The following is a 56082-nucleotide window of genomic DNA, read 5'->3' as shown; positions in this document are numbered from 1 at the left end:
GGTCGTCCATAGTGATTGCGCTCCCTTGAATGGAGTGTTTGCCAGGCGCCCTATCCTGCATGGGAGGAAGGTCACTGTGGACATTTCTCTTTGGTGTTCTACTTGATTTTACAATCAACCTATTGTTTTTTTCGACGAGTTGTGGCATAACTATAAAAGACAGATCCCGTGCCTCCCGCCGGCCGAGAGCTCCGGCGCGGGGCGAAAGGAGGCGGGCGGAGATAGGCAGAGTGATCCGATCTCTCATGGTACTGGCGGCCCTGCTGGCCTGCTGCGCCATACCCGTTCTGGCCGATGAGGCCCGGTATGGGGACGCGGCGGTGGAGGCCGTGGGCTTCTCCCTCCCCGGCAACCTGACCGACGGCAGCCGCACCGCTGTGGCCAGCGCCGGCGGCCCGGCCCAGGTGACCCTCTCCCGGGCGGGGGGCATCGCCGGCGTGTACATCGAATTTGACACCATCCCCCAGCCCTGGACGGCCGCCGACCCGCTCACGGGGGACAGCCTGTCCTGCGGAGAGAAGGGCTTCCTCCACGAGTATGTGGACCTGGCCGCCCTGGGGGACGGCCTGCCAGAATCGCTGGTGCTGGACTTTCCGGCGGGGGCGGACATCGGGGAGCTCTATGTGTTCTCTGAGGGGGAGCTCCCCGGCTGGGTCCAGGTGTGGCAGCCCCCCTGTGAGCGGGCCGACCTGCTGCTGGTCTCCTCCCACGCCGACGACGAGCAGCTGTTCTTCGCCGGCGTGCTGCCCTACTACGCCGTGGAGCGGGGGCTCAACGTCCAGGTGGCCTATCTGGTGCAGTATTTCGAGGGGGGCTACGCCGACCACCGGCGGACCCATGAGCAGCTGGACGGCCTGTGGACGGTGGGCGTACGCAATTACCCCGTCATGCCCGAGTTCCCCGACCTGTACGCCGAGTCCAAAGACCGGGACACTGCCCTGGCCCAGGCCGTCTCTGTCTATGAGGCGGCGGGCTACACCTACGAGGATTTTGTGGACTACCTGACCTGGTGCATCCGGCGCTTCCGGCCCCTGGTGGTGGTCTCCCACGACCTGGACGGGGAGTACGGTCACGGCGCCCATGTGCTGTGCGCCGACGCCCTGGGAGAGGCGCTGGACCGGGCCGCCGACCCCGCCCAGGACCCGGACACGGCGGAGGAATTTGGAGCCTGGCAGGTGGAGAAGACCTACCTGCACCTGTACCCGGAGAACCAGATCGTCATGGATTGGGATACCCCCCTGGACAGCCTGGGGGGCAGGACCCCCTTCCAGGTGACCCAGGAGGGCTTTGCCTGCCACGAGAGCCAGCACTGGACCTGGTTCTACCGTTGGATCTACGGCACATCCACCGTCCCCATCCAGCGGGCGGCGGACATCGGGAGCTACTCCCCCTGTCTGTACGGGCTCTACGACACCCAGGTGGGGCCGGACACCGCGGGGGGCGACTTCTTTGAACATGTAGAGACCTATGCCCAGCGGGCCGAGGCGGAGCGGCTGGCGGAGGAGGCCCGACGGGCCGAGGCGGAGCGGCTGGCCCAGGAGCAGGCCGAAGCCGAGTGGCTGGCGGAGGAGGCCCGGCAGACGGAGGCAGAGCGGCTGGCCCAGGAGCAGGCGGCCCGGAGGCGGCTGGCCGCCGGCCTGGCGGCGGGGGCGCTGATCGCTGCGGCGTGCGCTGTCCTGGCCGTGCACCGGGTCCAGCGCCGCCGGCGATGATGAAACGAGACAAGAGGAAAGGCGGGAGGATATGAATCGGGTCTCTGTTATCATTCCCGCATACCAGCCGGATCAGAAGCTGATCGGCACGCTGGAGGGACTGCGCCAGGCCGGGTTTACCGATATCCTGGTGGTGGACGATGGCAGCGGCCCGGCGTTCGCCTCTCTCTTTCAACAGGCGGAGGCGATCCCAGGCTGCACCCTGCTGCGCCACCCGGCCAACCGGGGGAAGGGGGCGGCCCTGAAGACCGCCATGGCATATTTCCTCCAGCACCAGCCGGAGCAGGCCGGGGTGGTCACCGCCGACGCCGACGGGCAGCACCTGCCCCAGGACATCGCCGCCGTGGCTCAGGCCATGCTGGACAGCGGGCAGGTGGCCCTGGGGGTGCGGGACTTCTCCCACCCCTCCGTCCCCTTCAAGAGCCGGGCGGGTAACCGGATCACCATCGCCGTGTTCCGCCTGCTTTTGGGTATGAAGGTCCACGACACCCAGACCGGCCTGCGGGCCATCCCCAGGCCGTACATACCCATGCTGGCCGGGGCCAAGGGGGACCGGTATGAGTACGAGACCAATATGCTCTTCCTCATGAACCACCGCCACGTCCCCTTCGTAGAGGTGCCCATCACCGTGGTCTACCTAGAGGGCAACCGCTCCTCCCACTTCCGGGTGGTGCGGGACAGCCTGCGGGTCTACGGCGTGATCTTGAAGTATCTGTTCAGCTCCCTGGGGTCCTGCGTGGTGGACGAGCTGGCCTTTTTCCTGCTGAAGTCTCTGGAGGTCCTGGCTTTCCTGCCCATCCCCACCACCTTCACCGCCGCCTTCCTGGCCCGGGCGGTCTCCTCCCTGCTGAACTTCTGGGTCAACGCCAACCTGGTCTTTGAGGAGCGGGCCAGCACCCGTGCTCTGGCGCGGTACTACATCCTGGCCGTGTGTCAGATCGCGGCCTCCGCCTGCCTGGTGTTTCTGGCCGAGGGCGTGTTCACCATCACTTCGCCCGCCCTGTCCACCCTGGTGAAGATCCTGGTGGACACCATGCTGTTTTTTATCAGCTTCCGTGTGCAGCACAGGTGGGTGTTCCGCCGGGACGGGGACGGCCCGGAGGAGGGAAAGGACAAGACAGTATGAAAAAGATCTCATTCAAACGAGCCTATCTGATCTATCTTGCCGTCCTGGCCGCCCTGGTCATCGGGTCGGTCTCCTATGTGTACTTCCTGCTGCGCCAGTACGAGGCCTCCCAGCCCGAGCGGCAGGTGTGGCTGGCGGTGGAGGAGCTGGCCGCCAAGGCCGCCGGCGGCGCCTTCCTGGAGGAGTATGACCTCCCCCAGGCCGACCCCGGCCCCTATGAGCAGGGCCAGGACATCCGGCAGGCGTATCTGGCCCTGTTCGGGGACCAGGAGGACCTGAGCGTCGTCCGGGCAGCGGACTCCCTCCAGGGGGACAGCGCGGCGTACCAGGTGGAGCGGGGCGGCGTGGTGCTGGCCCGGGTGGGCCTGCGGGCGGAGGGCCCGCCGGTCACCAAGCTGGCCGTGTTCACCATGCGGGACTGGGCGGTGGACTACGTCCGGCCCGAGCTGGAGGCCCACGACTACACCCTCACCGTCCCTGCCGCCTTCTCGGTGAGCCTGAACGGGACACCCCTCACCGCCGCAGCGGAGGACAGCGGAGAGAGCACCTACACCGTGTCCGGCCTATACCTGCCCCCGGACTTCTCCATCACTGATGAGACGGGGGCCCGGGCCCAGTACACCATCCGCGACGGCCGGGTGCTGGTGGACTACACCCACTACATCCTCACCCTCCCCCCGGCGCTCACCGTCCAGGTCAACCAGTCCGACTGGCCCGGCCAGGCCCAGGGGGATGGGCTGGTGCGCTATGAGATCGCCCGATTGGACGCGCCCGACGTCACCATCTCCGACTGCTATGGCAACACCGTCCGCTACGAGGGCGGGGCTGAGCTGCCCCTGACCAGCTGTACCATCACCGCCGACGAGGGATATACCGTCCAGGTGGACGGAACCCCGGTGCCCGAGGAGGCGGTCACCCGCACGCCAAACCCGGACTACCAGCAGTTCGCCGGCTATGTGGAGGGCCTGCCCCAGCTGTGCGTCTACTCGGTGGCCGTGCTGGAGGACGGGGCCCAGATCACCGTCACCGGCGGGGATGGCGAGCCCGTGGCCCTGGAGGAGGGGCGCAGCGCCTATGACCTCACCTCCTCCGGCCCCGGCTTGGACCAGGTGCCGGCAGAGGTGAGCAGCCAGATCGACGTGCTGCAGGTGGCCCAGGACTGGAGCCTGTTCATGACCAACGACCTGGCCTTCTCCCGGATTCGGGGCTATCTGATCCCCGGCTCCTACCAGTACGAGGTGGCCCAGAAGTACGCCACCGGGGTGGACATCACCTTTACCAGCCGCCACACCCTGGACGACCCGGCCTTCACCGGGAACACGGTGACCAATTTCGTCTGGATCACCGAGGACTGCTTCTCGGTGGATATCAGCTTCGTCAAGCATATGCGCCTGTGGTACGGCACCCCGGTGGATGACGCCATGAACGACCGGTTCTACTTTGTCCGGTACGACGACCCAGAGGACGGCGCGGACGATCCCGCCTGGAAGCTGGTCAGCATGAAGGAGATCCTGAATGATGGAGAAGAATGAGATCCGTTCCGCCCCTGCGCAGGGCCGGAGCCCGGCGGTGCGTGGGAAACGGGAGCAGCCCGGCGGCGTCAGTCTGGGCCGGCGGGCAGGGCGGGCGGCCCTGCGGGCGCTGGCCTGCCTGCTGACTTTGGCGGCGGCCTTGGCGCTCACGGTGCTGCTGAGCCTGCGCATGATCTGCTCCGACGCCTTCCCCACCGCCCAGCAGATGTTCGTGACCACCATCCTGGAGACTGGACAGCTGAAATTCCTGGCCTCCTGGTTCCTGAGCCCAGAGGAAATCCAGGCCATCGTGGACCAGAACTCCATGGAGGCCCTGGACGCCCAGGTGGACTCCACCCTCATCCAGATCGGCGGCTCTGGTCAGGGAGACACGGCGGGGACCGAGGAGGACATCGAGATCGTGGAGGTGGCGGGGACCACCTACACCGGCACCATGATGATCGTCCAGGACCCCTCCAGGGTGAGCCTGGCCACCATCTACCCCTGGCGGGATCAGGGCATCCCCCTGGATGAGCTGGTGGAGAACAGCGGCGCCATCGGGGGGATCAACGGCGGGCTGTACGACTCCACCAACAACACGGGCGGCCGGCCTCTGGGCGTGGTGGTCTCCCATGGGGAGATCCAGTACAACCAGCCCCAACAGTACCCGGGCCTGGTGCTGGTCGGCTTCACAGAGGACCATCTGCTGCAAATCATCGACATCGACGGCATGAGCGCCGCCCAGGTGGAGGAGCTGGTGGCGCAGGAGAAGATCCGGGACGCGGTCACCTTCCAGGAGGAGGCCAGCGACTCCAACAACCACTTTGTCCAGCTGATCATCAACAACGAGACCCGGGACATGAAGGGACAGGGCAGCGGCCTGAACCCCCGCACAGCCATTGGCCAGCGGGCCGACGGCGCGGTGCTGCTGTTCGTCACCGACGGCCGGGGGAAGTCAGGCCACCTGGGGGCCTCCAGCGGGGACCTAATCCAGGTCATGCAGGAGTTCGGCGCGGTCAACGCCGCCAACCTGGATGGAGGCAGCTCCTCCTGTATGTATTACGACGGGGAGTACCTGATGCCCAGCGTGACCTTCTACTACGCCAACTCCTCCTGGCGGCTGCCCGCCGGCTTCGTGGTGACCTGACCGGGCGCAGATCGCGGTGGCCTTCCCCGTCCGTTATTCAATCCCCAATACTGCCAGTGCGGTGCGGCAGATTCCGGTCCCGCTGCGTGTCTCCCTGTCCACAGCCTTGCCGCCTTCCGATGCAAAACATAGTAACGCGCCCTCCATGAGGACAGTTCTGTCTTTCCCTGTCTCTCATAGAGGGCGCATATCATTTCGGCCGTCCAGCCTGTCATTTTGTGGCTTCCTTTACAGCCGGCCGCTTGTCTCCGCGCCAGTTACAGCACAGCGGAGAGGAAATCCTGGGTCCGCTTGACCTGGGGGTGCTCAAAAATCTGCTCCGGGGTCCCCTCCTCGGCGATGACGCCGTCGGCCATGAGAATGACCCGGTCCGCCGCGTCCCGGGCGAAGCCCATCTCATGGGTCACCACGATCATGGTCATACCCCCCTCGGCCAACTCCTTCATGACATTGAGGACCTCCCCCACCATCTCAGGGTCCAGGGCGGAGGTGGGCTCGTCAAAGAGCATGACATCCGGGTTCATGGCCAGGGCCCGGGCGATGGCTACCCGCTGCTGCTGGCCGCCGGAGAGCTGGTGGGGGTAGGCGTCGGCCTTCTCCTCCAGCCCCACCCGGCGCAGGAGCTCCAGAGCCTTCTGCTCCGCCTCCTCCTTGCTCATCAGCTTCAGGTCCACCGGGGCCAGCATGATGTTCTTCTTCACCGTCAGATGGGCGAAGAGGTTAAAGCTTTGAAAGACCATGCCGATGTTCTGGCGCACCTTGTTGATGTTCACCTTCGGGTCGGTGATGGTGTAGCCGTCCACCGTAATCTCGCCCCCGGTGGGCTCCTCCAGACGGTTGATGCACCGGAGGAAGGTGGATTTGCCGCCGCCGGAGGGTCCGATGATGCAGACCACCTCGCCCTCATGGACGGTCAGGTCGATGCCCTTCAGAACCTCCAAATGGTGGAAGTTCTTTTTCAAGTCATGAACGATTACCTTTTCTGTCATAGCTTATCTTCTTCTCCACATAATTTGCCAGGACCATCAGCAGAGAGGTCGCTGCCAGGAAGTACAGGCCCACAAGGACGTACGTCTGGAAGTATTCCCATCGAATCATCACATATTGCTGGGCCTCGTTCATGATCTCCGGCAGGGCGATGACGGTGAGGATGGAGGTGTCCTTTAGGGTGATGATGAACTGGTTCACCATGGGGGGTATGGCGATCTTGAATGCCTGAGGCAGCACGATCTTAACCATGGTCCGGCCGGCCCCCAGGCCCAGGCTGCGGGCGGCCTCGCTCTGCCCCTTAGGTACCGCTTGGATGCCGCTGCGGAAAATCTCCGACAGATAGGCTCCTGCATTGAGGCTCAGGGTGATGACGCCGGCAGTAAAGGGGGTCAGCCGGAGCCCGGTGACCTGGGGGACGCCGAAGTAGACCACCATAGCCTGGACCAGCATGGGCGTACCCCGGATGATCCAAATGTAGACCCAGGCCACGGCTCGCAGGGGCCGGAAGGGCGAGAGCTTCAACAGACAGGTCACCAGCCCCAGCGCCACGCCCAGGACAATGGAGATCGCCCAGATTTGAATGGTGATCTGAAATCCATCCATCAAATAGGGCAGGGACGCCTGAAAGATCGTAAACAGGGAACTCATTCTTTTACCAACTTCTTACGTTTAAAATAGCGGAGCTCAGACTCATACCTCAATGCCGTACTTGGCCATGATCTCGGCATAGAGACCGCTCTCCCGGATGTTGGCCAGCCCGGCGTTGAACATCTCAATGAGCTCAGGGTTGTTCCCCTTCAGCACGGCAAAGCCGTAGGGGGTGGCGTTCTGCTGCTCCCCCACCATCTTCAGGTCCAGGTCACTCTGGGTCTGGAGCTGGTAGGCGATGACGGGGTAGTCCTCGAAGCCGGCCGCGTCGATGCCGCCGGTGACAGCGGCGTAAACCGCCGGGGAGTCCTTGTAAATGACCACCTCGAAGCCGTACTCCTCAGCAATACTCTGGGCGAAGGCGGCGCTCTGGGTGGCGGTCTTCACCGCTACGGTCTGGCCCGCCAGATCCTCATAGGAGGAAATGGTGCTGTCCCCCTTGACGATCATGATCTGGCCGCCGTCGTAGTAGCTGTCGGAGAAGTCATAGCTCTCCCGGCGCTCGTCGGTGATGCTCATGCCGGCGATCATGCCGTCGGCCTGGCCGGACTGGAGGTTGCCCAGGGCGGCGTCCCAGCCGCAGTTGTCCACGGTGTACTGGAAGCCCTGGTCCTCAGCGATGGCGGCCAGCAGGTCCATGTCCACGCCGGTGTAGGAGCCCGTGGCCTCGTCCAGGAACTCAAAGGGGGCGAAGGCATTGTCGGCCACGATATGATAGACCTTCTCCGTTCCGGCGCCGCTCTCCACCGGGGCGGTGCTTCCACTGCTCTCCTCCGGGGCGGCGCTCTGGCCGCCGCAGGCGGCCAGAGCGCCGGTCAGAACCAGGGTCGCTGTGGTCAGGGCAAAGATACGCTTTTTTGTAGTCATGTGTGTCTTCCTTTCCTCTTTTTGATTCGTGCGCATACGCGCCTTTCCGTCTGTTGGGAGCGCCTGCCGTCGGCTTGAAAACCGGCAAAGGACCGTTTGGCTGCTTTCAAACGGACGTCAGGGTCCCTGCGGAACACACTGGGAAGGCTCCAGCAGTCTTCCCGTATGCCTTAGATTATACACGTTCCGTGGTCTTTTGTCATCTAAAAAATTTCCTTTTCCCCCGCTGCGGGCAAAAAAGCCCGGCGGCTCTGGGCCAAGTCCCCGGAGCCGCCGGGATAAGCGGGGACGGCTTGGGGCAGACAGCCCCTTTCCCCACTCTGCGCTCCGGCCCTCAGCCCGGCTCCCCCATCAGCAGGTAGAGCACCGCCTTTTGGGCGTGGAGGCGGTTCTCCGCCTCGTCAAAAATCTCATTGGCGTGGGCCTCGAAGATGCCGGCGGTGATCTCCTCCCCCCGGTGGGCGGGCAGGCAGTGCTGGACCATAGCTCCGGGGCGGGCCGCCGCCATGACCGCCTCGTTGACCTGGTAGACGCCGCCGAAGGCCCGCTGGCGGCGCTCCTTCTCCTCCTCCTGGCCCATGGAGGCCCACACATCGGTGATGACCACATCGGCATTCGCGGCGGCCTCCCTGGGGTCCCGGCAGAGGAGGAACTTCGCGTCTGTGACCGTTTGGGCGAAGTCCAGCACCCGCCGGTCCGGCTCATAGCCCTCGGGACAGGCCACCGAGACGTCCATACCGCACTTGAGCCCTCCCACAATCAGGGAATTGGCCATGTTGTTTCCGTCCCCGATGAAGCAGAGCTTCAGGCCCTCCAGCCGGGTCATATGCTCCCGAATGGTCATCAGGTCGGCCAGGACCTGGCAGGGGTGGGCAAAGTCGGTGAGGCCGTTGATGACGGGGATGGAGGCGTATTTCGCCAGCTCCTCCACCTCCTCCTGGCGGTAGGTGCGGATCATGATACCGTCACAGTACCGGGCCAGGACCCGGGCGGTGTCCTCAATGGGCTCCCCCCGGCCGATCTGGCTCTCCTTGCCCGAGAGGAAGAGGGCGTGCCCCCCCAGCTGGTACATGCCCACCTCGAAGGACACCCTGGTCCGGGTGGAGTTCTTCTCAAAGATCATGGCCAGGGTTTTTCCCTGGAGATAGTTGTGGATGAGGCCGTGCTTCTGGTTGTACTTCATCTGGTCGGCCACGTTGAGGATTTTGGTGATGTCCTCCCGGGTCAGATCCAACAGCTTGAGCAGGTCTTTCTGCATCTTTGACACCTCTTTCCGGTTTTATCCTGGTCACACCAAGGTCTGCTTCAGGATGGCCAGGCCCTTGTCCATCTCGTCCTTGGTGATGGTCAGGGGGGGCAGCAGGCGGATGGCGGGCCCCGCCGTCAGCACCAGCAGGCCGTTGTCCATCAGCGTCTCCGCGATCTCCCGGTTGGAGTGCCCCGGCTTAACCTCAATACCGATCATAAGGCCCAGGCCCCGGGTGGGCCCGAAGCAGGGCAGGGCCATGGCGTCGATGGCATCCCGCAGGTATTTCCCCTTGTCAGATATCTCCCCCATGGCCTCCTCACTGAGGATCTCCAGGGTCGCCAGGGCGGCGGCGGAGCATATTGGATTGCCGCCGAAGGTGGTGGCATGATCGCCGGGGCCCAGCACGTCCCGGCACTTCTCGCTGACCAGGAAGCCGCCGAAGGGCAGTCCGCCGGCGATGCCCTTGGCAAAGGAGACGGCGTCGGGCAGGATGCCGTACTGCTGGTAGCAGAATAGGGTTCCGGTGCGGCCGATTCCCGTCTGGACCTCATCCACCAGCAGCAGCCAGTCTCGCTCAGCGCAGAGCACCGCCAGGTCGTGAACAAAGTCCTGGTCCAGGGGCCAGACGCCGCTCTCCCCCTGGACCAGCTCCAGCAGTACAGCGCACACGTCATGGCCGGACACCTGGGAGATGCCGTCCATGGTGGGCTCGGCGTACCGAAAGCCGTCTGTGAAGGGGAAGAAGTAGTTGTGGAAGACCTCCTGCCCGGTGGCGGACAGGGTGGTGACGGTGCGGCCGTGGAAGGAGTTCTTCAGGGTGAGGATGGTCCCCCTCCCCTTCCCGTACTTGTCAAAGGACCACTTCCGGGCCAGCTTGATGAGGCCCTCGTTGGACTCGGCCCCGGAGTTGGCGAAGAAGGCGGCCGACATCCCAGCCCGGCGGCAGAGCTGTTCCGCCAGGGCCCCGCAGGGCTGGGTGTAGAAGAGGTTGGACATGTGGCCCAGCCGGACCGCCTGGTCCGCCACCGCCTCCACCCATTTGGGGTTGGCCACCCCCACCGAGTTGACCCCGATGCCGGAGGTAAAGTCAATGTACTCCCGTCCCTCCGCGCTCCAGAGGGTGGCGTTCTTCCCCCGCTCGATGTCCAAGGGGAAGCGGGCATAGGTGTGGAGGACATACTGGTCGTCTCTGGCCTTGATCTCAGAAAAATTCATCGTCTCACCTCACACAAGCATGGTGCCGATGCCCTGGTCGGACAACAGCTCAATCAGGATGGAATGGGGGATTCGCCCGTCCAGGATAATGCTGCTCTTGACGCCGGAGCGCACCGCCTCCACGCAGCAGTCCACCTTGGGGATCATGCCCCCCTGGATCACCCCGTCCTTGATGAGGCCGGGGACCTGGGAGAGCTCCACCACCGGCAGGAGGCTGTCCTCGTCCGCCGGGTCCCGGAGCAGGCCCCGGACATCGGTGAGGAGGAGGAGCTTTTCGGCGTGGAGGGCCACCGCCAGCTTGGCGGCGGCGGTGTCGGCGTTGATGTTGTAGGCGGTGTCGGCGTCCACCCCCTGGGCCACGGTGGAGACCACCGGGATGTAGCCGTCGGCCAGAGCGTCCTGTACCACGGCGGGGTTCACCTGGACGATCTCTCCCACCAGGCCGTAGGCATCACTGAGCTTTCGGGCCTGGAGGAGTCCGGCGTCCATGCCGCACAGCCCCAGGGCCCGGCCCCCCACCCGGTTCAGGGTGGCCACCAGGTCCTTATTCACCTTGCCGCAGAGCACCTGCTGGACCACGTCCATGGTCTCGGCGTCGGTGTAGCGCAGGCCGTCCACGAATTTGGACTCCTTGCCCAGCCTTTTCAGCATGGCGCTGATCTCCGGGCCGCCGCCGTGGACCACCACCACCCGGATGCCCACCAGGTGGAGGAGGATGATGTCCCGGATGACGGCCTCCCGCAGCTCCTGGGAGATCATGGCGTTGCCGCCATACTTCACCACCACGGTCATACCGTAGAACTTTTGAATATAGGGCAGGGCCTCGGCCAATACCTGGGCCCGTTCCTGCAAATGGTCAGACATGATGACACCTCATCTTTTTTCTTTCTTGCTGCGGGAAAACCCTCCCAGCGCCAGGAACCGCTGGACCACACCGCCGGAGAGAACAACCAGGAAGGGTATGACGGAGTAACGGTACCGCGGCTGTACCTCGATCAGCAGATAGACACAGAAAAAGGCGCAGATCACTGCCGCAGACACCAGCGCGATTCCCTTTTCCCGCCGCTCCGGGCGCCGGAACAGCAGCACCGCCGCCGCAGCCAGCAGCCCCCACAGGCCGAGATAGACGCCTCTCTCCACCAGGAGCATCCCACTCATCAGCATATCCACCGTCACGCCCGGCACAGGCTGGGCATTCCGCTTCAGATGCCCCATGGACCAGTGGAAGCTCTCATCCCAGGCCCACATCGCCCTGACCTTGCTCAGGAAAAAGCCTGGAACGTTTTCGCAATCCCGGAAGGACTGGCGGATCACCCGCCAGGTCTCCCGCTCCCGCTCCGCGTCATTCTCTATGGTCAACACATGGGCGTTTTCCATCGTATAGTCGCCGTACTCATTTTCGGCGTCCAGCCCCACGACAAATTTCCACTCCGGCACGTTGTTTCCAATGCCGTGGGGCGCAATCCCGGACACACGCAGCGCCAGGCCGGCCGCAGCCTGCGCCAGGACATAGACCGCCAGCGCCAGCGCCAATCCAAGCGCCATCCGCTTCGCCCGCTCCTTCGCCGGCCACCGGACCAGGACGCACACCCCGCAGCAGAGTATGGCGGCCCAGACCACAGCCTCCTCCGGGCGCATCAGGTTTGCCGCTGCCAGACATATGCCGGCCAGCAGCATCCTCGGCCAGGTCAGACGGCTCAGGAGCAGCCACAGGCCCAAAAGGAGGAAAAACAGGCCGATATGCTGGTTGGTGAGCACCGAAACCATGTGGATCGCCCCGGGATAGACCGCGTAGAGCGCCGCCGCAGAGGCGGCGGCATTCTCGCTGACGAAGAGCCGTCCCAGTTTGTAAATCAGGAAATTGCTCCCGACCATAAAGGCCAGGTTGAGCGCCTTCAGCGCCCAGTTGGACGGAATCAGCTTCAGCACCAGGGCCTGATAGGCCACAAAGGGGATTTGATAACCCCAGTTTTGGAAGTAAACCTGTTCCGTCCAGGACAGGTCCCCCTGGGCCAGCATCCAGGAGGCCTGGTTCAGCACATAGAAATCGCTGTTGGGCGGCGTATTTACCGCAAGCAGAAAGGTCAGGCGCAGCAGCAGGGACACCAGCATCCCCACAAGGAGGAGCGTCCTGCCTGAACAGCGCAGCCGGGCAGTTCCGAACAGCAGCAGGACAACCGCAGCCGTCAGAAGAACGACTTGAACCGTCCAGAGGACTCCCCAGTCACCCAGCTGCACATCCAGAATTTGGAGGACTACCAGCAGAGCGATTCCCAGCGCGGAGAACAGCGCAATGCCTTCCAGGGCCCGTCCCCAGCGCGTTCCCATTCCGGCGGATGGGTCCAGCAGGCCGCAAAACGCGTCTGGCCTGACCTTTTTTGTCATGTCCGATAGTCCCCGTTGATCCTCACATAGTCATAAGTCAGATCACAGCCCCAGCAGGTGGCGGCATACTCCCCCTCGTGGAGGTCCACATCAATGACCACCTCGTCCTGACTGAGGATGCTCTTGGCGGCGGCCTCGTCAAAGTCCACCCCGGCCCCCTGCTGGCAGACCAGAATTTCCCCCACATCGGAGGAGAACTTCACGTCCACAAACTCCGGCCGGAAGGGGGCCTTGGAGTAGCCCATGGCGCACAGGACCCGGCCCCAGTTGGCGTCGGCGCCGAACATGGCGGCCTTTACCAGGGAGGAGCCCACCACCGCCTTGCCCAGGCGCTCGGCGCTCTCCTCACTGCGGGCGTTGCGGACGGTGCAGGTGATGAGCCGGCTGGCCCCCTCCCCGTCGGCGGCAATGGCCCGGGCCATTTGCTCGAAGAGGCTGTAGAGGGCCTTATAGAAGACGGTGTAGCCGTCGTCCTTCCACTCAATGAGGGGATTTTCCGCCATGCCATTGGCCAGCACCACACACATATCGTTGGTGGAGGTGTCCCCGTCGATGGTCACCCGGTTAAAGGTCCGGGGGACGATCTCGTGGAGGGCTTCGGAGAGCATTTCCTGGGTAATGGCGCAGTCGGTGGTGACAAAGCACAGCATGGTGCCCATGTTGGGGTGGATCATGCCGGAGCCCTTGGCAATGGCGCCGAGGGTCACGGTCTTCCCCCCCACAGTGCAGGAGACGGCCATCTCCTTCTTCACCGTGTCGGTGGTCATAATGGCGTTGGCCGCGTCGCCGGAGCCCTCCCGGGACAGCCCGGCGGCGCACTGTGGGAGGCCGGCGCGGATGGCGGCCATGTTCAGCTCCTGTCCGATGACGCCGGTGGAGGCCACCACAAAGTCGCTGGCCTTGATGCCGGTGGCGGCGGCGGCCAGGCTGCACATTTCCTCGGCGTGCTCGTGGCTGTTGGGGGCGCAGGCGTTGGCGTTTCCGGAGTTTACCACAATGCCCTGGGCCTCGCCGTTTTCCAGGTGGTCCATGGTAACATAGATGGGGGCGGCCTTCACCCGGTTCATGGTGTAGACCGCCGCTGCCGCGCAGGGCTGATCGGAGACGATGAGGGCCAGGTCCTTCTTCCCGTCCAGGACCTCAGGCATCTTGCTCATGGGAGGCTGGTTGCCGTCCCCCTTCCCCTTCTTGACGCCGCAGTGGACGCCCGCAGCCCGAAAGCCCTTGGGGGCGGCCACGCCGCCGGATAGCTGTTTCATGGTCATGCACTCCTTCCATACATGGCGGATGGTTCCGCCCCTACAGGCTCAGCCCCGCCGTCTCGGGGAAGCCCAGCATCAGGTTCATGTTCTGTACCGCCGCACCGGAGGCGCCCTTGCCCAGGTTGTCGAAGATGGCGGTAATCGTGGTTCGCACCCCGTCCTCGCTGCCGCAGACGATCAGGGTCAGGGTGTCCTTTCCGGCCATGGTGTTGGCTGCGATCATGGGCTCGCTCCAGCCGGGGGGGGCCACCCGCACCAGGGTCTGGTCCCGGTAGTGCTCGGACAGCTCCTCCCAGACCTGTTGGGCACAGCCGCCGTATTGGAGCAGCTCCAGACTGTTGTGCAGGCAGACCGTTGTGGCCATGCCCTTGTAATAGTCATCCACAACGGGACAGAAGATCGGGGCCAGGGTCAGGCCGCAGACTTTCTGCATCTCGGGCAGATGCTTGTGGGACTGGTTCAGGCCGTAGACGCGGGGGCTGAACAGCGCCTCCCCCTTATCCGCCCCCTCGTACTGGGCAATCATCTTCTTCCCGCCCCCGGAGTAGCCGGTGAGAGAGAAGCAGGACAGGGGATAATCCACTGGCAGCGTCCCGCCGGCCACCAGGGGGTAGACCGCGCTGATAAAACCTGTGGCGTGACAGCCGGGATTGGCCACCCGTTTCGCCGTCCGAATGCGTTCCCGCTGGCCGGGGTTCAGCTCGGGGAAGCCGTAGACCCAGCCCGCCGCTGTGCGGTGTGCGGTGGATGCGTCAATGACCCGGGTGTCCCCGTTCTCGATCATCTCCACTGCCTCCCGGGCCGCGTCGTCGGGCAGGCAGAGGAAGACCAGGTCGGCGGCGTTTAAGCACTTTTTGCGCTCCGCCGGGTCCTTCCGCTTCTCCGGGTCAATGAGGAGGAGTTGTATGTCCTCCCGCTCCCCCAGCCGCTGGTAAATTTGCAGGCCGGTGGTCCCCTCCTGGCCGTCAATGAATACCTTTGGCTTTTCGCTCATATTTGACGCTTCCTCTCTGCGAAACGAAATTCTGATTCTGGTATGTTTTGCATACCCGCGCCGCCCGGCGCGGCCCGCCAAAGGCGGGCAGCTCTCCGGCGGCCCTTGGTTTACGAACGCGCCTCCACAAACTCCTTGATGTGCTCGATCTGCGTTTTCACGGAGTCCGGCGCGGGGCCGCCGTAGACCTTTCTTCCCCCCACACAGGTCTTGAGCTCCAGGGCCTGGTAGACGTCGGGACCAAAGGCCCCGGAGACCGACTGGAAGTCCTTCAGGGGCAGAGTGTCCAGGGTCTCCCCTGTTTTGAGGCACATATGGACCAGCCGGCCCACAATCATATAGGCGTCCCGGAAGGGCAGGCCCTGCTTCACCAGATAGTCGGCGCAGTCGGTGGCGTTGATGAAGCCGCCGGCCGCCGCCTTCTGCATATTCCGCTGCTTCACCGTCAGGGTGTCCACCATGGCGGCGAAGACCGGCAGGCACTGCTCCACTGTGTCAATGGCGTCAAAAACGGGCTCCTTGTCCTCCTGCATGTCCTTATTATAGGCCAGAGGGAGGCCCTTCATCAAGGTCAAAAGGGTGATGAGCGAGCCATATACCCGCCCTGTCTTGCCCCGGACCAGCTCGGCCACGTCTGGGTTCTTCTTCTGCGGCATGATGGAGGAGCCGGTAGAGTAGGCGTCGTCCAGCTCCACAAACTTGAACTCCCAGGAACACCAGAGGATGATCTCCTCGGAGAACCGGGACAGGTGCATCATGAGGATGGACAGGGCCGAGGTGAACTCGATGGCAAAGTCCCGGTCGGAGACCGAGTCCAGGGAGTTGTCGGTGGGCTTGGCAAAGCCCAGGGCCCGGGCCGTCTGGAACCGGTCCACCGGGTAGGTGGAGGTGGCCAGGGCCCCAGCCCCCAGGGGACACTCGTCCATCCGCTCCAGACAGTCCTCCAGCCGGGTGACATCCCGCCTGAGCATGTTGGCGTAGGCCATCATATAGTGAGCAAAGGTGGTGGGCTGGGCCCGCTGGAGGTGGGTATAGCCCGGCATGACGGTGTCCAGATTGGCCTCCGCCTTTTTGATCAGAACCTTTTCCAGGTTCAGAATCATGCCTATGATGTCGGGAATTTTTTCCTTGACATAGAGGCGGAAGTCCACAGCCACCTGGTCGTTGCGGCTCCGGGCGGTATGGAGGCGCTTGCCCGTGTCGCTGATGCGCTGGGTGAGCATGGTTTCAATGTTCATGTGGATGTCCTCGTTTTCCACGGAGAACTCCACCTGTCCGGCCTCGATGTCGGCCAGAATGGCCTGGAGGCCCTGGATGATCTTCTCAGCCTCGTGCTCCTCGATAATGCCCTGCCGGCCCAGCATGGCGGCGTGGGCGATGGAGCCCCGAATGTCCTCCCGGTAGAGCCGAGCGTCAAAGGTGATGGAGGAGTTAAAGTCATTGACTGCCGTATCCGTCTCCTTCTGGAAGCGGCCTGCCCATAATTTCATCCGTTACACACTCCTTGCAAGCGATGAAGGCGGGCCGTCGAGGGCGCCGGCCCCGGAGGGCGGCGTGTGCTCGGCGGCCCGGCCAAGTTCGTTTCGGTCTTTACTTCAGCTTCCCCTGTTCCCGGAGGGCCTGGACCGTGTCCGGCAGACCCCACAGATTGATGAAGCCAGTAGCGTCGTCCTGGTTGTAGTCGCTCTCCTCAAAGGTCACCAGCTCCTCAGAGTAGAGGCTCTCGGGAGAGGTGATGCCGGCGTTGATGATGTTGCCCTTGTAGAGCTTGAGCTTCACCGTGCCGGTGACGTGCTCCTGGGTCTTGTCCGCGAAAGCGGACAGGGCCTCCCGAAGGGGGGTGAACCACTTGCCGTTGTAGACCAGGTCCGCAAAGTCCACCGCCAGCTTGGCCTTCATGTGGGCGGTATCCTTGTCAATGGTGATCATCTCCAGAGCCTCGTGGGCGTGGTAGAGGATGGTGCCCCCCGGCGTCTCATAGACCCCCCGATCCTTCATGCCCACCAGGCGGTTTTCCACAATGTCCAGCAGGCCGATGCCGTTCTCCCCGCCCAGCTTATTCAGCTTGCGGATGATGTCGCTGGCCTTCATGTTCTCCCCGTCGATGGCCACAGGCACGCCCTTGACAAAGTCCAGGGTCACATAGGTGGGCTTGTCCGGGGCGGCCAGGGGGCTCACGCCCATCTCCAAAAAGCCCTCCTTCTCATACAGGGGCTCGTTGGCAGGGTCCTCCAGGTCCAGACCCTCGTGGGAGAGGTGCCAGAGGTTCTTGTCCTTGGAATAGTTGGTCTCCCGGCTGATTTTCAGGGGGATGTTGTGGGCCTCGGCGTAGTCGATCTCCTCGTCCCGGCCCTTGATATCCCACTCCCGCCAGGGGGCGATGATCTTCATCTCCGGGGCGAAGCGCTTGATGGCCAGCTCAAAGCGCACCTGGTCGTTGCCCTTGCCGGTGCAGCCGTGGCAGATGGCGTCGGCCCCCTCCTTTTTGGCGATCTCCACCAGCCGCTTGGCGATGATGGGCCGGGCAAAGGCGGTGCCCAGAAGATAGTTTTCGTACTTGGCCCCCATCTTCATGGAGGGGATGATCACCTCATCCACCATCTCGTCGGTAAGGTCCTCGATGTAGAGCTTCGAAGCCCCGGTCTGGATGGCCTTCTCCTCCAGGCCGTCCAGCTCGGAGCCCTGGCCCACGTCGGCGGAGACCGCCACCACCTCACAGTTGTTGTAGTTCTCCTTGAGCCAGGGGATGATGATGGATGTATCCAGCCCGCCGGAATAGGCGAGCACGACTTTTTTGATGCTGCTGTGGTCGATCATGGCAAAAACCCTCCGTGTCCTTCAATGTTGGAGACAGTGTACCACCTCCCCGGGAAAAATGCAAGAGGCAATTCGCATAAATATGCGAATTGCCTCCGAAATTTCTCGTATATTCTCCCTATATCATTCATAAATATACGGTATATTATGAATATTATCGGCCTGTCAGCTCCCCTGCCCCCAGAATGGACGGCGTCTGCCCGGATTTTCCCCCGCCGCCATTTTAAAGATGGAACCGCCTGCGGACCTCATCCCGGAGGGCGGGACGGCGGCGGACCACGATAAGGGGGACCATCAGGGCCACGCAGACGGCGGCCACCACCAGGGACCAGCCGGGCTGGTAGGTTTCCGTGAGCCAGCGGTCCACGAAAAACTCGATGCCCATGAGGAAGAGCCCCACGGCCCCGATGATAAGGGTGACGCTGGTGAGGATAGACCGCCCGCTGCTCAGGACCAGTCCCAGGGCCATGACGATGGCCCCGCCGGTGAGGACGATGGGCAGGGCCAGCCCCAGATACCAGTCCAGGCCGCGCAGGTCAATGGAGATGAGGTAGACATACACCCCCACGGCGCAGGCGTCCAGGCCCAGCCGGATCCACAGGGGCATCCGCCGGAGCACCAGGGGAGGCACCAGCCAGATCCACAGCATGGCCGCCGCCCCGATGACATAGAGGGACCAGGGCCGGCTGGAGTGGAGGAAAAAGAGGTTGAGCAGGCCGCAGCACACCGCCACCGAGCCCATCATGGCGCTGAGCAGCAGGGCCAGCTCCTTCTTGCTCACCGGCTGGACCTCCTCCCGGCGGCTGGGAAAGGGGGGCGGAAGGGCGGTGTCCACCGGCTGGTTGGGGTTCACTGCCGGGGTGTGGCACAGGGGACAGGCCCGGGCCGTGGGGTCCAGCTCCACGCCGCAGTTGACACAGTAGGACATCGGACTTCACTCCTCCCGGTTGGAGATGACTTTGACAGGGATGCCCTCCCGGACCAGGTGCCGGAAAAAATCCCGCTCCACGTCGGTCTCCTTCACCGTTCCGGCGAAGGTGATCTCCATGGTGTTGCCGTAGCTGATGGAGGCACAGTTGGCCCGGGGCGTGTAGGACTGGCCCAGGATGACCTCCATGCGCTGGATGTGGGGGGCCATTTCCGGCGGAACCGGAAAGGCGCCCGGGTTGGTGTAGGTGGTGGAGTAGGGCCGGCAGCCCACCAGCCGGTAGCTGAGGGCCATGCTCAGGTTTTTCAGGGGGGCCGGCGCCAGCTGGAGAAACTTGTTCTTCTGGAGCATCACGTTGCGGGTGATGACCGCCTGCATCTCCTGGCGTGTGATGTGCAGGCGCATATGGTGGTGGACCTGGGAGACGATCTCCGAAAAGGTGTACTCCCCCAGCTCCGGGTCGATGGAGGGCCGGACGGTGAGGATGAAATTCCGCAGGGTCCGGGAGGGAAAATGGGGCCGGAGGTTGATAGGCACCGCCAGGGCTACCGGCAGCTCCCGCCGCCGCCCCTCCCGGCGCTGCCGGGCCAGGATGGAGGCGATGAGCACCGCAGAGAGGTATTCCGTCACCGAGGCGCCGTAGCCCTTGGCCGCCGCCCGGAGCCGGTCCAGGGGCAGGAGCCCCATGGTGACATTCAGGGTGTAGAAGGGCTCCGGGGTCCCGGTGTTCTGGTATGCCTTCCGTTCCCCCATGCCCCGGCGGACCCGGGACTTGGCATAGCGGAAGTAGGCGTCCTCCCCCTCCTCCGCTGGGGGCGGCTGGGTGATGTCCAGCACTCCGCCGGTATTGGGGATTGCCCAGCCCCGCTCCCGGAGGTAGACCGCCAGCAGAGTCCGCAGAAGGGTCAGGGCCCCCGCGCCGTCGGCCAGGGCGTGGAAGACCTCCAGCGAAATGCGGCGGCCGTAGTAGAAAAAGCGGACGAGCCAGCCGTTGTCCTCCCAGAAGCGGACGGGCTGACAGGGATTCTTCATATCCTCCTTGACGAAGGGGCCGGGGGCGTCGTTGGGCTCAAAGTAGTACCAGAACACACCCCGCTTGATGCGTACCCGGAAGGTGGGGAACCGGGGCATGGTCTTGTCGATGGCCCGCTGGAGGGCCTCCGGGTCCACCAGCTCGGTCATGACGGCGGAGAAGCGGTAAATGGCCGAGTAGTTCTCCCGCTGAATGGCGGAGTACATCATGGCCGCGTTGTCCAGCTTGTACCACGCCTTTTTCTTCCTCTGCGGCTTTGCCATGCCCGCGCCCCCTCTCTGCCCGGTCTGTTGTCCCTCATTATACTACTATTTCCCAGCGTGCACAAGCGGGTGAAATCGGGCGTCCCTCCCACCCTTCTTCTGGCTGCGGAGGAGCCTCCTCCAAATATAGCCAGGTGGAAGGGCCCGATCAGAGCCCTTCCACCTGGCACACAATAGAGAAGGAAAGATGCGTTACAATCAGCGGTAGGTAAAGGTCATGGAGGGATAGTGCGCCAGGGGGTCCGCAAAGGTCCCGCCCACGGCGGCCTCCAGGTGCAGATGGGGCCCGGTGGCCATTCCGGTGGCCCCCACCGCGCCGATGGCCTGTCCGGCTGTCACCGTCTCCCCCGCCGCCACGGACACCTGGGAGAGGTGGCAATACCGGGTGGTTCTGTCTCCCTCGTGGGTCAGGAGCACATAGCTGCCATCGCTACTGTCCCAACCGGCCTCGGCCACCTGGCCGGAGGCCGCCGCCAGCACTGGGGCGCCGCTGGGGGCCGGGATATCCACCCCGTCATGGCTGGTGGTCCGCCCGGAAATGGGGTGGACCCGGGTACCAAAGATCATACTTACCTCGGTATAGCCCGGCAGGGGCCACTGAAGTGTCTCCTCCTGGGCCGAAATTTTCTGGGCTGTCTCTTCTGATCCCTTTGCGGACACAACACTGTAAAGGAATTCCACTTGCAGCTCTAGAACCTCTCCAGACTCGTCGGGAAGCCAGGCCCACAGGGTCAGCTCCATATGGGTCAGGTCATCGTCCGTCAGGTCGAAGACATACCTCTCCCCTGCCTTCCACCGGCCCTGGGTGCCGTCGTTGTCCACCAGATGGAGGCTCATGGACATGCCGTTCTCTCCCTTGTACCGGCCGGAGACCTGGATCAGCCAGTCCGTGTCCGGCTGGTAGCCCGCAGGTATCGTGAAGGAAAATTCCTTGTCAGATAGAGCCACACTCTCCCCCAGGGCGTCCAGGGCCTCTTGGGCCGTCATATCCTCCGTCTGGGCCTGGGCCCGGCCGAAGGTTACCAGGATTCCCAGGAGCATGGCCGCGCACAGGCACAGGCCTGTCAGCAGGACCCCCGTCTTCTTAGCGGTAAACAGGTTCATAATCCGTCCTTTCATCTCTCGCGCCCCTCCGCTTAGGGGCGCGGCGCACCGGGAGCCCGCCGGCGTCCGGGCGGCCCAGCCCAGCAGCACCCCGCCATAGCGGTGGCGGAAGGCGGCGTCCTGCCCCGCCACCACGGCGTCGTCACAGCGCAGCTCCAGGTCCCGCCCCGCCCGTCGGACCATCCACCACACCAGGGGGTTGAACCAGTGGGCGGCGTTGGCCAGGTTCAGCAGGGCCTTGGCCCACAGGTCATGGCGGCGGATGTGGGCCAACTCGTGGCGGAGGACCAGCTCGGCCTCCTCCCCTGCCAGGTCCGGGGGCAGCACCACCACAGGCCGGAGGAGCCCCAGGGACAGGGGTGGCCCTGCCGCCTCCGTGCGGAGGACCCGGGGCGGCCCATGTTCCCCATGCCACAGCCGGGCCAGGAGGATCTGGTCCTCTGGCTTCTCCTCCGCCCCCCGCAGGAGCCTCCGGCGGACCAACAGCGCCCCCGCGCTCTGCCACAACAGCAGCCCGCCGCACCCCGCCAGCCACAGCCACGGAACAGCCTCCTCCCACCGCCAGGCCGGGTCGGGCGTCTCCGGCGTGGAAGCCGGGGCCTGAGGGACCCTCCAGTCCTCAGGTTCCCCCTCTCCCCAGACCTGGGCCGGCTGGGGCGCGGGGAGGCTGAGGACAGCCGCCTCCGGCGGCGCCCACCGCACCGGCAGCAGGAGCCACAGGGCCAGCAGCAGCCACAGCAGGACCCGGCCCTCAGCCCGGTAGCGCCGCTCCAACTGTCCCGACAGGAGCAGCAGGGGCAGCAGCACCACCGAGGTGGTGAGGGAGAGCTCCCCCAGCCGCTGGACCAGCCCGGCCATCACCGCCCCTCCTCCCGAAGGCTGTCCAGCAGCGCCTGGAGGGCCTGAAGCTCCTCCCGGTCCACCGGAGCGCCGTCATAGAGGGCGGCGGCAAACCGGGAGAGGGAACCGCCGTAGAGCTTGTCCAGAAAGCTCCGCCCCTCGCTGCGCTGGTATGCCTCCCGGCTCACCAGGGGGGTGTAGCGGTTGGTCTTCCCCTCCTTCCGGCAGGTGAGGAAGCCCTTCTCCTCCAATCGTTTTAAGTAGCTGTGGAGGGCGCTGGCCGTGAGGGGCCGCTCCAGGGCCTCCAGAATGGCGGGGGCGGTGACCCCTCTTCCCTTGGCCCAGATGACCAGCATGATGTCCAGCTCCGACTCCGGCAGCCGTCCCTGTACGCCCATACAGCGGACCCCCTTCTTGTCTATAGATTTGCATTTGCAGAAGCCTTCTGCAGTTTTATTCTACATTTGCAAAAGCCCTTTGTCAAGAATATTTTTGCAAATGCAGAAAACATATCTCCCATCCCCTGCATATGCTGCGAAAAGCCTCTGCGGGCGCTCCAGACACCGGAGGGATAAACGTGAATTTTCTGTAAAAAGAGGGCCTCAATTCCCCCGGTGGAGCAGATTGGGGCTTGCAAGCCGGATTTCTTTCCTGTATAATGCAACATTGAGTCACCACAGCACTATATTTGAGAGGACTGAACGACAGAAATGAGCGCTTCCAGAGAGAAGAAACAGCGAATGGCCTCTGCGGCCAACGGCCCCACGGAAAAGCAGCGCCGGGAGGCGGCCGAAGCCGGCAAGGCCCGCACCAGGACCATCCTCTATACGGTCACCGGCGTGGTCATCGCCGTGCTGGTCATCGCCCTGCTGGTGTGGCACTCCGGCATTTTGGAAAAGGGTAAACCCGTGGCCACTGTCAACGGCCGGGACTACACCGTGGCCGAGATGGGCTACTATTACTACCCCACTGCCAATATGTACAACCAGTACGGCATCGCCATGGACGAGGCCACCCTCCGGCAGAACGCCCTGGACAGCCTCCACAGTACCGCCGCCCTGGCCGCCGCTGCTGAGGCTGACGGCTTCACCCTCTCTGAGGAGGGAGCCGCCTCTGTAGATGAGACCATCTCCAACCTGAGGACCTACGCCGCCCAGAGCGGACTCTCCTTCACCGCCTATATCCGCAACGCCTACGGTCCCTATATGACCGAGGGGATTCTGCGGGACTGCCTGACCATGGATACCCTGGCCCAGGAGTACTACAACGACCATCGGAACGCCCTGACCTATGAGGAGTCCGAGGTCCAGGCCTACTACGAGGAGCACGCCGGCGAGCTGGACACCTTCACCTACTCCGCCGTCTTTATCGACGGCTCCGCAGAGAGCACCACCGACGACACCGGCAGCACCGTAGAGCCCACCGAGGAGGAGACCACCGCCGCCATGGCGGACGCCCAGGCCATCGCCGATCAGATGATTCAGGATCTGGAGAATGGCGGCGATTTCGACTCCCTGGCCGCCGAGGCCGCCGGGAGCGCCGAGACCACGGACGGTGCCGCTGGGGACGCCGCAACCACCGGGGAGACCGAAGAGACGGAGCCCGTCTCCTATGAGACCACCGAGCTGGGCTCCAGCCTCGCCAACAGCCTCAACGCCGACTGCGCCGAATGGCTCACCGACGCCGCCCGGGAGAGCGGCGACCTGACCACCATTGAGGTGGCCGACAGCGGCTACTGGGTCCTCCGCTTCCAGGACCGCTATCTGGACGAGGAGAGCTGGGGCGATGTGAACGTGCGGCACATCCTCATCCAGGCTGAGGTGGCGGAGGGCGCCGACGCCCCCACCGACGAGGCCCTCCAGGCCGCCCAGGACCAGGCCCAGGCCATCCTGGACCAGTTCAACGCCGGTGAGCAGACCGCTGAGGCCTTTGCCGCCCTGGCGGAGGAGTATTCCGACGACCTCGGCTCCAACACCAACGGCGGACTCTATGAGCATGTCACCCCGAGCACCAGCTTCTTCACCGATTTCCTGGACTGGTGCTTCGCCGGCGGCCGCCAGGTGGGCGACACCGGCCTTGTGGAGAACACCCAGTCCGGCCAGCAGGGCTGGCACATTATGTACCTGGACGCCCAGAACGAGCTGCTGTGGCACTACACCGTCACCAACACCCTGCGGGGCGAGGACATGAGCGCCTGGACCGAGGAGATTGAGACCGCCTACCCCATCGCCAGCGATGAAAAGACCCTGGCTCTGCTGGGCTGAGCGCCAAATTCCCTTCCCGCCCCCGGAGGACCCGCCTCCGGGGGCAGGTCTTCTTTAGGAGGTTTTTCGATGGACCCTCGTTTTCTTCGTACCGAGATGCTCCTGGGCCGGGCGGCGATGGCGCGTCTTTCCGCCGCCCACGTCTGCGTCCTGGGCCTGGGGGGCGTGGGGAGCTGGTGCGCCGAGGCCCTGGCCCGCTCCGGCGTGGGGGAGCTCACCCTCATGGACCAGGACAAGGTGGAGCGCTCCAATCTCAACCGCCAAGCCGAGGCTCTGGAGTCCACTCTGGGCCTCCCCAAGGCTGAGGCCATGGCCATCCGGGTCCGGGACATCGCTCCCGGCTGCCAGGTCCACCCCGTCCAGGGGCGGTATGAGGCCGCTGCCCGGGAGGCCTTCTTCGCCCGGCGCTGCGACTATATTGTAGACGCCATCGACCTGGTGAGCTGCAAACTGGACCTCATCGAACAGGCCCTGGCCCGGGGGATACCCGTGATCTCCGCCCTGGGCACCGGGAACAAGCTGGACCCCTCCCTGCTGCGGGTCTCCGACCTCTCCCAAACCCAGGGCTGTCCCCTGGCCCGGGTGGTCCGCAAGGAGCTGCGGAAGCGGGACATCCTCCACCACAAGGTGGTCTGGTCCCCGGAGATGGCGCGGACCCCCGCCCTTCCCGCCGGGGAAACGCCGCCCCCCGGCCGCCGGAGCATTCCGGGCAGCGTCATGTGGGTTCCCGCCGCCGCCGGCCTCCTGCTGGCCGCCGAGGTGGTCCGGGACCTCACCGCCGAAGGGAGGGCAGACGTATGACAAAGCCGCTGCCCCGGTGGACGGACTGGGCCCGGGAGCTCCAGACCATGGCCCAGGCCGGGCTGACATACTCCACAGACCCCTTTGACCGGGAGCGCTTCCAGCGCATCCGGGAGATCTCCGCCGAAATGGCGGCGGAGGGCTCCGGCCTCCCCCTGGAGCGGGTCACGGACCTCTTTTGCGGGGAGTCGGGCTATCAGACCCCCAAGCTGGAGACCCGGGCCGCCCTGTTCCAGGGAGATGCCATCCTTTTGGTCCAGGAGCGGGACGGTCGCTGGGCCCTGCCCGGGGGCTGGGTAGATGAGAACCTGTCGGTCCGCTCCAACGCCGTCAAGGAGGTGCTGGAGGAGGCTGGCCTGGAGGCGGAGGCCCTGCGCCTCATCGCCCTTCAGGACCGCAACCTCCGAAACCCTCCCCCCTATCTCCACGGCATCTGCAAGGTCTTTGTCCTCTGCCGGGCCCTGGGCGGGCAGTTCCGCCCCAACCTGGAGACCCTGGACAGCGGGTGGTTTTCCCTGGACCGGCTTCCGCCCCTGGCGGAGGAGAAAACCACCACGGAGCAGATCGCCCTGTGCTTTGCCGCCTACCGGGACCCCAACTGGGTGGTCCCCTTCGACTGATGGCCCTTTGCCCGCAAGCTCCCTTTTCCCGCATAAAAGCCTCCCTCCTTCGCCATACTAGGCCCAGGAGGGAGGCTTTTTATGGAAAAGAAGCGGCCCTGGCTGGCCCCCGCCGTGGCGGGGGGGCTGGCGGGCATCGCCAACGGCTTTTTCGGCGGCGGAGGGGGCATGGTGCTGGTGCCCCTCCTCACCGGGCGGTGCGGACTGGACCAGCGGCGGGCCTTCGCCACCTCAGTGGCCATCATCCTGCCCCTTTGCGCCCTCTCCTCGGCCATCTATTTTTTCCGGGGCGGGCTGGACCTGTCCACCGCCCTCCCATACCTGCTGGGGGGGCTGGCCGGGGGCTGGATTGGCGGCAGAGTCTTCCGGCGGCTGAATATGGACTGGCTCCGGCGGGGCTTTGCCCTGCTGATCCTCTACGGGGGCGTCCGGGCCCTGCTGGCCCTGTGAGCTGGCTGGTCTCCCTGGCGGCCGGGGCGGTCACCGGGGTCCTCTCCGGCTTCGGCGTGGGGGGCGGCACCCTGCTGCTCATCTATATGACAGCTTTCGCCGGCGTGGAGCAGCACCTGGCCCAGGGCATCAACCTGCTCTACTTCCTCCCCACTGCCGCCACCGCCCTGCCCGCCCACTTCCGAAACGGATTTGTGGACAAAAAAACAGCAATGCCCGCCATCCTGGCCGGACTGGCGGGCACTGCGGCGGCGGCCTGGGCCGCCACCGCTCTGGATGTAACCCTGCTGCGCCGGTGCTTCGGGGGCTTCCTCCTGGTCATCGGCCTCCGGGAGCTCTTCCGAAAATCATCTAGCGCTCGGTGATCCGGGTGTAGCGCCGGAGGGGATACTCCCCGTCGTGGGCGTCCCCGCAGGTGGAACGGCTCATCTCCCCCGGTCCGGTGACCCGGACCACCCCCGCCCGGAGGAGGAGCAGAGCCAACTCCTCCCGCTCCTCCGGGGCGCAGAGGAGCCCCGCCGTCTGGAGGACCCCCTTGTGCCGCCGGAGCATGGAGAAGAGCTGTGCCCGGGGCAGGGGCTTCACCAGGGGGTTGCCGGACTGATAGGAGAGCTCCAGCTCCCCGTCGGTGCAGGCGGTGAGGGAGCACCCCTCCCCCCGCAGAAGCCGCCGCCCATCGCTGTGGGCGGCCTCCTCCAGGGTGCGGGTGTAGAGGGCCAGGGTCACCTGGGCCGCTGAGCCAGGGTCCAGAGGCGGAGCCTCCCGGGCGGCGGCCTCCAGCACCGGCAGAAAGCTCCGGCAGAAGGCCAGAACCTCCTCCCCGTCCCCAGTTTCCAGGAAGATGGTCTGGCAGGAGCTGCACAAGAGTTGCCGAGTGGTGAGAATGTGCCGGGCCAGGGCAGAGAGGGCCTCCGGGCTCCGTCCCCCCGCTGTCACATAGGCAAAGCTGAGCTTGTGGCCCCACTCGATGAGCTTGCTCCCCTGGGGGGCCAGGCTCCGAACGGCGGAGACCGCCCCCTCTCCGCCCCACACCACAATGCCGTCGGAGAGCTCCGCCATGCGCTTCATGGCCGGGAGGTCGTCGGATGGGGTGTCGAAGACCCAGACATAGGGGGCCAGCTCCGGGGCCTGGTCCACCAGGGCCTTCAGCAGCAGCACTGAGAGCCCCTGGTCGGCCTGGGGCAGCTTCAGAAGGTTGACGTTGCCGGTGAGGAGCCCCTCCACCACACTGTAGGCGGGCAGCCCGTCCACATTCCCGGCGGCGATGTGGAAGAGGACCCCCAGGGGCAGCACCTGCCGGGTGAAGGACAGCCTGGCGTGGGGCGGCTCCAGGCGGCGGGGTGCGGTGAAGTCCCGGCCCAGCTCCAGCTCCAGCTTGTACTCCAGGCTGTCCCGGCGCATCAGGGCGGCGGCGGAGCGGACCTGCTCCCGGGTAAAGCGCTCCTCCAGGCCCAGGGAGGCCAAGAGGCCGTCGAACTCCCCCGCCAGCAGCCGCCCGGCCAGGGCGTCGCAGGCGGCGATCACCACCTCCGCCGGGGGCGGGGGGCGCCGGAGGACCTGGGAGATCTCCGCCCCCAGCCCCTCCAGGAGGGTATTCTGCTCCTCCGTGGGCCGGAGGACGCCGTTGGCCAGGATCACAGGCCCATCCCCTTTCTCAGCTCATCGGCGCCGGCGGCGCAGGTTTTGATGCCGGTCATTCCCACCCGGCCGATGATCTCCAGCCAGGGGGAGACAGCGCCGCAGCCGCAGTCCGTCCCTTCGTGGAGAACCCCCAGGTCGTCAGTCATGATGCTCAGCACCGGAACGCTTTTGAGCATGGGGGTCAGAAGATTTACCAGTCCCACCGTCCCCCATGGCGCCGGCTGGAGCGTCTGGACGTCCCGGATGATAACCCGGCTGTAGACCGGCACATGGAAGTGGTGGTTGCGGCAGTCGGCGTAATAGATGGGGTGCTCCACCGCACCGAAGGACTCATAGACGTGCGCCTCCGGGATGGCAAAGCGCTCCCAGGCCTTGGCGTAGAAGGTCTCCTTGTCCACCTTTTCCCGGTAGAACTGCTTCCAGCCACCCCCCAGGAAGATCTTGGAGCCCTTAGGCAGTGGAAACCGCAGGCCCCGCCGCTCCAGCTCCTCCATCAGAAAGTAGGTGTAGGAGGGAAAGCCCATAAACCGGGTGGGAAACCGGGAGCGGGCATAGCGCTCCAGGGCCCGGATCAGACCCTCGAAGTCCACATAGTAGCCCTCCTTCCCATATTTCAGGGCGTACTCCCGGTGGATGGCGGGGGTGATATAGGTGTAGCCTGTGGCCGTCTTGGCCACGGCGGTCTGATTGCTCTTGTGGGGCTGGTAGCCCAGGATAAGGTAGTTGGTGGGCACCGGGGAGAGAAAGTGGTGGTAGCGCAGTATCCGCAGCACCATGTGAACGCCCGCCCACAGCCCCCCGGCCTCAAAGCCGATTACGCTCTTCTTCCCCCGGGTGCCCGAGGAGGTGGCCCGGATGAGCATCCGCGACTGCGGCAGGGAGAAGAGCTGGTGGGATTTCAGGTACAGGGTGGTGAGGAAGGGCAGGTCCGCCAGGTCCGCCGGGGTCTGGAGCCCCTCCGGCCGGAAGCCGAAGTGGTCCAGAATGGCCCGGTACTCGGGACAGTGGGCATAGTGGAAGGTGCAGCTGTCCCGCATGGCGGCCACAAAGAGGTCCTCCGTCCCCGCCACGTCATAGGGGTCCTTCCAGGTGAAGAGGCGATGGCGGTTCCCCATGTCATATCCCCTCCCCTGCTTCGCCCTCCAGACGCTTCCGGGTCAGGTAGCCCTCCAGAATCAGGGAGGCCGCCACGGCATCCACCGTCCTCCGGTGCTGCTTCATCCGCCTGCCCCCGGCGTGGAGGATGCCGTGTGCCTCGATGGTGGTGCGCCGCTCGTCCCAGAGTACCACGGGCCGCCCCACAGCCGCCTCCAGGGTCTTCCCGAAGGCCCGGCAGAGCTCCCCACGGGGGCCCTCGGTGCCGTCCATGTTCCGGGGAAGGCCCAGCACCAGCTCCTCCACGCCGGCTTCCGCCGCCATGCGGGCGATTTGGGCGCATACCTCCTCCGGCCGGCGGCTGTGGATGACCTCGGTGCGCCCCGCCAGCAGCCCTGTGGGGTCGGAGATGGCGACGCCGGTCCGGGCATCGCCGTAGTCAATGGCCATGATCCTCATATCCTCCGCTCCTTTCCCCACCACTATATATGCCCAGGGGAACCCTTGTCAAGGCCAGAAAATCATGCTTGACTTTTGACTGCGGCTGTGATAGTCTAATACCACCTATGAAAAAGGGCTCTTTTTTTGTGCGCATTTTTACGGTGTAATGGGCGCAAACCCTTCCCCTCCCCTGGAGGACATAGGGAGGCCGATCGTGCCGAACCTGCCGTGTTTGGAAAGGGGACGGGCTTCTTCCCGTACCTTCCTTTTGACATGCTGGGATTCGGCAGAGCCGGGCCCGGCATTTTTTGTTGGGCCCGAACCATACAAGGAGGTGCCGAAACATGGCAAAAGCTGGTGCGCGGGTTAAGATCACCCTCAGATGCTCCGAGTGCAAACAGCGCAACTATGTCACCAACAAGAACAAGAAGAACACTCCTGACCGTCTGGAGAGAAACAAGTACTGCCCCTTCTGCAGGAAGCACACGCTCCACACAGAGACCAAGTGATGAGTATTGCGGAAGTGTCACAAGAAGGAAGGGTGAAACTGAATGTCTGAGAACGAGAAGATCCAGAAGACCGGCTCCAACGTCCCTGCCTCTTCCAAACCTGCCAAGGCGGAAAAGAAGGCCAAGAAGGACGAGAAGCCCGGCGCTTTCCAGCGTATCGCCCGGTGGTTCCGCGAGATGAAAAGTGAGCTGAAGAAGGTCGTGTGGCCCACGTCCAAGCAGACCGTCAACAACACGCTCACCGTCATCGCCTGCGTCATCGTGGTGGGTATCTTCATCTGGATCTTCGATTGGCTGGCCGGCGCCATCATCTCCGCCCTGCTGGACTTGTTCCGGGGTTAAGAGGGCGCGGTCATGTCAGATAGCGCAAAGTGGTATGTGGTTCATACCTATTCCGGGTATGAGAACACCGTGAAGGCCACCATTGAAAAGCATGTGGAAAACCGCAACATGCACGATCTCATCCATGAGGTGAAGATCCCCCTGGAGACGGTCACCGAGATCACCGACAACGGCCCAAAGGTGGTGGAGCGCAAGGTGTTCCCCGGCTATGTGCTGGTGAAGATGGTGATGACCGACGAGACCTGGCACCTGGTCCGCAACGTCCGGGGCGCCACGGGCTTTGTGGGCTCCGGAGACAAGGCGATCCCCCTCACGGAGGAGGAGATTGCCGCCCTGGGCGTGGAAAAGCGCGAGGTGGTGGTCTCCTATCAGGTGGGCGACACCGTAAAGATCACCGACGGCGCCCTGGAGTCCTTCCTGGGGACCGTGGAGGAGATTGACCTGGACCGCAGCAAGGTCCGCGTGGTGGTCTCCATGTTCGGCCGGGAGACCCCGGTGGAGCTGGAGCTGGACCAGGTGGAGCCGGTCCAGAGCTGAGAGGACCGTTCCGGCGGTGTGCCGCCGCTCTCTCAACGGGCGGACCCCCGCCCCGCTGTCAAGGCACAAGTGGGAGGGATGCTTCGGGCATCCCGTTCCAACCACATTATTCGTAGGAGGTGCTCATTGTGGCACAGAAAGTAACTGGTTACGTCAAACTGCAGATTCCGGCCGGCAAGGCGACTCCCGCTCCCCCGGTTGGCCCCGCCCTGGGCCAGCACGGCGTCAATATCGCCGCCTTTACCAAGGAGTTCAACGAGCGGACCAAGAACGACGTGGGCATGATTATCCCCGTCATCATCACCGTCTATGCCGACCGTTCCTTCACCTTTATCACCAAGACCCCTCCCGCCGCCGTGCTCATCAAGAAGGCCTGCGGCATCGAGTCCGGCTCCGGCGTGCCCAACAAGACCAAGGTTGCCCAGCTCAAGAAGGACGACCTGCGGAAGATCGCCGAGACCAAGATGCCCGACCTGAACGCGGCCTCCATCGAGGCCGCCATGAGCATGATCGCCGGTACCGCCCGCTCCATGGGCGTCACCGTGGAAGAGTAAGGGAAGGAGGCAGAAAACGATGTTCAGAGGCAAGAAATATACCGATTCTGCCAAGCAGATCGACAAGTCCATGCTCTACGATACCGCCGACGCCATGGCCCTGGTGGTGAAGACCGCCCCCGCCAAGTTCGACGAGACCGTGGAGCTCCATGTGAAGCTGGGCGTGGACTCCCGCCACGCCGACCAGCAGGTCCGCGGCGCCATCGTGCTGCCCCACGGCACCGGCAAGACCCAGCGGGTGCTGGTCTTCGCCAAGGGCGACAAGGCCGAGGCCGCCAAGGCCGCCGGCGCCGACTTCGTGGGCGAGATGGACATGGTCCAGAAGATCCAGTCTGAGAACTGGTTTGACTACGACGTAGTGGTGGCCACCCCCGACATGATGGGCGTGGTGGGCCGTCTGGGTAAGCTCCTGGGCCCCAAGGGCCTGATGCCCTCCCCCAAGGCTGGCACCGTCACCCCCGACGTGGCCAAGGCCGTCACCGAGATCAAGGCCGGTAAGGTGGAGTACCGTCTGGACAAGACCAACATCATCCACTGCCCCATCGGCAAGGTCTCCTTCGGCCCCGAGAAGCTGGCGGAAAACTTCAACGCCCTCATGGGCGCCATCATCAAGGCCAAGCCCGCCGCCGCCAAGGGCCAGTATATCAAGAGCTGTGTCGTGGCCTCCACCATGGGCCCCGGCGTGAAGGTCAACGGCGCCAAGCTCGTCTGACGGCCGTACCTAAGAAAAAATATCGGTCCCGGACAGTTTTCTGCTTGACATAGACTGTCCGGGCTGATATAATATTCTGCGTGTTCAGAGACAGCAGGTGGCCCTTCTCCGTAAATCCTGCCGAGAATACAGTATTAGTGCTGACCTATGCTGTTTTCGCGCTCTGAGCGCGGAAACAGCATTTTTGATTTCGGAGGTGAATCCCACATGCCTAATGCAAAGGTCCTGAGCGAGAAGCAGGCCATCGTGGCCGAGCTGACCGAAAAGCTGAAGGCCGCTTCCAGCGGTGTTCTGGTGGACTACAAGGGCATCACCGTGGCCGAGGATACCGCCCTGCGCACCGAATGCCGCAAGAGCGAGCTGGACTACGCCGTGGTGAAGAACACCCTGCTCCGTTTCGCCATCAACAACGTGGGGATGGAGGAAATGGATTCCGTGCTCAACGGCACCACTTCCCTGGCCCTCAGCAACGGCGACCCCATCGCCCCCATGCGCGTCATCAACAAGTTCTCCAAGCAGTTCAACGGCGCTAAGTTCACCATCAAGGCCGGCTTTATGGACGGCAAGGTCCTCTCCATGGACGAGATCATGGCCCTGGCCGAGCTGCCCAGCAAGGAGGTCCTCCAGGCCCAGGTGCTGGGCACCATGCTGGCCCCCATCACCAGCCTGGCCATCGTCCTGAAGGCCATCTGCGAGCAGAAGGGCGGATCTGTCGAGCCCGCCGAGGCTCCCGCCGCCGAGTAAGCGGCCCCTTCCCATCATCCTTTCGTTTACAAATGTATTTTTAGGAGGTAACATATCATGGCTTCTGAGAAAATCACCGCCCTCATTGAAGAGGTCAAGGGTCTGACCGTTCTGGAGCTCTCCGAGCTGGTGCACGCTCTGGAGGAGGAGTTCGGCGTGTCCGCCGCCGCTATGACCGCTCCCACCACCAGCGGCACTACCGCTCCCGCCGCTGAAGAGAAGACTGAGTTTGACGTGGTGCTGGCCGAGGTCGGCTCCGAGAAGATCAAGGTCATCAAGGCCGTCCGCGAGATCACCGGTCTGGGCCTGGCTGAGGCCAAGGGCCTGGTGGAGGCCACTCCCAAGGCTGTCAAGGAGGGTGTCTCCAAGGACGAGGCCGAGGAGCTCAAGAAGAAGCTGGAGGAAGTCGGCGCCAAGGTGGAGCTGAAGTAAGTCCCCCGCTTTTGCTCTCATTTCTCATCAAAGGGGCGCCATGTCCCTGAAGCATGACGCCTAGGAGTCCGAGGTAATTTCGCTGCCTCGGGCTCTTTTTTATTTAAGAACCAAGTTCCTCCCCCCCCTTGATTGCCCTGATTCAGAACTTTTTGGCCCTGCTGAATTGGTTTGAAACAAGGCGGGCCCCATGATTTGGATGTCAAAAACATGGGACAAATGGACGATTTCAAAGGGGACGTTCACATGCCCTTTTTGGTTCATTTAACTCAAACTTCGCACCCCGCTTTTATCCCCGGAAAGCGGGGCTATTTGGATTCGGGCAAGTAAGCTCCTTTACTCATCTTTGAAATGAAAGTTGAATAATCTTAAGAATAATCCGAATAAAATTGGATTTTCGATACGTATTATGGATTTTTCTCAGGGTGCGAAGTTTGAGTTATCTTACCAGAAAAAGGGGACTTGTTCCCATTTTATTTACTCATGCGTTTGTCGCGGGTTCCCGCGCTCCGGGCTTGAGATTTTTCCATACCTGTGATAAAATATCGTCCTGCATGAGAAACCCCTCCCATCTGGTATCCCCCCGGCCGCCGGGCGCATACCTTAAAAAGAGAACATTCAACCGGAAAAGGAGCTTCTGTCTATGAAGATCGTCGTCATGGCGGGGGGGCTGAGCCCCGAACGGAACGTATCTCTGTCCTCTGGGGTCATGATCGCCGAGGCCCTGCGGAGCCGGGGCCACCGGGCCGCCCTGGTAGACCTCTACTTCGGCCTGGAGGACTGGCCCGGGCCGCCTGAGGCCCTCTACGACGCCCCCCTGCCCCAGGCGTGGCGGCAGGTGGACCACGCCGCCCCCGACCTGGCGGAGGTCAAGGCCCGGCGGCGGGCGGCGGGCGAAAATCAGTTCGGCCCCGGGGTGCAGGACCTCTGCGCTGCGGCGGACGCCGTCTTCCTGGCCCTCCACGGCGCCTGCGGGGAGGACGGCCGGGTCCAGGCCGCCCTGGACCTGATGGGCGTCCCCTACACCGGCTCCGGCTATCTGGGAAGCGCCATCGCCATGGACAAGGACCTCACCAAGCGCCTGGCCGCCCAGGCCGGGATTGCCACCGCCCCCTGGCGGCTCCTCACCTATACCGGGGCTGACATCCCCGCCCTGGTCCGGGAGCTGCCCCTCCCCTGCGTGGTCAAGCCCATGGACGGCGGCTCCTCCATCGGGGTGTCCATCGCCCACACCTCTCAGGAGCTCACCGAGGCCCTGGAGCAGGGTCTGGCCTTTGGCGGCCGGGTCCTGGCCGAGAGGTATCTCCAGGGCCGGGAGATTCAGGTAGGGGTTCTGGAGGACCGGGCCCTGCCCTCCATCGAGATCATCCCCAAGCAGGGCTTTTACGACTACGAGAACAAGTACCAGCCCGGCGCGGCGCTGGAGGTCTGCCCTGCCCCGGTGGATCCTGAGCTGGAGCGCCGCCTGGGCGAGACCGCCCTGGCGGTCCACCGGCTTCTGGGGCTGGCGGCGTACTCCCGGACCGACTTCATTGTGGACGGGGACGGTACGCCCTGGCTGCTGGAGATCAACACCCTGCCCGGCATGACTCCCACCAGCCTCCTGCCCCAGGAGGCGGCGGCGGTGGGCATCGGCTACCCGGAGCTGTGTGAGCGCATCCTCACCGCCTCCCTGGCCGCCCGCCGGGCGGGGCGCTGAGCCCGCCCGGGAGAACCCGCGAGAGAAGGAGAAGGAAGGATATGGAGCCCATCACCATCCGCGAGATTCTGGAAGCCGTGGACGGCACCCTGCTGGGGGAGTTCCGGGACCTGGACCAGACCGTCACCCACGTCTTCACTGACAGCCGGAAGCCAGACCCAGGCGCCCTCTTCCTCCCCCTGGTGGGGGAGCGATTTGACGGTCACGCCTTCATCCACGATGCCCTGGAGGGGGGGGGCGCCGGGTGCTTCACCCAGCGGGAGCGGGAGAGCTACCTTCCGGATAAGTTCTATATTAAGGTGAGCGGCACCCAGCGGGCCCTCCGGGACCTGGCCCGCTGGTACAGGAAGCGCTTTTCCATCCCCTTTGTGGCCATCACCGGCAGTGTGGGTAAGACCACCACCAAGGACATGGTGGCGGCGGTGCTGGGAGAGCGGTACCAGGTCCTCAAGACCGAGGGCAACTTCAACAATGAGGTGGGCCTTCCCCTGACCCTGCTGCGGCTCAACCACACCCATGAGATCTGCGTGGTGGAGATGGGCATGAACCACTTTGGGGAGATTGATTACCTCAGCGCCATTGTGGAGCCAGACGTGGCCGTTATCACCAACATCGGGGACTCCCACATTGAGAACCTGGGCTCCCGGGAGAGTATCTTGAAGGCAAAGTGCGAGATTTTCTCCCACATGGACCCCAAGACGGGCTATGTCATCCTCAACGGGGACGACCCTCTGCTCCAGAGCATCCGGCCCCGGCTCCCCTTTGAGACGGTCTATGTGGGGGCGGCGGAGGGCCTGGAGTACCGGGCCACCGACGTGGTCACAGATGGGGAGCGGAGCGTCTCCTGCCACGTCTCCACCCCCCGGGAGGGCTTCGATGTGGAGATTCCCGCCCTGGGCAGCCACATGCTCTACCCCACCCTCACCGCTGCGGCGGTGGCTGAGCACTTCGGCATGACCGGGGAGGAGATCGCCCGGGGGGTCCACCGCTTCGCCCCCACCAAGATGCGGATGAACATCCTCAAGCGGGGAAACGGCATTACCATTCTCAACGACACCTACAACGCCAACCCCCAGTCCATGCGGGCGGCGGTGGAGGTCCTCTCCAAGAGCGGCGGCGGCTACAAGCTGGCGGTGCTGGGGGACATGTTCGAGCTTGGGCCCTTTGCCCCGGTGCTCCACGCCGGGGTGGGGGCCTACCTGGGCAAGGCCGGGGTGGACTGCCTGGTGGCCGTGGGGGAGCAGTCCCGCCACATCTACGAGGCCGCCCGGGACGCTCTGGTCCCCGAGGTCCACTGGTACGCCACCAAGGAGGAGGCCAAGCCTGTCCTGGCGGAGCTGGTCCGCCCCAACGCCACCATCCTGGTGAAGGCCTCCCGGGGCATGGCCTTTGAGGAGCTGGTGGAGTATTTGAAGTCCATTACCCCGGAGGCGTGACAAACACAACAAAAAGGCCCGGACGGCAAAGTGCCGTCCGGGCCCCTGGAAGGCCGGGATTTTCACCCGAACAGGTTCGCCAGCTTTTCCCGGAAGGGCGGGTGGATCACGCCCTTCTCCGTGACGATGCCCGTCAGAAGCCGGTGGGGGGTCACGTCGAAGGCGGGGTTACAGACCCCCACCCCCTCCGGGGCCGTCTGAACCCCGGCGAAGTGGGTGACCTCGTCGGGGGAACGCTCCTCGATGACGATATGACTCCCGTCGGGGATGGACAGGTCGATGGTGGAGGAGGGCAGTACCGTATAGAAGGGGATGCCGTGGTACTGGGCCAGCACCGCCACGGAGTAGGTGCCGATCTTGTTGGCAAAGTCCCCGTTGGCCGCCATGCGGTCACAGCCCAAAAAGACCAGGTCGATCTTCCCCTGGGCCATGAGGCTGGCGGCCATGCTGTCGGTGATGAGGGTGGCGGGGATGCCATCCTTCATCAGCTCCCAGGCGGTGAGCCGGGCCCCCTGTAGGAGGGGGCGGGTCTCGTCGCAGTAGACCATGGCCACATGCCCGGCGGCGTGGGCTGCCCGCACCACCCCCAGGGCGGTGCCGTAGCCCCCGGTGGCGATGGCCCCGGCGTTGCAGTGGGTGAGAATCCGGGCCCCCTTGGGCGCCAGGGAGGCCCCGTGTTTGCCGATTTTTCGGTTCATGGCGATATCCTCTCGGTGGATGGCCTCGGCCTCCCGGATGAGGGCAGGAATGCTCTGGGGGGTCCAGCCCTGGAACTCCAGCACCCCCCGCATCCGGTCCAGGGCCCAGAAGAGGTTCACCGCCGTGGGGCGGCTGGCCGCCAGGGTCTCCAGGGCGGCCTCCAGCCCCGGCCGGAAGTCCCCTGGCCGCTCCTGGTATTCTAGGGCGGCCAGGCATACGGCGTAGGCCGCCGAGATGCCGATGGCCGGCGCACCCCGGACCACCAGGCGGCGGATGGCCTCCGCCACGGCGCGGTAGTCGGTGTAGTCGTCCCAGACCTCCTCCACCGGGAGCTTGGTCTGGTCTAACAGGGCAAGGGCTGTCCCCTGCCAGCGAATGGCGTCCATATGCGCCGCCTCCTATCCTCACATTTGTGTGTACTATTGTACCACAGCCAGCCTCCGGCGTCAAAGCCCGGCCTGCGGCTCTGCTTCGCTGGAACTGCCCTTTGCCCCACCGATTTCCCCGTCTTGAAACCATATCCACATAGGAGAGACCTCCATGATTGACATCTCTGTCTCCAATATCGTCAAAGAATTTGAGGTGGGCCGGAAAATTTTAGACGGCCTGACCTTCCAGGTGGACACCGGGGAGCGGGTGGGCCTGCTGGGAAAGAACGGGGCGGGCAAGACCACCCTCTTCCGCATCCTCACCGGGGAGCTGGAGCCCGACGAGGGCCAGATCTCCATCGCCTCCGGCAAGCGGGTGGGGCTCATCTCCCAGATCCCCGTCTATCCAACGGGTTACACAGTGGAGGCCGTCCTCCGCACCGCCTTCGACCGGCTCCGGGAGATGGAGGGGGAGATGGAGTCCCTCACCGCCCGGATGGCCGCAGGAGAAAGCGACCCCTCTCTGCTCCGACGGTACGATGCCCTCTCCGCCGCTTTTGAGTCCGGGGGCGGCTACGACACCGAGACTGCCCTGAACAAGGTCTGCAACGGCCTGGACATCCCCTCCGCCATGCGGGAGAGGGCTTTCACCGACCTCTCCGGCGGGGAGAAGACCCGGGTGAACCTGGGCCGCCTCATCTTGGAGGACACCGACATCCTTCTGCTGGACGAACCCACCAACCACTTGGACCTCCGGGCCACCGAGTGGCTGGAGGACTATCTGAGCCGCTTCAAGGGCACCGTCCTCACCATCTCCCACGACCGCTGGTTTCTGGACAAGGTGGTGAACCGGGTGGTGGAGCTGGTAAACGGCAAGGCCGAGTTTTACGCCGGCAACTACAGCTTCTATGTGGAGGAGAAGGAGCGCCGCTACCAGGAAAAGCTCCGGCGGTATGAGAAGGAGCAGGCCAAGCTGGCGCAGCTCCAGGAGGCGGCGGACAAGCTCCACCTGTGGGCCTTTATGGGCAACGACAAGCTCCACAAGCGGGCCTTCTCCATGGAAAAGCGCATGGAGCGCCTGCGGAAGACCGACAAGCCCCGGAAGGACCGCAAGCTGTCGGTCCGCTTCGGGGAGCGGGAGTTCCATGGGGACGAGGTCCTGGTCATCCGGGACTTGAAAAAGTCCTTTGGGGACCGGGTGCTCTTCGACCATGTGGACCTGGAGGTGGTGGGCGGGGAACGCATCGCCCTGCTGGGGGACAACGGCGCCGGCAAATCCACTCTTCTGAAGCTTATTTTGGGGGAGGAATCCCCGGACAGCGGAAAGATCCGCATGGGCCCCACAGTGAAGATCGGCTATCTTCCCCAGATCATCCACTTCGACCGGCCGGACCGCAATCTGGTGGACACTATGCTCTACGCCCAGAACTGCACCACCCAGGAGGCCCGGGACCGGCTGGCCGCCTTCAACTTCCGGGGGGAGGACGTCTTCAAGAGCGTCTCCGCCCTCTCCGGCGGGGAGCAGTCCCGGCTGCGGCTGTGCATGCTCATGGACGAGAAGATCAACCTCCTCATCCTGGACGAGCCCACCAACCACCTGGACTTAGACTCCCGGGAGTGGATTGAGGAGGCGGTGGCCGACTACGGCGGGAATCTCCTCTTCGTCTCCCACGACCGCTACTTCATCCACCAGTTTGCCACCCGCATCTGGATGCTGGAGGACGGGAAGATCACCGACTTCGACGGCGCCTTTGAGGCGTACCGGGCCTGGCGGGAGAGGCGATTTTCCCCGCCGCTCCCCAAACAGGAGGCGCCCCCCAAGAAAGAAAAGCCCACGCGCACCGGCGGCACCAAGCTGCTGGAAAAGGAGGTTACCGCCGCCGAGCGGGAGGTCACCCGGGCAGAGGAGCGCATGTACGACCTGACCCTGGAGATCGAGGCAGCCTCCAGCGACTATTTAAAGCTCACCGAGCTCTATGCGCAGCGGGAGGCCCTGGAGGACGAGATTGCCCACCTCTACGCCGTCTGGGAACGGCTGAGTGGGGAACTGGAGGAGGCACGAGCGGAATGAATACCAAAATTTACCGGCACTATCAGGGCACCGGGCGCTGGGGCTCCCCGGTCATGATGCTGGGGGGCATGGTCCTGGTAATCTCCCTGCTGCTCTTTCTCCTGGCCCCCCTCGCTGTGCGGAGCTTTACCGCCTTCCCCGCCGCCCTCGGGGTCTTTCTGTTGCTCTACGGCCTTACCGCCCGGTGCAGCATCCCCACCGGGCGGCTGCTGCGGCACATTCTCCTGGGCCTGCTGGCCCTGGCCCTGCTGGTCTTCGCCATTTTGGAGATCGTGGTCCTCACCGGGTCCCGGTCCCAGGTGGCCGCGGGGGCGGAGGCGCCGGAGGTCATGGTGATCTTCGGCTGCCAGGTCCGCGCCGACGGCCCCTCTGAGCTTCTGCGGGACCGGCTGGACACCGCCCTGGACTATCTGGAGGACCACCCCGAGATGACGGTGGTGGTCAGCGGCGGTCAGGGCCCCGACGAGCCCATGAGCGAGGCCCGGGCTATGTACAACTACCTCACCGCCCGGGGGGTGGACGGAGGCCGGATCGTCCTGGAGGATCGCTCCAGCAGCACCTGGGAGAACATCCAGTACACCCAGGCCCTCTTCCAATCCGGGACGGTGGCCGCCACGGAGCACATCCTGGCGGTGTCCAACGGCTTCCACCTCTCCCGCATTCGGATGCTGTGGGACCGGGAATGGGAGCGGCCCTATACCCTCTCCACCCTGGCCGCCCCCTCCAGCCATCTGCCCTCCCGGCTGTCCATGTACCTCCGGGAGCCCGTAGCCCTGGTCAAATCCTGGCTGCTGGACCGCTGATTTCATCCTGCCAAACGAGGTTACACTATGCTGGAAGACAAGCTCAACGCCCTGGAACACCAATATGCCGAGCTGGAGGCCCGGCTGGCCGCCCCCGAGACCTATGACGACCCTGCCCAGGTGGCCCGGCTCAACAAGGAGCAGCGGGAACTGGAGCCGGTGGTTACCGCCTACCGCGCCTATCAAAAGCGGCGTCAGGACCTCTCCGAGGCCCAGGCCCTCCTGTCCGACCCGGACATGAAGGAGCTGGCTCAGGAGGAGCACGCCGCCGCCAAGGCCGACCTGGCGCGGCTGGAGGAGGAGATCAAGGTCCTCCTCCTCCCCCGGGACCCCAGCGATGAAAAGAACGTCATCGTGGAAATCCGGGCCGGCGTGGGGGGCGAGGAGGCCGCCCTCTTTGCCCACTCTCTCTACCGCATGTACACCATGTACGCAGAGGCCCGCCGCTGGCGGGTGGAGGTGGACTCCCTCAGCGAGACCGAGCTGGGCGGCGTCAAGGAAATCTGCTTTACCATTGCCGGCGAGGCGGCCTACAGCCGCCTGAAATTTGAAAGCGGCGTCCACCGGGTCCAGCGGGTGCCTGAGACCGAGTCCGGCGGGCGCATCCACACCTCCACCGCCACGGTGGCCGTGCTGCCCGAGGTGGACGAGGTGGATTTCGAGTTGGATCCCGCCGACATCGAGATGCAGGTCTTCCGGGCCTCCGGGGCCGGGGGACAGCACGTCAACAAGACCTCCTCCGCCGTGCGCCTCATCCACAAACCCACCGGTACCGTGGTGGAGTGCCAGCAGGAGCGCAGCCAGTTCCAGAACCGGGACAAGGCCATGCAGCTCCTCCGGTCCCGGCTCTACGAGGAGAAGGTCCAGGAGCAGGAGGCGTCCGTCACCGCCCAGCGCCGGAGCCAGGTGGGCACCGGCATGAGAAACGAGCGCATCCGCACCTACAACTTCCCCCAGGGCCGGGTCACCGACCACCGCATCGGCCTCACGCTCTACAAAATTGACGCCGTCATGGACGGCGGCCTGGACGAGCTCATCGACGCCCTGGTGACAGCGGACCAGGCTGAGCGCATGAAGCGCCAGGGAGAACAGGAGTGACAACGCTATGGAGATGTATATCCGTTTTTCCGCCCTGCCGGAGGGCCTGTCCCTGGAGGACGTGAAGCTGGACCTGGCCACCCTTCTGGAGGACGACGGCTGGCTCACCGGCTCCGGCCCGGATTTCATCGAGCTGGAGCTGGAGGACGAGCGCCGCAACCCCAAGTACGGCATCCTCACCGTCAAGGGCTACCTGCAAAAGGCCAAATTTTCACCGGACACCACCCTTGAGCTGGCGGGCACCCCCACCGGCATCTACGATTAGGGCTTGTTTGAAAATCATCAACACGCCTAGGGCTTGTTTGAAACATGTCAACATGTCCAATCAGCGGGTCTTTTGCCCCCTGGACGGCGCAATTTTTCCTTGAAATCCGCCAGGATTCCTGGGTCAAAATTGCTTGCCAGAGGCCCAAAATCCCTCGCTGCTGGACACATCGCCAATTTTCAAACAAGCCCTAACCGGCGGGTTTTTCAGCCGCTGGACGGTGCAATTTTTCCTTGAAATCCGTCCCGATTCCCTGGGTCAAAATTGCTTGCCAGCAGCTAAAATCCCTGACCGCTGGGCATAATGCCAATGATCAAGCAAGCCCTAACATTCTGGTGGGGGTCCCCCTCTGATTCTCTTTCCGCCCGGCAGGCCGGAAGGGAGGAAAAGCTTTTTGTGGATACACTGCTGTGGCTGCAAAGCTGGTTCGCCGCACACTGTACGGAGGACTGGCAGCATGTTTACGGGATCAAAATCGAGACGCTGGACAATCCGGGCTGGCGCGTCGAAATTGACATCGGGGAAACTCCCCTGGAGCAGAAGCCCTTTGCAGAGATCAATCGAAATCTCCAAGACGGCGCCGGCTGGCTGCACTGTCAGGTTGTGCACCGGCGCTTTGTGGGCGCTTGCGGCCCAAATCACTTAATCACCGTCTTGGAGATATTCAAGGCTTGGGCGGAGACCTGACCAATATCTACGGACGGGTCCGCCCCCCGCGAGAAACCAGACAAAAGGGAACACACTTCCATTTTCAGGAGGCGTCCGCTATGAAGATCGCAGTTGGTATTTTGAACATCGCCCTGGGGGCGGTCCTGGTGGCCGCCGGAATCCTCACCCTGGTCCTCCCCGCCCGGCGCCGGAAGCCGGAGCAGTGGGACTGACGGCAAGGGAGGAACCCGGTTGAACACAGAAAAGCTCACCGCCGGAGAGGTGGAGCGGGCCGCCGCCGTCCTCCGCCGGGGGGGGCTGCTGGGCCTTCCCACAGAGACGGTGTACGGCCTGGGGGCCAACGGCCTGGACCCGGCGGCGGTGGGGCGCATTTTCGCAGCCAAGGGCCGGCCCCAGGACAACCCCCTCATCCTCCACATCCCCTCGGCGGACTGGCTGGAGCGGTACTGCCAAAACATCCCCCCGGCGGCCTGGACCCTGGCGGATCAGTTCTGGCCGGGCCCCCTCACCCTGATTCTGGAGCGGAAGCCCCTGGTGCCCGACGCCGTCACCGCCGGACTGGACACCGTGGGCATCCGCTGCCCCTCCCACCCGGTCTGCCGGGCCATCCTTACCGCCGCAGGGGTGCCGGCGGCCGCCCCCTCGGGGAACGCCTCCGGCCGCCCCAGCCCCACCAGCGCCGCCGGGATGCTGGAGGACATGGAGGGGAAGATCGACGCCATTGTGGACGGGGGCCCCTGCTCTGTGGGGGTGGAGTCCACCATTGTGGACCTCACGGTCCGGCCTCCCCGGCTCCTGCGGCCCGGCGGGGTGACCCTGGAGGAACTCCGGGAGGCCCTGGGAGAGGTGGCGGTGGACCCGGCGGTGGAGCGCCTCATGGGCGCCGGAGAGCAGCCCCGGGCCCCGGGGATGAAGTACCGCCACTACGCCCCCCGGGCCCCGGTAACGGTGGTGCGGGGGGACCCCGCCCGGTGCGCCGCCTACATCGCCGCCCACCTGGGGCCGGAGGACGGTGTGGTCTGCTTCGCGGAGTTCGCCGGGGACTACCCCGGCCATCGGGTGGAGATTCTGGGCCCGGCGGCGGACAAGGCCGCCCAGGCCCGGAACGTCTTCGACGCCCTGCGGGCCTTCGACGGCACCGATGTCCCCGCCATCTGGGCCCAGTGCCCCGACGAGGCGGGGCTGGGCCTGGCCGTGGCCAACCGCCTCAACAAGGCGGCGGGCTTCCACATCGTCGGCCTGGAGGGAGAACCATGAGCCAAAAGCGCGGCCTTGTGCTCCAAACTCTGGAAGAGGGCCTTGGGAACGCCGTGACCTGGCTGACGCTGTAGAAAGGGATGCAGATATGAAAATCATCGGCATCACCGGCCCCACCGGGGCGGGCAAGACCACCGCCCTCCGGGCCCTGGCCCAGCTTGGGGTCTGGATCATCGATGCGGACGAGGTCTACCACCGGCTGCTGGAGGAGAGTGTCCCCCTGCAAATGGCCCTGACCGCCCGGTTTGGAGAGCTTCAGGACGAGCGGGGCAAAATAGACCGCAAGAAGCTGGGAAACGTGGTCTTCGGAGACCCGGAGGCCCTGGCCGCCCTCAACGCCATCACCCACCGCTTTATCGGGGAGGAGATCGACCGCCAGCTCTCCGCCGCCCGGGCGGAGGGACGGAGCGCCGCCGCCATTGACGCCATCGCCCTCATCGAGAGCGGCCTGGGGGAGCGCTGTGACACCGTGGTGGGGGTCATCGCCCCGGCGGAGCTGCGCGTCCGGCGCATCATGGACCGGGAGGGCATCCCGGAAGTATATGCCCGGAAGCGGGTGGCGGCCCAGAAGGGGGAGGACTTTTTCCGGGCCAACTGCGGCTATCTCCTGGAGAACACGGAGGGCGACACGCCGGGGGCCTTCGGGGCCCGGGCGCTGGTGCTCTTTACCGAGCTTTTGTCAAAGTGAAAGGAAGGACCGAAACCATGGAAGAAAAGAAGACCGCCGGCGAGCAGCGCCGGAAGGAGCTGCTCTACGCCCCCAAGAACGGCTGGGACCGGCTGGAGGCCGGCCAGGAGGCCGCCCTGCGGGCCTACTGTGAGGACTACAAAAAATTTCTCGACGAGAGCAAGACGGAACGGGAGGCGGTGGCCTACGCCGCCGCCCTGGCCGAGGCCAGGGGCTTCCGCCCCTTCACCCGGGGCATGGACCTTCAGCCCGGGGACAAGGTCTACCGCTCCAACCGGGGCAAGGCCCTGATGCTGGCCGTGGTGGGCAGCGATCCCCTTTCGGAGGGGGCCTGCATCGGCGCCGCCCACATCGACTCCCCCCGGCTGGATCTCAAGCCCAATCCCCTCTATGAGGACGCCGAGCTGGCCTTTCTCAAGACCCACTACTACGGCGGCCTGCGCAAGTACCAGTGGGTGGCCATTCCCCTGGAGCTCCACGGCGTGGTGGCCCTGAAGGACGGCTCCGTGGTCACGGTGGCCATGGGCGCCGCCGCCGGGGACCCTCTCTTCACCATCGACGACCTGCTGCCCCACCTGGGCGCCGAGCAGAGCAAGAAACCCTTGAGCGAGGCCATTCCCGGCGAGAGCCTGAACGTGCTGGTGGGCAGCCGCCCCTTCCAGGACGATGAGGGCTCGGACCGGGTGAAGCTGGCCATTCTGGACCTGCTCCACCAGAAGTACGGCATCACCGAGGAGGACTTCATCTCCGCCGAGCTGGAGGTGGTCCCGGCCTTCCGGGCCTCCGACATCGGCTTCGACCGCTCCCTCATCGGGGCCTACGGCCATGACGACCGGGTGTGTGCCTACGCCTCCCTGGCCGCCCTGCTGGACCTGGAGGTGACCCCCAAGCGGACCGCCGTTTGTATGCTTGCCGACAAGGAGGAAATCGGCTCCGAGGGGGTCAGCGGGATGCAGTCTGCCGCCTTTGACACCTTTATGTCCGACCTGTGCGACGCCCAGAAGATCCCCCTCAAGGCCTGCTATGAGAAGTCCTTTTGCCTCTCCGCCGACGTCACCGCCGCCTTTGACCCCAACTTCGCCGATGTCTATGAAAAGCGCAACAGCGCCCGGGCCGGCTACGGCATCGGCCTGTGCAAGTACACCGGGGCCCGGGGCAAGTCCGGGGCCTCCGACGCCTCCGCCGAGCTGGTGGCCTGGGTCCGCCGGGTCCTGGACGAGGCCGGGGTGGTCTGGCAGATGGCCGAGCTGGGCAAGGTGGACGCCGGCGGCGGCGGCACTGTGGCCTGCTATATGGCCAACCGGGACATCGACACCCTGGACGCCGGGGTCCCGGTGCTGAGTATGCACTCCCCCTACGAGACCGTCTCCAAGCTGGACTGCTACATGACCTACCTGGGCATGAAGGCCGTCTACGAGGCCGGCCGCTGAGTCCCACAGCACCGGTGCAGAAACGCCCGAGGACAGTTTCCCTGTCCTCGGGCGTTTTTTTGCGCGAAAATTCTCCCCGGTATGGGCCTCAGCCCCGCTTCCACACCGCCCCGCCGGGGACGTCGGCGACCTCGACGCCCTGGGCCTTCAGGACGTCCCGGATGCGGTCGGCCTCGGCGAAGTTCTTGGCCTTCTTGGCCTCCCCCCGCTGGAGAACCAGGGCGTCAATCTCCGGGTCTCCCTCTCCGGTGACGGTATAGCCCCCCACGGCGGAGGTGGTGGCCTTGGCCTGCTCCGCCCGCCTGGCCGCCGCCTTGTTCAGCAGGTCCAGGCCCAGCACCTCGTCGAAGCTCCCCACCAGCGCCCGCTTGTCGGCGTCGGAGAGGTCCCTGGCCTTGAGCACGTCGTAGAGCCGGGTCACCCCCAGGGAGGTATTTAGGTCGTTGCCCAGGGCCTCCCGGAAGCCCTCCCGGTATTTGGCAATGGAGGCGGGATCGGCCTCCCCCTCCTCCGTCAGGGCGGCCACCCGGCCCACCAGCTTCTCATAGGCGGCCTTGGCGTTGTCCAGGTTCTCCCAGGTAAAGACCAGGGCCTTCCGATAGTGAGACTGGAGGCAGAAGAGCCGGTAGACCAGGGGGTCATAGCCCCGCTCCTCCAGGGTAGAGACGGTGGTGAACGCTCCCTTGGACTTGGACATCTTGCCCCCGGCGGTGTCCAGGTGGGCGATGTGGACCCAGTACCTGCACCAGGGGTGGCCCAGATAGGCCTCGGACTGGGCGATCTCGTTGGTGTGGTGGGGGAAGGCGTTGTCCACGCCGCCGCAGTGGATGTCCAGGTACTCTCCCAGGTACTTCATGGAGATGCAGGAGCACTCGATGTGCCAGCCGGGATAACCCACCCCCCAGGGGGAATCCCACTTGAGGGCCTGGTCCTCGAACTTGCTCTTGGTAAACCACAGGACGAAGTCGGTCTTATTGCGCTTGTTTGCGTCGGCTTCCACCCCCTCCCGGACCCCCACCGCCAGGTCCTCCTGGTCGTGGTCGTTGAAGACGTAGTAGTGGTCCAGCCTGGCGGTGTCAAAGTAGACGTTGCCCCCGGCAAAATAGGCGTAGCCCGTGTCCATAAGCTTGGTGATGACCTTAATATAGTCCTCGACCATGCCGGTGGCGGGCTGCACCACGTCGGGATACTTGATGTTCAGCTTCTTGCAGTCGGCGAAAAAAGCGTCGGTATAGAACTGGGCGATCTCCATCACCGTCTTGTGCTCCCGCTGGGCCCCCTTCACCATCTTGTCCTCGCCGGTGTCGGCGTCGGAGGCCAGATGCCCCACGTCGGTGATGTTCATCACCCGCTTGACCTCGTAGCCGTCCCAGCGCAGGAACTTCTCCAGCACGTCCTCCATGAGGTAGCTGCGCAGGTTCCCGATGTGGGCGAAGTGGTAGACCGTGGGGCCGCAGGTATACATCCCCACCTTGCCGGGGGTGTGGGGCACAAATTCTTCCTTGGCATGGGACGCGGAATTGTACAGCTTCATCTTGCTCACTCCTTACAGATTGACACTCTTATTTTGCTCATCCAGATATTTTTCCAGCCATTCCAGCCGGGAGGAAAGGGCCTGGAGCTCCTTCTGCACCGGGTCGGTGACGTGAATCTGGTCCACAGAGGCGGCATAGTCCACCTTCTCCCCGGCGATGCGGACCACCCGGGCGGGGACGCCCACGGCGGTGGCCTGGGGGGGGATTTCGGTGAGGACCACGGCGTTGGCGGCGATGCGGGCGCCGTCCCCCACCTTAAAGGGCCCCAGCACCTTGGCCCCGGCGGAGACCATCACATTGTTCCCCAGGGTGGGGTGGCGCTTGCCCTGGTCCTTGCCGGTGCCCCCCAGGGTGACCCCGTGGTAGAGCAGGCAGTCGTCCCCGATCTCCGCGGTCTCGCCGATGACGATCCCCATGCCGTGGTCGATGACAAAGCGCCGGCCGATCTTGGCCCCTGGGTGAATCTCAATGCCCGTCAGATGCCGGGCCAGCTGGGAGAGGAACCGGGCCAGGAAAAGAAGCCGGTGGCGGTAGAGCCAGTGGGAGACCCGGTGGAACAAAAGGGCGTGGACACCGGGATAGAGGAGAAAAATCTCCAGCTTGGACCGGGCCGCAGGGTCCCGGGCCTGGTAAGCGGAAAGGGTTTCAATCAAACCTCGAAGCATAGGCACCTCCTGATCAAAAAGGGTGAAAGAGAACCCCGCAGGACGGCAGAAAGCGCCTCCCATGCCCGAAGGCATGAGAGGCGCTGGTCATTCCACACGCGGTTCCACTCTCTTGTTTCGCTCGTGGGGCCGGTAACGGGGCCCGTCCGTGGGGCATTACACCCCCGCGCTCCCGGATGCACTTCCCGCAGGGCTCCCGTGGGTCCGCTCTCAGCCGGTGACGGTCCCTCTCTTGCCGGGCAGGTCCCCCGCGCTACTCCTTCCGTTCTTCGCGCCGGTTTCTCCTATGTCTCCAGTATATTATCATTCCCCAGCCTTGGTGTCAAGTCCCCGCCGGTTCTGTTGTCCGGATCAGAGCAGATTCATCAGGTTGAAGGCCACGATGAGACCGGAGAAGACGATGGACACAGTGGAGCATAGCTTGATGAGGATGTTCAGGGAGGGGCCGGAGGTGTCCTTGAAGGGGTCGCCCACGGTGTCGCCCACCACGGCGGCCTTGTGGCACTCGGAGCCCTTGCCGCCGTGGTGGCCGGACTCGATGTACTTCTTGGCGTTGTCCCAGGCGCCGCCGGCGTTGGACATGAACACAGCCATGGCAAACCCGGTGACGGAGACGCCGCCCAGCAGGCCCACCACACCGGTGGGGCCCAGCACCAGGCCGGTGGCCAGGGGGACAATGATGGCCAGCAGGGCGGGGATCACCATCTCATGGAGGGAGCCCTTGGTGCACAGGGCCACGCAGGAGGCGTAGTCGGGGTCAGCCGTCCCCTCCATGATGCCGGAGATCTCCCGGAACTGGCGGCGGACCTCCACCACGATGGACTGGGCGGCGGTCTGCACCGCGCTCATGGTGAAGGCGGAGAAAACGAAGGTCAGCATGGCCCCCAGGAAGAGGCCCACCAGCACTGTGGGGCTGGTCAGGGTAAAGTTGAGCACCTGGGGGGTCTTGGTCTGGACAATGTCCACATAGGACACCAGCAGGGCCAGGGCGGTGAGGGAGGCCGAGCCGATGGCAAAGCCCTTGCCGGTGGCGGCGGTGGTGTTGCCCAGGGAGTCCAGGGCGTCGGTACGCTCCCGGACCTCCTCAGGGAGGCCGGACATCTCGGCGATGCCGCCGGCGTTGTCGGCCACGGGGCCGTAGGCGTCGGTGGCCAGGGTGATGCCCAGGGTGGAGAGCATCCCGATTCCGGCGATGCCGATGCCGTAGAGGCCCCGGTTGAAGGCGTCGGTGAAGAGACCGGCCTCATCCACCACCTGGAGGGAGCCGCCGGCGGCGAAGTAGCTCACCAGTACGGCGGCGGCCACGATGAGGATGGAGGACATGGTGGACTTCAGGCCCAGGGAGATGCCGCCGATGATGACGGTGGCGGAGCCGGTCTCCGAGGAGGCGGCCAGCTTCTGGGTGGGCTTGTAGGTGTCGGAGGTGTAGTATTCGGTGAAGTAGCCGATGGCGCAGCCGCCCGCCAGACCGGAGAGGATGGCCACATACACGCCCCAGCTCTCCAGCACCAGGAGGGTCAGGGGGGCGGCGATGACGGCGGCCAGAATGGCGGCCAGGTAAGTGCCGGTGCGGAGGCTCCGCAGCAGGGACTTCTGGTCGGCGTTCTCCTTGGTGCGGACAAAGAAGGAGCCGATGATGGAGCAGATGGTCCCCTCCACTGCCAGGAGCATAGGCAGGAGGATGCCGGCGAAGCCGTATCCCGCCACGGCGGAGAGGGAGAAGGTGGCCAGAATGGAGCCCACATAGGACTCATAGAGGTCGGCGCCCATGCCGGCCACGTCGCCCACGTTATCACCCACGTTGTCGGCGATGGTGGCGGGGTTCCGGGGGTCGTCCTCAGGGATGCCGGCCTCCACCTTGCCCACCAGGTCGGCGCCCACGTCGGCGGCCTTGGTGTAGATGCCGCCGCCCACCCGGGCGAAGAGGGCCATGAAGGAGGCGCCCATGCCGTTCATGACCATGATGTTGGCCAGGGTGGAGGCGTCAGTAACCCCAAAGGCGTAGTAGAGGAGGAAATACCAGATGGAGACATCCAGCATCCCCAGGCCCACCACGGTGAAGCCCATCACCGAACCGGAGGAGAAGGCCACCCGGAGCCCCTTGTTCAGCCCCTCAGAGGCCGCCTGGGCGGTACGGGCGTTGGCGTTGGTGGCGATTTTCATGCCGATGAAGCCGGCCAGCATGGACCAGATTCCGCCGGTGACAAAGGCGAAGGGGGTGAATTTGGAGAGCATCTCTCCATCTGACCCGAAGGCAATGGCCAGCAGAATGATGAACACCACCAGGAAGACCTTGGCCACGGTGCTGTACTGCCGGCGGAGATAGGCGTTGGCCCCCTCCCGGATGGAGGCGGCGATCTTCTTCATGGTGTCGCTGCCCTCCGAGAAGCTCATGACCTTCGTTTTCTGGTACCAGGCAAACAGCAGGGCGCAGGCCGCCCCCACAAAGCCGATCCAGAAGTAGTTTTCCCACGGGATGTACGGTGACAATTTCCTCACTCCTTTTGCTTGACGGCCGCTTGGTACTCCACCAAGTTAGAAATTGCAGATTGGATTTAGGGCGGAATTTTTGCAGAACAAGGCAGCGGACGCTGGTGGGCTGACGCCCACCAAGGACGATAACGAAGGGATGCGGAACTTCAGCCGAAAGGCAAATGCAAGTCTCTGGCTTGGTGGAGTACTGGGGCCGCCCTCTTCTTTCCTACATTATTTTAGCAGATTGAAGGGGATTTTCAAGGTCTTCCCCCGCCCCTTTCCCTCCCTTCGTCCAGTTTTTACGGTTTTTACGAAAATCAAAACCTTCCCCCGGCTCTTTCCGTGCATGATTGCCATGTGATGGAAAAAGGAAACAGCAATCGAAAATATACCCCCTTCTAATGAAAAGTTTTTATTCTTACGAGCGGCGCAGGAAACGAAAGCCGCCCCCCTTGTCAAGTAAAAAATTTTTGTGCCATTCCACCAAAAACACCCCCGGGCGGGCCGGAAAATCCGCCGGTACTCCAGCGCCGCGCCCCTCCCCCGCCGCGTCTCTGGAGCTCCAGGCGCACATAAAAAACCAGCATGGCCGAAGGCCATGCCGGTTGAAAGGGATCCTGTTGTTCCACGGCCGGGGCGCCGGGAGGTCACTCCTCCTCGTCGTGGTCGTGCCCGCAGCCGCAGCCGCAGGCGCCGTCGTCACACTCGTCGGAGACGGCAAACTGGCTGTGGCAGCTGGGGCACTCGATGATCCCGGACTCCAGGACGTCCTCGTCGATGACCAGGGGCTCCTGGCAGTTGGGGCACTCCACCTCGAAGAAGTCGTCGTCCTCGTCCTCACAGCAGCAGCAGTCCTCGTCATCCTCGTCGTCCTCGCCGAAGAGAGCTTCCTCCACGTCGGACAGATCGTCGGACACGGCGTCCAGCTCCTCTCCCAGGGCGGTGGTGCTCTCCTCCAGGTCCTCCAGCGACATGCCCATGTCCTCCAGGATGTCGATGATGGCGGCGATGAGCTTGCCCTCCTTGGACTTTTCGGTGTCGATGGCCAGGCCATCGGCCAGCCCTTTGAGATAAGCGACCTTTTCTGTGATGGTCATAAGAATCCTCCTTTTCATGGGGCCTCCCGGCAGGATTGCCGGATGCCGGGCGCGGTTGCCCGCCCTTACTTTTTGCTGCGCTCCAGATACTCGCCGGAGCGGGTGTCGATCTTGATCTTATCCCCGGGATTGATGAAGAGGGGCACCTTGATCTCGGCGCCGGTCTCCAGGGTGGCGGGCTTGGTAACGTTGGTGGCGGTGTCGCCCCGGAAACCGGGGTCGGTCTCGGTGACCTCCAGCTCCACGAAGGTGGGGGGCTCCACCATGAAGATCTTGCCCTTGTAGCTGTTGATCTTGCAGGGCATGTTCTCCTTCACAAAGCGGAAGTCGTCCCCCAGGGTGTCCTTGCTGACGGGCACCAGGTCATAGGTCTCCGGGTCCATGAAGTAATAGAGGTCGCCGTCGTTGTAGCTGTACTCCATGTCCTTGCGCTCCACATAGGCCGTCTCGAACTTGGCGGTGGGGTTGAAGGAGGTCTCGGTGACGGCGCCGGTCATAACGTTCTTCATCTTGGTCCGCACGAAAGCCGCCCCCTTGCCGGGCTTCACATGCTGAAACTCCACCACCTGCATCACCTGGCCGTCCATCTCAAAGGTCACGCCGTTGCGGAAATCACTGGCAGTAATAGGCATTGGTACTCATCCTCCACTCAAGCTGCTTCTGTTTGGGGCCCAACCCGCCGGAGGCTCCGGGCCCTCCTAATTGATATATCTAAGTCATTCTACTCTATTCTTTCCCCGTTTGCAAGACTTTTTCCCTATTTTCAGAGAATTGTCAATTCTTTGGGCGATTTGGTGATATCAACGCACCCCTCCGCCGTCAAAATTGTCACATCCTCGATGCGGACGCCGAAGTTTCCCGGCAGATAGACGCCCGGCTCCGCCGAGAGCACCGCCCCCACCGGCAGAAGGGTCTCCTCTCCGGGGCTGGCGTTGGGGGACTCGTGGATCTCCAGGCCCAGGCTGTGGCCGTAGCTGTGGCCGAAGCAGTTCCCGTAGCCCGCCGCCTGGATGACCTGCCGGGCGGCGGCGTCCAGCTCCCGCCCCGAGATGCCGGCCCGGGCGGCGGCCAGGCCCGCCCGCTGGGCCTCCAACACCACCTGGTAGACCCGGCGCATCTCCTCGGTGGGTTCCCCCAGGGCCACAGTGCGGGTCATGTCGGAGCAGTAGCCCCCCCAGACACAGCCGAAGTCCAGGGTGATGAAGTCCCCCTTTTCCACCCGCCGGGGGCCGGGGACGGCGTGAGGGATGCTGCCGTTGGGCCCTGAGGCCACAATGGGGTCGAAGGACATCCGCTCTCCCCCCAGCCGGAGCAGCTCATACTGGAGCCGGGCGGCAATCTCCAGCTCGGTGAGGCCCGGCCGGAGGAAGCGGCAGATCTCGGCGAAGGCCTGGTCGGTGATCTCCTGGGCCCGGACCATGCACGCCTGCTCCTCCGGGTCCTTGGCGGCCCGGAGGGTGTCCAGGAGCTTCTGGGCCGGCATCAGCTCCGCCGGAAGGGCCTCCTCCCAGACCCGCCAGGCGGCCACCGGCATGGTTCCGTCCTCGAAGCCCACGCGCCGGAGGCCCTGGGCCTCCACCGCCTCCCGGACCAGGGAGCGGCAGCTCCGGCCCCGGCCTGTCTGGACCACCCTGGCCCCCGTCACCTGGGCCTCCGCCGCCTCGATATACCGGGAGTCCGTGCAGTAGAGGCACTCCCCCGCCGTCACCAGCACCGTGCCCTCCCCGTGGAAGCCCACGGCGTAGAACTCCCCCGGCCCGCTGGTGAGGAGCATGGCGTCCAGGCCATACTCCGGCAGCCGGGCGGCGATCTGCTTGAGATGATTCATGGGTATCCATCCTTTCTTCTGCGCACGGGTCAGCGGGCCCCAGTGCCCCCGGATACGGGCTCCTGCCCAGCCAGGGCGGCCAGATACAGCTCCTTCATAGCCAGGGCGTCCACGTCCTGGGTGCCGGCGCTCTCACAGATGACGGTGGGGCTCCAGCCCCGCTGGGCCAGCTCCTCCATCAGAGGGGCCGGATCGGGGCCAAAGTCCGCCTGGCCGAAGGTCAGGTGGAGCTTTTCTCCCCCGTTGGGGGTAAAGGCGATCTTGGAAAAGTGGCTGTGGAACCGGCTGGCCCGGTCTGCGCCCAGGGCGGCCTCCATCTGGTCCAGCGTCCGGGCGGTGGCCTCCTTCCCCTCCAGAGCCCCCAGGGATCGGGCGTAGAGATGCCCGAAGTCGATGCAGGGCAGGAGCCGCGCGTCCATCTGGCACAGCTCCAGCACCTCGTCCAGATCCCCCAGCTGGTTGATTTTCCCCATGGTCTCAGGGCAGAGGGTGATGTGGCCGTACCCCTCCCCGTCGCAGGCCCGGAGGACTTCCCTCAGGGTCTCCCGGGCGATGTCCAGGGCCTCCCGGCGGCTCCGCTTCATCAGGGCCCCGGTGTGGACGGTGACCCGGCCGGCCCCCATCCAGTCCGCCGCCCGACAGGCGGCCAGAACGTAGCCGGTGGTCTTCTTCCGGCTCTCCGGGTCCGGGTTGGCCAGGTTGATGAAGTAGGGGGCGTGGAGGGAGAGCTGGACGCCGTGGGCCCGGGCGGCCTCCCCCACCGCCCGGGCGGCGGCCTCCCCCACATGGACCCCCTTGCCGCACTGGTACTCGAAGGCGTCCAGCCCCCGCTCCGCCAGCCAGGCCGGGTAGTCCGCCGAGCCCTTCCCCGGGTAGTTGTCCGCCTGTCCGGCGGGTCCGAATCGCACGCTGATAGGCTCTCTTCCTTTCTCTTGTGTTTCTTCCGGCCCTTTGCTCAGGGGCCTCCGGCCTCCTCACCCCCGCCGCCGGCCCAGGGCCCGGAAGGGCTCCTCCACGGCGTAGCGCAGGTAGCGGCCTGGGTTCCCCTTGAGCTCTATGGGCTCCACCATCAGGGCCAGCACCCCGGCCCGCCGGGCTCCCAGGATGTCGGTAAAAATCTGATCCCCCACCATGGCGGTCCGGGAGGGGGTCCGGCCCATCTGCTCCATGGCCCGGCGGAACCCCGCCGTCCCCGGCTTTCCCGCCCGGCCCAGATAGGGAACCCCCAGGCTCTGGGCAAAGCGCTCCACCCGCATAGGCTTCCGGCTGTTGGAGAGGAGGAAGAGGTCCACCCCCGCCGCCTCCAGGGACGCCTTCCACTGCCGGAGCTCCGGCGTGGGCTCCTGGACCGCGTACCGGGTCAGGGTGTTGTCCAGATCGGCCAGCAGCAGCGTGATGCCGGCCGCCGCCAGCTCCCCGCCCTGGATGTCCAGAACGGAGTTGTAAACCCGGTGAGGGAGGAGAGAAAAAGACATAGCAGCACCTCATGAAATGGGATCGGTCCGCATACATTGCATTATATCACATGACGGACAAGGGGGACAACCCGCATGATTTCAAAATCCAATCTGATTCTGGCCGCCGCGCCCACCGAGGTCATGGCCGCCCGGGCCTATGGCCTCACCCTGGCCCACATGGCCTACCGGGTGGGGGGAGGCCCCCACCTGTTCCGGGCCAATCTGCCGGTCTCCGCCCGGGGCGGGCTCCTGCTGGTGGGGGACGCCGGCTTTGACGGCCGGGGCCATCCCGGCCCCTTCTGCCAGGAGGTGCTGCGGGAGTGCGCCGCCCGGGGCTATACCGGAGTGGTCTGTGACTTTGACCGGCACTTCCCGGTACTGGCCCGGGCGGTGGAGGAGCTCTCCCCCCTGCTGGCGCGCCGGGGCTGGCCACTCTACGTCTCGGAGCCCTACGGCCCGCACTCGGAGACCGCCAAGGTTCTGATTCCCACCGCCCTCTCCGGCGGAACCCTCCGGGGCCGACTGGAGGAGGCCGCCGCCCGGTACGGCGCCGGACGGGTGGCCTTGGCGGTGGAGCGGTCGGCGGCTGACTTCTACCTCCCCGCCCCCAACGGCCATGGCCAGCCCCTCTCCCAGGCGGAGCTGAAGGCCCTCCTGGATGAGCGGGAGCCTGCGGTTTTCTTCTCCAACGAGCTGTGCGCCCACTACTTTACTTATATGAGCCGGCAGACCGGGGCGCATTTTGTCCTCTTCGACGACGCCGCCTCCATCCGCAAAAAGCTCTATCTGGCCCGCAGCCTGGACATCTCAGACGCCATTCTGCCCTACCCCGCCGTGGCGGACCTTCTGGAGGACATCCTGGCCTGACCCAGTCCCGCTTCAGGTGCGCAAAAAGCCCAGCGCCCGTTAGGCGCTGGGCTTTGGTGGTCTCATCAATAGTACTTCTTGCGGTTCTTCCGGGCGGCCTCGGACTTCTTGCGGCGCTTGACGCTAGGACTCTCATAGTGCTCGCGCTTGCGCACCTCGGCCAGCACTCCAGATTTGGCACAGCTCCGCTTGAAGCGCTTCAGAGCGCTCTCCAGCGATTCGTTCTCTCTGACATGGACTTCCGACATCTATTTCCCCTCCCTCCAAAGTGATGGAAGGAACCCACCACGAAAGGGCCATAATTATGGCTTTAACAGTAGTATTATATGCAATCCGCTCCCGCTTGTCAAGGGGCATTTCCGACCCTCCCTTTTTAAGGAAAGTAGTGATATCAAGGAAAATTGAAATATTCCGTCATTTTAACTAAATATCACCTGTAGAC

55 protein-coding genes are annotated in these 56082 nt (G+C 64.5%); 27 read left to right on the top strand and 28 right to left on the bottom strand.

From position 1 onward, the window contains the following. The first annotated feature begins 230 nt into the window (after positions 1 to 230). The 4 genes from Q0K09_RS01715 to Q0K09_RS01700 are packed head-to-tail and all read left to right on the top strand — an operon-like array spanning position 231 to position 5496. A complete protein-coding gene (locus Q0K09_RS01715) occupies positions 231 to 1712 on the top strand; it encodes a PIG-L family deacetylase (protein WP_294472110.1) in 1482 nt (493 codons plus the stop codon). Between the two features lie 31 nt (positions 1713 to 1743). Then, a complete protein-coding gene (locus tag Q0K09_RS01710) occupies positions 1744 to 2838 on the top strand; it encodes a glycosyltransferase (protein ID WP_294472108.1) in 1095 nt (364 codons plus the stop codon). After that, positions 2835 to 4370 (top strand): hypothetical protein, encoded by a 1536-nt coding sequence (locus tag Q0K09_RS01705; protein WP_294472106.1) that lies wholly within the window; start codon positions 2835 to 2837, stop codon positions 4368 to 4370. The genes Q0K09_RS01710 and Q0K09_RS01705 overlap by 4 nt, the downstream gene beginning before the upstream one ends. Further along, positions 4354 to 5496: a phosphodiester glycosidase family protein gene (locus Q0K09_RS01700; protein WP_294472105.1), complete on the top strand. Its 1143-nt coding sequence runs from the start codon at positions 4354 to 4356 to the stop codon at positions 5494 to 5496. The genes Q0K09_RS01705 and Q0K09_RS01700 overlap by 17 nt, the downstream gene beginning before the upstream one ends. A gap of 257 nt (positions 5497 to 5753) precedes the next feature. Here the strand turns inward: Q0K09_RS01700 and Q0K09_RS01695 are convergent, their stop codons facing one another. The 15 genes from Q0K09_RS01695 to Q0K09_RS01625 form a co-directional block, all read right to left on the bottom strand. Further along, the gene (locus tag Q0K09_RS01695; protein WP_294472104.1) at positions 5754 to 6485 is read right to left on the bottom strand and encodes an amino acid ABC transporter ATP-binding protein; all 732 of its coding nucleotides are present in this window, start codon (positions 6483 to 6485) and stop codon (positions 5754 to 5756) included. Then, positions 6460 to 7134 (bottom strand): amino acid ABC transporter permease, encoded by a 675-nt coding sequence (locus tag Q0K09_RS01690; protein ID WP_294472103.1) that lies wholly within the window; start codon positions 7132 to 7134, stop codon positions 6460 to 6462. The genes Q0K09_RS01695 and Q0K09_RS01690 overlap by 26 nt, the downstream gene beginning before the upstream one ends. Positions 7135 to 7176: 42 nt before the next feature. Then, entirely contained in the window at positions 7177 to 8001 is an 825-nt protein-coding gene (locus tag Q0K09_RS01685) for a transporter substrate-binding domain-containing protein (protein ID WP_294472102.1), read from the bottom strand. A 334-nt stretch (positions 8002 to 8335) separates the two neighbouring features. Then, complete coding sequence (gene argF, locus Q0K09_RS01680; protein WP_294472101.1) at positions 8336 to 9259, bottom strand: ornithine carbamoyltransferase; 924 nt, start codon at positions 9257 to 9259, stop codon at positions 8336 to 8338. Between the two features lie 30 nt (positions 9260 to 9289). Further along, the gene (locus Q0K09_RS01675; protein WP_294472100.1) at positions 9290 to 10465 is read right to left on the bottom strand and encodes an aminotransferase class III-fold pyridoxal phosphate-dependent enzyme; all 1176 of its coding nucleotides are present in this window, start codon (positions 10463 to 10465) and stop codon (positions 9290 to 9292) included. 9 nt (positions 10466 to 10474) lie between these two features. Beyond that, positions 10475 to 11329, bottom strand: coding sequence for an acetylglutamate kinase (gene argB / locus Q0K09_RS01670; RefSeq protein WP_294472099.1), 855 nt, complete (start codon positions 11327 to 11329; stop codon positions 10475 to 10477). A 9-nt stretch (positions 11330 to 11338) separates the two neighbouring features. Continuing rightward, a complete protein-coding gene (locus tag Q0K09_RS01665) occupies positions 11339 to 12850 on the bottom strand; it encodes a glycosyltransferase family 39 protein (RefSeq protein ID WP_294472098.1) in 1512 nt (503 codons plus the stop codon). Next, positions 12847 to 14109, bottom strand: coding sequence for a bifunctional glutamate N-acetyltransferase/amino-acid acetyltransferase ArgJ (gene argJ, locus Q0K09_RS01660; protein WP_294472097.1), 1263 nt, complete (start codon positions 14107 to 14109; stop codon positions 12847 to 12849). Before argJ ends, Q0K09_RS01665 begins: the two co-directional genes overlap by 4 nt. 40 nt (positions 14110 to 14149) lie before the next feature. Continuing rightward, complete coding sequence (gene argC / locus Q0K09_RS01655; protein ID WP_294472095.1) at positions 14150 to 15106, bottom strand: N-acetyl-gamma-glutamyl-phosphate reductase; 957 nt, start codon at positions 15104 to 15106, stop codon at positions 14150 to 14152. A 110-nt stretch (positions 15107 to 15216) separates the two neighbouring features. Continuing rightward, the gene (gene argH / locus Q0K09_RS01650) at positions 15217 to 16596 is read right to left on the bottom strand and encodes an argininosuccinate lyase (protein WP_294472093.1); all 1380 of its coding nucleotides are present in this window, start codon (positions 16594 to 16596) and stop codon (positions 15217 to 15219) included. Positions 16597 to 16696: 100 nt separating this feature from the next. After that, complete coding sequence (locus Q0K09_RS01645; protein WP_294472091.1) at positions 16697 to 17923, bottom strand: argininosuccinate synthase; 1227 nt, start codon at positions 17921 to 17923, stop codon at positions 16697 to 16699. A 223-nt stretch (positions 17924 to 18146) separates the two neighbouring features. Continuing rightward, positions 18147 to 18851, bottom strand: a complete 705-nt coding sequence (locus Q0K09_RS01640; protein WP_294472090.1) for a DUF6320 domain-containing protein — start codon at positions 18849 to 18851, stop codon at positions 18147 to 18149. A 6-nt stretch (positions 18852 to 18857) separates the two neighbouring features. Next, entirely contained in the window at positions 18858 to 20147 is a 1290-nt protein-coding gene (locus Q0K09_RS01635; protein ID WP_294472088.1) for a hypothetical protein, read from the bottom strand. 198 nt (positions 20148 to 20345) lie between these two features. Further along, positions 20346 to 22109 (bottom strand): M23/M56 family metallopeptidase, encoded by a 1764-nt coding sequence (locus Q0K09_RS01630; RefSeq protein ID WP_294472086.1) that lies wholly within the window; start codon positions 22107 to 22109, stop codon positions 20346 to 20348. Beyond that, complete coding sequence (locus Q0K09_RS01625; RefSeq protein ID WP_294472084.1) at positions 22109 to 22489, bottom strand: BlaI/MecI/CopY family transcriptional regulator; 381 nt, start codon at positions 22487 to 22489, stop codon at positions 22109 to 22111. Before Q0K09_RS01625 ends, Q0K09_RS01630 begins: the two co-directional genes overlap by 1 nt. A 312-nt stretch (positions 22490 to 22801) precedes the next feature. Here Q0K09_RS01625 and Q0K09_RS01620 point away from each other — a divergent pair, with 312 nt between their 5' ends. The 5 genes from Q0K09_RS01620 to Q0K09_RS01600 all read left to right on the top strand — a co-directional run bounded on the left by Q0K09_RS01620 (position 22802) and on the right by Q0K09_RS01600 (position 26591). Beyond that, positions 22802 to 24355 (top strand): peptidylprolyl isomerase, encoded by a 1554-nt coding sequence (locus Q0K09_RS01620; RefSeq protein WP_294472083.1) that lies wholly within the window; start codon positions 22802 to 22804, stop codon positions 24353 to 24355. Positions 24356 to 24424: 69 nt separating this feature from the next. After that, positions 24425 to 25156, top strand: a complete 732-nt coding sequence (locus Q0K09_RS01615; RefSeq protein ID WP_294472082.1) for a tRNA threonylcarbamoyladenosine dehydratase — start codon at positions 24425 to 24427, stop codon at positions 25154 to 25156. After that, positions 25153 to 25776, top strand: a complete 624-nt coding sequence (locus Q0K09_RS01610; RefSeq protein WP_294472081.1) for an NUDIX hydrolase — start codon at positions 25153 to 25155, stop codon at positions 25774 to 25776. The genes Q0K09_RS01615 and Q0K09_RS01610 overlap by 4 nt, the downstream gene beginning before the upstream one ends. An 81-nt stretch (positions 25777 to 25857) precedes the next feature. Continuing rightward, positions 25858 to 26226, top strand: a complete 369-nt coding sequence (locus Q0K09_RS01605; RefSeq protein WP_294472080.1) for a sulfite exporter TauE/SafE family protein — start codon at positions 25858 to 25860, stop codon at positions 26224 to 26226. Beyond that, a complete protein-coding gene (locus tag Q0K09_RS01600) occupies positions 26223 to 26591 on the top strand; it encodes a sulfite exporter TauE/SafE family protein (protein WP_294472079.1) in 369 nt (122 codons plus the stop codon). The genes Q0K09_RS01605 and Q0K09_RS01600 overlap by 4 nt, the downstream gene beginning before the upstream one ends. On the opposite strand, the gene Q0K09_RS01595 is transcribed toward Q0K09_RS01600, so the two are convergent. From Q0K09_RS01595 to ruvX, 3 genes are read right to left on the bottom strand one after another with little or no spacing between them, the layout of a single operon-like run. Further along, positions 26578 to 27864 (bottom strand): acyl-CoA reductase, encoded by a 1287-nt coding sequence (locus Q0K09_RS01595; RefSeq protein WP_294472078.1) that lies wholly within the window; start codon positions 27862 to 27864, stop codon positions 26578 to 26580. The two genes, Q0K09_RS01600 and Q0K09_RS01595, sit on opposite strands and share 14 nt — an antisense overlap. After that, positions 27861 to 28982 carry an acyl-protein synthetase gene (locus Q0K09_RS01590; RefSeq protein ID WP_294472077.1) on the bottom strand — a complete coding sequence of 374 codons (1122 nt, stop codon included), beginning with the start codon at positions 28980 to 28982 and terminating at the stop codon, positions 27861 to 27863. Before Q0K09_RS01590 ends, Q0K09_RS01595 begins: the two co-directional genes overlap by 4 nt. 1 nt (position 28983) lies before the next feature. Next, complete coding sequence (gene ruvX / locus Q0K09_RS01585) at positions 28984 to 29421, bottom strand: Holliday junction resolvase RuvX (protein ID WP_294472075.1); 438 nt, start codon at positions 29419 to 29421, stop codon at positions 28984 to 28986. Between the two features lie 326 nt (positions 29422 to 29747). On the opposite strand from ruvX, the gene rpmG reads away from it, so the two are divergent. From rpmG to murF, 9 genes are all read left to right on the top strand, one after another. Beyond that, the gene (gene rpmG, locus Q0K09_RS01580) at positions 29748 to 29912 is read left to right on the top strand and encodes a 50S ribosomal protein L33 (protein ID WP_033119311.1); all 165 of its coding nucleotides are present in this window, start codon (positions 29748 to 29750) and stop codon (positions 29910 to 29912) included. Between the two features lie 42 nt (positions 29913 to 29954). Next, the gene (secE, locus tag Q0K09_RS01575; RefSeq protein ID WP_294472060.1) at positions 29955 to 30254 is read left to right on the top strand and encodes a preprotein translocase subunit SecE; all 300 of its coding nucleotides are present in this window, start codon (positions 29955 to 29957) and stop codon (positions 30252 to 30254) included. A 12-nt stretch (positions 30255 to 30266) separates the two neighbouring features. Next, positions 30267 to 30791, top strand: a complete 525-nt coding sequence (nusG, locus tag Q0K09_RS01570; protein WP_294472058.1) for a transcription termination/antitermination protein NusG — start codon at positions 30267 to 30269, stop codon at positions 30789 to 30791. 128 nt (positions 30792 to 30919) lie between these two features. After that, positions 30920 to 31345, top strand: a complete 426-nt coding sequence (rplK, locus tag Q0K09_RS01565) for a 50S ribosomal protein L11 (RefSeq protein WP_294472056.1) — start codon at positions 30920 to 30922, stop codon at positions 31343 to 31345. 19 nt (positions 31346 to 31364) lie between these two features. Further along, on the top strand, positions 31365 to 32057 hold the full coding sequence (gene rplA, locus Q0K09_RS01560; RefSeq protein ID WP_294472053.1) for a 50S ribosomal protein L1: 693 nt from the start codon (positions 31365 to 31367) through the stop codon (positions 32055 to 32057). A gap of 207 nt (positions 32058 to 32264) precedes the next feature. Further along, entirely contained in the window at positions 32265 to 32801 is a 537-nt protein-coding gene (gene rplJ / locus Q0K09_RS01555; RefSeq protein ID WP_294472051.1) for a 50S ribosomal protein L10, read from the top strand. Positions 32802 to 32858: 57 nt separating this feature from the next. Beyond that, positions 32859 to 33233 carry a 50S ribosomal protein L7/L12 gene (rplL, locus tag Q0K09_RS01550; RefSeq protein ID WP_294472050.1) on the top strand — a complete coding sequence of 125 codons (375 nt, stop codon included), beginning with the start codon at positions 32859 to 32861 and terminating at the stop codon, positions 33231 to 33233. Positions 33234 to 33876: 643 nt separating this feature from the next. Further along, complete coding sequence (locus tag Q0K09_RS01545) at positions 33877 to 34932, top strand: D-alanine--D-alanine ligase (protein ID WP_294472048.1); 1056 nt, start codon at positions 33877 to 33879, stop codon at positions 34930 to 34932. Between the two features lie 41 nt (positions 34933 to 34973). Next, positions 34974 to 36368: a UDP-N-acetylmuramoyl-tripeptide--D-alanyl-D-alanine ligase gene (gene murF, locus Q0K09_RS01540; RefSeq protein ID WP_294472046.1), complete on the top strand. Its 1395-nt coding sequence runs from the start codon at positions 34974 to 34976 to the stop codon at positions 36366 to 36368. 62 nt (positions 36369 to 36430) lie between these two features. Here the strand turns inward: murF and mtnA are convergent, their stop codons facing one another. Beyond that, positions 36431 to 37453: an S-methyl-5-thioribose-1-phosphate isomerase gene (mtnA, locus tag Q0K09_RS01535; RefSeq protein ID WP_294472044.1), complete on the bottom strand. Its 1023-nt coding sequence runs from the start codon at positions 37451 to 37453 to the stop codon at positions 36431 to 36433. 154 nt (positions 37454 to 37607) lie between these two features. Between mtnA and Q0K09_RS01530 the strand changes: the two genes are divergently transcribed. From Q0K09_RS01530 to Q0K09_RS01495, 8 genes are all read left to right on the top strand, one after another. Further along, a complete protein-coding gene (locus tag Q0K09_RS01530) occupies positions 37608 to 39506 on the top strand; it encodes an ABC-F family ATP-binding cassette domain-containing protein (protein ID WP_294472042.1) in 1899 nt (632 codons plus the stop codon). After that, the gene (locus Q0K09_RS01525) at positions 39503 to 40309 is read left to right on the top strand and encodes a YdcF family protein (RefSeq protein ID WP_294472040.1); all 807 of its coding nucleotides are present in this window, start codon (positions 39503 to 39505) and stop codon (positions 40307 to 40309) included. The genes Q0K09_RS01530 and Q0K09_RS01525 overlap by 4 nt, the downstream gene beginning before the upstream one ends. A 30-nt stretch (positions 40310 to 40339) precedes the next feature. Continuing rightward, positions 40340 to 41407 carry a peptide chain release factor 1 gene (gene prfA, locus Q0K09_RS01520; protein ID WP_294472117.1) on the top strand — a complete coding sequence of 356 codons (1068 nt, stop codon included), beginning with the start codon at positions 40340 to 40342 and terminating at the stop codon, positions 41405 to 41407. 7 nt (positions 41408 to 41414) lie between these two features. Beyond that, positions 41415 to 41672, top strand: a complete 258-nt coding sequence (locus tag Q0K09_RS01515) for a hypothetical protein (protein ID WP_294472038.1) — start codon at positions 41415 to 41417, stop codon at positions 41670 to 41672. A gap of 396 nt (positions 41673 to 42068) precedes the next feature. Then, positions 42069 to 42359 (top strand): immunity 53 family protein, encoded by a 291-nt coding sequence (locus Q0K09_RS01510; protein ID WP_294472036.1) that lies wholly within the window; start codon positions 42069 to 42071, stop codon positions 42357 to 42359. Positions 42360 to 42572: 213 nt separating this feature from the next. After that, positions 42573 to 43598 carry an L-threonylcarbamoyladenylate synthase gene (locus Q0K09_RS01505; RefSeq protein ID WP_294472033.1) on the top strand — a complete coding sequence of 342 codons (1026 nt, stop codon included), beginning with the start codon at positions 42573 to 42575 and terminating at the stop codon, positions 43596 to 43598. An 88-nt stretch (positions 43599 to 43686) separates the two neighbouring features. Further along, entirely contained in the window at positions 43687 to 44286 is a 600-nt protein-coding gene (gene coaE, locus Q0K09_RS01500; protein ID WP_294472031.1) for a dephospho-CoA kinase, read from the top strand. 17 nt (positions 44287 to 44303) lie between these two features. Next, the gene (locus tag Q0K09_RS01495; RefSeq protein WP_294472030.1) at positions 44304 to 45716 is read left to right on the top strand and encodes an aminopeptidase; all 1413 of its coding nucleotides are present in this window, start codon (positions 44304 to 44306) and stop codon (positions 45714 to 45716) included. 88 nt (positions 45717 to 45804) lie between these two features. On the opposite strand, the gene cysS is transcribed toward Q0K09_RS01495, so the two are convergent. The 8 genes from cysS to Q0K09_RS01455 form a co-directional block, all read right to left on the bottom strand. Beyond that, positions 45805 to 47250 (bottom strand): cysteine--tRNA ligase, encoded by a 1446-nt coding sequence (gene cysS, locus Q0K09_RS01490; protein WP_294472028.1) that lies wholly within the window; start codon positions 47248 to 47250, stop codon positions 45805 to 45807. Between the two features lie 12 nt (positions 47251 to 47262). Then, entirely contained in the window at positions 47263 to 47916 is a 654-nt protein-coding gene (gene epsC, locus Q0K09_RS01485) for a serine O-acetyltransferase EpsC (protein WP_294472025.1), read from the bottom strand. Positions 47917 to 48267: 351 nt separating this feature from the next. Then, positions 48268 to 50406, bottom strand: a complete 2139-nt coding sequence (locus Q0K09_RS01480) for a sodium-translocating pyrophosphatase (RefSeq protein WP_294472023.1) — start codon at positions 50404 to 50406, stop codon at positions 48268 to 48270. Positions 50407 to 51038: 632 nt separating this feature from the next. Next, positions 51039 to 51488, bottom strand: a complete 450-nt coding sequence (locus Q0K09_RS01475) for a CD1247 N-terminal domain-containing protein (protein ID WP_294472021.1) — start codon at positions 51486 to 51488, stop codon at positions 51039 to 51041. Between the two features lie 65 nt (positions 51489 to 51553). Next, positions 51554 to 52120, bottom strand: coding sequence for an elongation factor P (efp, locus tag Q0K09_RS01470; RefSeq protein WP_294472019.1), 567 nt, complete (start codon positions 52118 to 52120; stop codon positions 51554 to 51556). A 131-nt stretch (positions 52121 to 52251) separates the two neighbouring features. Further along, entirely contained in the window at positions 52252 to 53316 is a 1065-nt protein-coding gene (locus Q0K09_RS01465) for an aminopeptidase P family protein (RefSeq protein WP_294472018.1), read from the bottom strand. A gap of 29 nt (positions 53317 to 53345) precedes the next feature. Then, complete coding sequence (locus tag Q0K09_RS01460; protein ID WP_294472114.1) at positions 53346 to 54230, bottom strand: TIM barrel protein; 885 nt, start codon at positions 54228 to 54230, stop codon at positions 53346 to 53348. A 60-nt stretch (positions 54231 to 54290) separates the two neighbouring features. Then, on the bottom strand, positions 54291 to 54791 hold the full coding sequence (locus Q0K09_RS01455) for a YqeG family HAD IIIA-type phosphatase (RefSeq protein ID WP_294472016.1): 501 nt from the start codon (positions 54789 to 54791) through the stop codon (positions 54291 to 54293). 75 nt (positions 54792 to 54866) lie between these two features. Here Q0K09_RS01455 and Q0K09_RS01450 point away from each other — a divergent pair, with 75 nt between their 5' ends. Beyond that, a complete protein-coding gene (locus Q0K09_RS01450) occupies positions 54867 to 55640 on the top strand; it encodes a hypothetical protein (RefSeq protein WP_294472014.1) in 774 nt (257 codons plus the stop codon). 65 nt (positions 55641 to 55705) lie between these two features. Here the strand turns inward: Q0K09_RS01450 and rpsU are convergent, their stop codons facing one another. Continuing rightward, on the bottom strand, positions 55706 to 55888 hold the full coding sequence (gene rpsU / locus Q0K09_RS01445; RefSeq protein ID WP_021920897.1) for a 30S ribosomal protein S21: 183 nt from the start codon (positions 55886 to 55888) through the stop codon (positions 55706 to 55708). Between the last annotated feature and the right edge of the window lie 194 nt (positions 55889 to 56082).

This window comes from uncultured Intestinimonas sp. (assembly GCF_944387725.1).
Lineage (GTDB): Bacteria > Bacillota > Clostridia > Oscillospirales > Oscillospiraceae > Intestinimonas.
The sequence above is the reverse complement of the archived record's forward strand: the minus strand, read 5'-3'. Positions and strand labels throughout refer to the sequence as shown.

Excerpts from the sequence above, each read along its gene's own strand:
- Q0K09_RS01710 (WP_294472108.1), top strand. The coding sequence starts at position 1,744 with ATGAATCGGGTCTCTGTTATCATTCCCGCATACCAGCCGGATCAGAAG.
- Q0K09_RS01705 (WP_294472106.1), top strand. The coding sequence starts at position 2,835 with ATGAAAAAGATCTCATTCAAACGAGCCTATCTGATCTATCTTGCCGTC.
- Q0K09_RS01700 (WP_294472105.1), top strand. The coding sequence starts at position 4,354 with ATGATGGAGAAGAATGAGATCCGTTCCGCCCCTGCGCAGGGCCGGAGC.
- Q0K09_RS01695 (WP_294472104.1), bottom strand. The coding sequence starts at position 6,485 with ATGACAGAAAAGGTAATCGTTCATGACTTGAAAAAGAACTTCCACCAT.
- Q0K09_RS01690 (WP_294472103.1), bottom strand. The coding sequence starts at position 7,134 with ATGAGTTCCCTGTTTACGATCTTTCAGGCGTCCCTGCCCTATTTGATG.
- Q0K09_RS01685 (WP_294472102.1), bottom strand. The coding sequence starts at position 8,001 with ATGACTACAAAAAAGCGTATCTTTGCCCTGACCACAGCGACCCTGGTT.
- argF (WP_294472101.1), bottom strand. The coding sequence starts at position 9,259 with ATGCAGAAAGACCTGCTCAAGCTGTTGGATCTGACCCGGGAGGACATC.
- Q0K09_RS01675 (WP_294472100.1), bottom strand. The coding sequence starts at position 10,465 with ATGAATTTTTCTGAGATCAAGGCCAGAGACGACCAGTATGTCCTCCAC.
- argB (WP_294472099.1), bottom strand. The coding sequence starts at position 11,329 with ATGTCTGACCATTTGCAGGAACGGGCCCAGGTATTGGCCGAGGCCCTG.
- Q0K09_RS01665 (WP_294472098.1), bottom strand. The coding sequence starts at position 12,850 with ATGACAAAAAAGGTCAGGCCAGACGCGTTTTGCGGCCTGCTGGACCCA.
- argJ (WP_294472097.1), bottom strand. The coding sequence starts at position 14,109 with ATGAAACAGCTATCCGGCGGCGTGGCCGCCCCCAAGGGCTTTCGGGCT.
- argC (WP_294472095.1), bottom strand. The coding sequence starts at position 15,106 with ATGAGCGAAAAGCCAAAGGTATTCATTGACGGCCAGGAGGGGACCACC.
- argH (WP_294472093.1), bottom strand. The coding sequence starts at position 16,596 with ATGAAATTATGGGCAGGCCGCTTCCAGAAGGAGACGGATACGGCAGTC.
- Q0K09_RS01645 (WP_294472091.1), bottom strand. The coding sequence starts at position 17,923 with ATGATCGACCACAGCAGCATCAAAAAAGTCGTGCTCGCCTATTCCGGC.
- Q0K09_RS01640 (WP_294472090.1), bottom strand. The coding sequence starts at position 18,851 with ATGTCCTACTGTGTCAACTGCGGCGTGGAGCTGGACCCCACGGCCCGG.
- Q0K09_RS01635 (WP_294472088.1), bottom strand. The coding sequence starts at position 20,147 with ATGGCAAAGCCGCAGAGGAAGAAAAAGGCGTGGTACAAGCTGGACAAC.
- Q0K09_RS01630 (WP_294472086.1), bottom strand. The coding sequence starts at position 22,109 with ATGGCCGGGCTGGTCCAGCGGCTGGGGGAGCTCTCCCTCACCACCTCG.
- Q0K09_RS01625 (WP_294472084.1), bottom strand. The coding sequence starts at position 22,489 with ATGGGCGTACAGGGACGGCTGCCGGAGTCGGAGCTGGACATCATGCTG.
- Q0K09_RS01620 (WP_294472083.1), top strand. The coding sequence starts at position 22,802 with ATGAGCGCTTCCAGAGAGAAGAAACAGCGAATGGCCTCTGCGGCCAAC.
- Q0K09_RS01615 (WP_294472082.1), top strand. The coding sequence starts at position 24,425 with ATGGACCCTCGTTTTCTTCGTACCGAGATGCTCCTGGGCCGGGCGGCG.
- Q0K09_RS01610 (WP_294472081.1), top strand. The coding sequence starts at position 25,153 with ATGACAAAGCCGCTGCCCCGGTGGACGGACTGGGCCCGGGAGCTCCAG.
- Q0K09_RS01605 (WP_294472080.1), top strand. The coding sequence starts at position 25,858 with ATGGAAAAGAAGCGGCCCTGGCTGGCCCCCGCCGTGGCGGGGGGGCTG.
- Q0K09_RS01590 (WP_294472077.1), bottom strand. The coding sequence starts at position 28,982 with ATGGGGAACCGCCATCGCCTCTTCACCTGGAAGGACCCCTATGACGTG.
- ruvX (WP_294472075.1), bottom strand. The coding sequence starts at position 29,421 with ATGAGGATCATGGCCATTGACTACGGCGATGCCCGGACCGGCGTCGCC.
- rpmG (WP_033119311.1), top strand. The coding sequence starts at position 29,748 with ATGGCAAAAGCTGGTGCGCGGGTTAAGATCACCCTCAGATGCTCCGAG.
- secE (WP_294472060.1), top strand. The coding sequence starts at position 29,955 with ATGTCTGAGAACGAGAAGATCCAGAAGACCGGCTCCAACGTCCCTGCC.
- nusG (WP_294472058.1), top strand. The coding sequence starts at position 30,267 with ATGTCAGATAGCGCAAAGTGGTATGTGGTTCATACCTATTCCGGGTAT.
- rplA (WP_294472053.1), top strand. The coding sequence starts at position 31,365 with ATGTTCAGAGGCAAGAAATATACCGATTCTGCCAAGCAGATCGACAAG.
- rplJ (WP_294472051.1), top strand. The coding sequence starts at position 32,265 with ATGCCTAATGCAAAGGTCCTGAGCGAGAAGCAGGCCATCGTGGCCGAG.
- rplL (WP_294472050.1), top strand. The coding sequence starts at position 32,859 with ATGGCTTCTGAGAAAATCACCGCCCTCATTGAAGAGGTCAAGGGTCTG.
- Q0K09_RS01545 (WP_294472048.1), top strand. The coding sequence starts at position 33,877 with ATGAAGATCGTCGTCATGGCGGGGGGGCTGAGCCCCGAACGGAACGTA.
- murF (WP_294472046.1), top strand. The coding sequence starts at position 34,974 with ATGGAGCCCATCACCATCCGCGAGATTCTGGAAGCCGTGGACGGCACC.
- mtnA (WP_294472044.1), bottom strand. The coding sequence starts at position 37,453 with ATGGACGCCATTCGCTGGCAGGGGACAGCCCTTGCCCTGTTAGACCAG.
- Q0K09_RS01530 (WP_294472042.1), top strand. The coding sequence starts at position 37,608 with ATGATTGACATCTCTGTCTCCAATATCGTCAAAGAATTTGAGGTGGGC.
- Q0K09_RS01525 (WP_294472040.1), top strand. The coding sequence starts at position 39,503 with ATGAATACCAAAATTTACCGGCACTATCAGGGCACCGGGCGCTGGGGC.
- Q0K09_RS01515 (WP_294472038.1), top strand. The coding sequence starts at position 41,415 with ATGGAGATGTATATCCGTTTTTCCGCCCTGCCGGAGGGCCTGTCCCTG.
- coaE (WP_294472031.1), top strand. The coding sequence starts at position 43,687 with ATGAAAATCATCGGCATCACCGGCCCCACCGGGGCGGGCAAGACCACC.
- Q0K09_RS01495 (WP_294472030.1), top strand. The coding sequence starts at position 44,304 with ATGGAAGAAAAGAAGACCGCCGGCGAGCAGCGCCGGAAGGAGCTGCTC.
- cysS (WP_294472028.1), bottom strand. The coding sequence starts at position 47,250 with ATGAAGCTGTACAATTCCGCGTCCCATGCCAAGGAAGAATTTGTGCCC.
- epsC (WP_294472025.1), bottom strand. The coding sequence starts at position 47,916 with ATGCTTCGAGGTTTGATTGAAACCCTTTCCGCTTACCAGGCCCGGGAC.
- Q0K09_RS01475 (WP_294472021.1), bottom strand. The coding sequence starts at position 51,488 with ATGACCATCACAGAAAAGGTCGCTTATCTCAAAGGGCTGGCCGATGGC.
- efp (WP_294472019.1), bottom strand. The coding sequence starts at position 52,120 with ATGCCTATTACTGCCAGTGATTTCCGCAACGGCGTGACCTTTGAGATG.
- Q0K09_RS01465 (WP_294472018.1), bottom strand. The coding sequence starts at position 53,316 with ATGAATCATCTCAAGCAGATCGCCGCCCGGCTGCCGGAGTATGGCCTG.
- Q0K09_RS01455 (WP_294472016.1), bottom strand. The coding sequence starts at position 54,791 with ATGTCTTTTTCTCTCCTCCCTCACCGGGTTTACAACTCCGTTCTGGAC.
- Q0K09_RS01450 (WP_294472014.1), top strand. The coding sequence starts at position 54,867 with ATGATTTCAAAATCCAATCTGATTCTGGCCGCCGCGCCCACCGAGGTC.
- rpsU (WP_021920897.1), bottom strand. The coding sequence starts at position 55,888 with ATGTCGGAAGTCCATGTCAGAGAGAACGAATCGCTGGAGAGCGCTCTG.